Genomic DNA, 56,203 nt, shown 5'->3' with positions numbered 1-56,203 from the left:
ACCGTGGCTAACGCTGTTCGCGAGTTCTTCACATCGTGATTGCTCGCGGAAGGGGCTTAGGATCAATTTACGCATGTCAGTTTCTTTTCCGGCCTTCAGGGTCGGAATACCGGTTACCCGATACTTCCGTAGGTGAGTCGACCAGGGAGCCTCCCCCTTGGCCGCTCTCAAAAACGCACGAACCTCTCGAATCATCTGGTTCCCATCATGCAGCCCACCGAGAGAAGCCCACTGACCCATGACCAAATAGATTCCTGATTACCCATTAAACTCAGCCATTTTCAGCAGTCATCCAACTGGATAATGCCGCCGATTGGATGGCGGTCATTGGCTTTTTTCAGGGCCAGCAACAGGTTGTTTTTCATCATCCGGGTCGTGTTGTAGCTCATGGCCTGTTGGCGCTGAACGCCATGGCGGATATACCGGTTTTGGTCTGGGTCTGCAGTTGCAGCGGCAAAAACCATTGGGTCAACCGCAGTTTAGTACCGGCAAACAGGGCATTGCCAGTCAGGGACGTTTGATACCGGCAGCGGTTGCATTGCAACACTCTTGGGAGGCTTTTCAGACGGCCTCCGTCGGTAAGGTCTGCGCAGCTGGTCTCGATCGAGGCGCTGTGTGCGCTGGCGTACAGACTGAACCCTGTCAGATGGTTAGCGTTGTAGTGACATCCGGAGTTCCTTCACATGGCTCCAGAGTGTCGTTGCGCAGGGGCCGGGCAACCAAAGACCGCCTGCGACACGAAAGCATACGATGAACGGTACCAACCGCCAGAGTATGCACAAGATTCCAACCTGTAAGGAGTTTTGACATGCACAGCATACAACGCCAGTTCCTCGCGCCCCTACTCGCGATAGTCTCTCTCGTCTCGATGGGGATGATGAATCCGGCAACAGCGGCAACAGCGGCAACAGCGGCAACAGCGGCAACAGCGGCAACCGCTGAAGATTTGGCCAAGGATTCCCGTCAGGCGCTGCAGACCCTTTATCAAACAGAACCTGTTGCGGAACACCTTTCGAATACGGCCAAGGCAGTACTGGTATTTCCGAATATCGTCAAGGCCGGCCTGGTATTCGGCGGCAGTTATGGCGAGGGCGTGTTTTTCAAGGGCTCGACCGTCGTCGATTATTACAACTCTGTTACCGGTTCCTGGGGGTTGCAAATCGGTGCCCAGTCTTACGGATCTGCCGTTTTCTTGATGACAGATGATGCCGTTCACTATCTCGAAGAGTCGAAGGGCTGGGAGCTTGGCGTCGGCCCAACTGTCGTCCTGGTTGACGAAGGTGTTGCAAAGAATTTTTCGACATCCACGCTGCAGTATGATGCCTACGCGTTTATTTTCAGCCAGCAGGGATTGATGGCGGGCATCAGCATCGAGGGAACAAAAATTCCCCGAATCAATCGCTAAACCCGGAAGGAACAGGCGCGACCGGCGTCGGTGGTGTCTGTCCCGGTTTGCCAGCAGCCATTAGGGACAGAGGGCGTGACAACGGCAGCGATGATGAATCTCATCAAACCGCACCTGAATATCCAGTCGTGCTGCCGGTCACCCGCAAATTGTATTTCATGCTAAATGCCAGCAAGTCTTAACCTGCGCTGGCTGTCGCCCAACTTAATCGTCTGATGGTGCAGTGTGCGGCTTAACTGCGTACGCAAAATAGAGCTTTATGTTCGGTAGCGTACCGACACCCAGAGGGTGGAGCGCATAGCCTAAGCCTGTGAATGCGCAAACTCGTCCTCTAATTAGACTGCTTTCGCATCACCCAATGATGATCAAACAACGTCACTTAAAAAGCGGCGTTCCCATTGCGGCTATTCCAAGGTCATCCGGTATCAGGAGCGGCGTGCGCGATGTTTACTCAAGGCAATAACAGTGATCAGAAAGATCCCCGGAATAACGGGGCTAAACCCGCCTTCAACCTGGATCGCCTGCTCAGCCAGTTGCTGGCCCGCTACCGGTGTACCCCACCGGGCGGCGGCCGCAGCGGCATCGTGGTACTGGCGGTGTTGGTTTTATCCGGTCTGGGCTTATGGACCGCCTACTACACCGTGCCGAGCGATTCGGTGGCGGTGGTGCAGCGCTTCGGAAAATACCTGTATGAGGTGCCGCCGGGGCTGCATTTCAAACTGCCGCTGGGAATGGATGTCGCCACCATCGTGCCGGTTAAACGGCAGTTAAAGCAGGAGTTCGGCTTTGCCACCCCCGGTGCAACAGATCCCTACCAGAGCCCGAGGCCCCGTGACCAGCAGCGTGAAACGCAGATGGTTACCGGTGACCTCAATGCTGCGCTGGTGGAATGGGTGGTTCAATACCGCATCGCAGATCCTTTCAAGTTTTTGTTCGAGGTGCGCGAACCCGCGGAGACCCTGCGCTACGTATCCGAATCGGTGATGCGCGAGGTGGTGGGCGATCGCACTGTCGACGAGGTGATCACCGTGGGCCGCCAGGAGATCGAGATCGAAGCCCTGGACAAGATGCAGCGGCTCTCCAGCAAATACGTGATGGGTATCAGTATTGATCAGGTGCAGTTGAAAAACATCAACCCGCCGCTGCCGGTGCAGGACTCCTTCAATGAGGTCAACCAGGCACAGCAGGAGAAGGAGAAACTGATCAACGAGGCGCGGCGTGACTACAACAAGGTGATTCCCCTAGCCCAGGGGGAGAAAGATCAGCGGATTCGCGAGGCCGACGGCTACCGTCTGAAGCGGATCAACGAAGCCGAAGGCGATGCCGCGCGCTTCACCGCGTTGCTGGCCGAATACAGCAAGGCGCCGGAGGTGACCCGGCGACGCATCTATATCGAAACCCTGCAGGCGGTGCTGCCCGACATCCAGGCTAAGGTGATCGTCGATAAGCAGGCGGGGGGGATTCTACCTTTACTCAACCTGGGAGCAGCCAACCGGGAATTAGGCAACGGAGGTCGGCCATGAAGCGGATAACATCGACCACACTCCTGATGCTAACAGTGCTGGCCGGCTACCTGCTGTTCAGTTCGGTCTATACCGTCAGTGAAGTCGAGCAGGTGATCATCACCCAGTTCGGCAAACCGGTGGGGGAGCCGGTGACGGAGGCCGGTCTGAAGCTCAAGCTGCCGTTTATTCAGGAGGTCAACGCCATCGACAAGCGGGTGCTCGAATGGGACGGTAATCCATCGGACATGCCTACCAAGGATAAGCTCTATATCTCCGTGGACCTCTTTGCCCGCTGGCGCATCACCGATCCGCTGCAGTATTTTTTGCGCCTGCGCGACGAGCGTAGCGCCCAGTCCCGTCTGGACGACATTCTCGGCAGCGAGACCCGCAACGCGGTGGCCAAGCACGAGCTGATCGAGATTATCCGCACCACCAGGGATCGGGTGCCGCTGCGTGACGTGTTACTGAGCGGTGGTGAGCGTATCCTGGATACCAGCGCCTGGGTGGCGATCCAGAAGGGACGCAAGCAGGTGGAAAGGGAAATTTTCATGGCGGCAGCCGATAAGGTGCGGGTGTTCGGCATTGAGCTGCTCGATATCCGTTTCAAGCGCATCAATTACAACGAAAGCGTACGCCCCAAAATCTACGATCGGATGATCAGCGAACGGCGCCAGATCGCCGAGCGTTTTCTGTCCGAAGGTAACGGTGAGGCGGCGCGTATCCGCGGCGACCGGGTGCGGGACCTGAACAAGATCCAGTCCGAAGCCTATCGCCAGGTGGAGGAAATACGGGGTCTGGCCGACGCCAAGGCCACCGAAATCTACGCCCGCGCCTATAACCAGAGCCCCGAATCCGTGGCCTTCTACGAGTTCACCCGCAGCCTGCAGGCCTACCAAGCGGTGATCGGGCAAAATACCACCCTGGTGCTGTCCACCGACAGCGAGCTGTTCAAGTACCTGAAGGGCATAACGCCTGAAGGCCCTGAGGCAGCGGAGACAGCGAAGGTGGTGCTTCCGTGATAGCAGGTGATCGATTGAAAGAAACGCCCGTACAGACAGCCAACCATTGGAGAGCAGTCCATGACTGAAGCAGCAGGCTCACCTTCTCAGTTCCAACGTTCCCTGCAGGTGGGTAGCGAGACCTACCACTACTACGCGCTGCCCGCCGCTTATGCGGCCTACGCCGCATGCGGCGACCTGGCGCGGCTGCCCTTTGCCTTGAAGATCGTGCTGGAAAACCTGCTGCGCCACGGGCAGGGTGGCCAGGCCACCCGGGTCCAGATCGAGGCGTTGGGCGGATGGCTGAGACAGGGTGAGTCGGCCGAGGAGATCGGCTTTATGCCGGCACGTATCCTGATGCAGGACTTCACCGGGGTGCCAGCCCTGGTAGATCTGGCGGCGATGCGCGACGCCATGGCTGAGGCCGGCGGCGATCCGGGCCTGATCAGCCCGCAGATTCCGGTGGACCTGGTGATCGATCACTCGGTCAGTGTGGATCGCGCCGGCAACGAGGATGCCTTTGAAGCAAACGTGAGCCAGGAGATGCAGCGCAACCGCGAGCGCTACACCTTTCTGCGCTGGGGACAGGCGGCATTTGATAACGTCCGCGTGGTGCCCCCCGGCACTGGCATCTGCCATCAGGTCAACCTGGAGTACCTCGGGCGGGTGGTGTGGACGCGGGTGCTGGAAAATGGCGAACAGCTGGCCTACCCCGACACCTTGGTGGGGATGGACAGCCATACTACCATGATCAACGGGCTTGGCATCCTGGGCTGGGGCGTTGGCGGTATCGAGGCGGAGGCGGCCATGCTCGGCCAACCGATCAGTCTGCAACTGCCGCGGGTGGTCGGGGTCGAGCTGAGCGGCCGGCTGCCGCCGGGCAGTACCGCTACCGACCTGGTGCTGCGGGTCACCGAGCTGCTGCGGCAGCAGGGCGTGGTCGGCTGCTTCGTCGAATTTTTCGGTCGCGGTTTGGCCAGTCTGAGCCTGCCCGATCGTGCCACCATCGCCAACATGGCGCCGGAATACGGCGCGACCTGCGGCCTCTTCCCCATCGACGCTGAAACCCTGCGCTACCTGACCCTTACCGGGCGCGACTCGCAGCAGGTGGCATTGGTGGAAGCCTACGCCCGCGCCCAAGGGCTTTGGCACGATGAAATGTCGCCGCGCGCCACCTACAGCGTGACCCTTCCGCTGGATCTTGCCGCAATCACCCCCTGCGTCGCCGGACCGCGCCGCCCCCAGGATCGGGTCGCGCTGCCGGATGTGGCCGAAGCCTTCCGGCAGTTTGTCTTGGCGCAAGGTAAGGCACAGGGGCGCCCGGCTGACGATTCGCCCGGCCCTGGTTCTCCGCGTTCCTATCCCATGCTCGGTAAACCCTTTAGGTTGCAGGAGGGAGCGGTGGTAATTGCCGCGATCACCAGCTGCACCAACACCTCCAATCCCTCGGTGATGGTGGCCGCCGGCCTGCTGGCGCGTAACGCCCGTCGGCGCGGCCTGCAGGTTGCGCCCTGGGTCAAGACCTCCCTTGCCCCAGGGTCCAAGGTGGTGACCGACTACCTGCAGGCGGCCGGGCTGCAGGTCGCGCTGGATCAGCTCGGCTTCAACCTGGTGGGCTACGGCTGCACCACCTGTATCGGCAATTCGGGTCCCCTGGACCCGGCCATCGCCGGCACCATCGCCCAGCAGCAGCTCAGCGTCTGCGCGGTGCTGTCGGGCAACCGCAACTTCGAAGGGCGGATCCACCCGCAGGTAACCGGCAGTTTTCTATGCTCACCCCCGCTGGTGGTGGCCTACGCCCTCGCCGGTCGGGTCGATCTGGACCTTTCCAGCGATGCGCTGGGTCATGACCCTAGTGGCCAGCCGGTGTACCTGCGCGAGCTGTGGCCCGATGCCGAGGAGATTACCGCCACCGTCGACGCCCATGTCCACCAAGCTCAGTTTCAGCAACGCTACGCCGACGTCTTCACCGGCACCCGCCACTGGCAGCAACTGGCGGTCAGCGACAGCCAGCGTTATCCCTGGGATAGCACCAGCACCTACGTGCGCCATCCCAGCTATTTTGACGGCCTGCAACTGACGCCGTCCGCCGTCGAGGATATCGTCGAGGCGCGGATCCTGGCGCTGCTCGGCGACAGCGTCACCACCGACCACATCTCACCGGCCGGTGCCATCGCCGAGGACAGCCCGGCCAGCGCCTACCTGCAGAGCCGCGGGGTCGAGCCGGCGGGGTTCAACTCCTACGGCAGTCGCCGTGGCAACCACGAAGTAATGATGCGCGGTACCTTCGCCAATCCGCGGTTGCAGAACCGGATGACGCCGCAGCAGCGCGGCGGAGTGACGCGGCTGGTGCCCTCCCAAGAGGTGGTCAGCATCTTCGCCGCCGCCCAGCATTTTCACCAGCAGAGCATCCCGCTGGTGGTGTTCGCCGGGGCGGAATACGGCACCGGCTCCTCCCGTGATTGGGCCGCCAAGGGGCCGCACCTGCTCGGTGTGCGCGCGGTGATCGCCGAGAGCTTCGAGCGTATCCACCGCTCCAATCTGATAGGCATGGGGATTTTGCCTCTGCAGCTGGAAGCGGCTATCAGGCTCTCCACCTTGAAACTGACCGGTGACGAGTGTATCAGTATCGCCGGATTGGCAGCACTGACCCCGGGGAGTGGTGTCGCCGTTCAGATTCAGCTCGAGAAGGGGGACTCCTGGGTGCTCAAGACCCGCTGCCGGATCGATACCCAGGATGAACTGCGTTTCTACCGCCATGGCGGGATTCTGCAGTGCCGGTTACGTGAATTGATCGCAGCATCCATTGCCAAACCAATGATCGATATTTGATGTTAAGGCACCGTCCTAAGGCCCAAGCGCACTACATCCACCGATTTAGTACAACAGGTCTCTTATGCAACACGATGGTTCGTCGTTCACCATCCATGGCACCCCGACCTCGCCGGGGTTGGCACAGGGTTATTACCCGCGACTACCATAATCTGCTTGGGCTGATCGATACGCTAGTGGACATTAACCACAGCCAAGTCGAACAGGAACTGGCCCGTCTTGATCTCGTAATGGCGAGCACTTCTGGTGATCTGTAACGTAGCGGGCAGCTTTCTGGTGCGTGAAACGGTGACCAATGCAGGGCCTGAAATCGGCGAGGTTTCCACCAAGGCTTTTACCCCCCCCAACTGTTAGCCCTGCACTGGATGAGTCGATTCAGATCCTGGCGCAGGCCTTTACTGAAAAACAACATACTTTGTTTCTGGGTCGCGGCACGTTGTATCCAGTCGCAATGGAAGGTGCGTTGAAGCTCAAAGAGATCTCCTGCATTCATGCCGAGGCCTACCCCGCCGGTGAACTGAAGCATGGGCCGCTTGCGCTGGTCGATAAAGAGATGCCGGTGGTCACGGTCGCACCGGAAAACGAGATGCTGGATAAACTGAAGTCGAATCTGCAGGAAGTACGGGCACGGGGTGGTGAGCTGTTTGTCTTTGCCGGCTCTGCGCAACTCAGGGCGGAAGAGGGCGTACATTTTGTGGCGATGCCGACTTGCAGTGAACTGCTGCAACCTGTGCTTTATACCATCCCGTTACAACTGCTTTCCTACCATGTGGCCGTGTTGAAAGGGACGGATGTGGATCAGCCACGTAATCTGGCCAAGTCGGTAACGGTTGAGTAAGTGTTTCCAAAAACGTTATGCACAAAAAGCGGCCCTAAGGCCGCTTTTTTATGTTGTAAACTCGGCGAATTCGAACTATTTCCAGATATAACAACTGGCGGCTTTGCCCAGTACATGCATGCGTAAAACAGTATCTGCGGCTGTCTGGCTGGCGCCGTAACAGACATGCAGAGGTAGAAGATGCTCTTCACGGGGGTGACTGTAGCGGGCGTGGGGTGCCTGTTCCCAGTTGAGTAGACGCTGTTCACGCTCGGCTTCGGTCAGCTCGGCATTACTGAGGGTATCAATCAACCACCCTTCAAACGCTTCATTTTTCTGTTTTGCAGTTTCACTGCCCGCACTGAAAAACTCAGGCAGATTATGGAACGTGAAACCGGAACCCAAAATCATGACATTCTGCTCGCGCAGTGATCGAATGGCCTGACCCAGTGCAATATGCTGCTGAGGGTCGAGGTTTTTCAGCAATGAAAGCTGCAGGCAGGGAATATCGGCGTCCGGATACAGCATCAGCAGCGGTACAAACAGGCCGTGGTCTAAGCCACGCTGATCATCGGCCAGGTATTCAATGTTATGCGCCTGCAGGCACTGTGTCAGCTGATCAGCCAGTGCTGGCGCACCTGGCGCAGGGTATTTGATCCGGTAGGACTCAGGTGGGAAACCATAATAGTCATAGATCAGCTCAGGATTGGCGCTACGCGTGACAGAGGCTACTGGCGCTTCCCAGTGAGCACTGACCACCACAATCGCATCCGGTTTAGGCAGCATTTCGCGTAGTGTTTTGAAACAGGTCACCATCTCTTGATGACCTGGATCATTCAGCAGTGGCAATGGGCCTCCTCCATGGGACACAAATACCACTGGGCTAAGCTGAGACATGAAAGACACTCCAGTCAATGACCCAGCGAATGGTGCGGGTCAGGTTAGCAGTGATCTGCTGCGTTATAACCACCGCTGATGCCTTTAGTGGCAATTGCTACAGCATCATGGGCATGCAGGCTTTCGAGGTGATCCACGCGCAGCCAGAAGTCGGTGTATTCACCATGGCCCGACAGTGCCTGCTTCAGGCGGCGTGCTGCATCTTCACAGAACATCAGGTTATGTCCGTTCAGGCGCGCAAACTCCTGCTCATCGGCCCGTTTCACAGCAGTCTGCACGGGTGTTTTCAGGGCGTCTTCTATCTGATCAATCAGGGCGGTCAGCGGCAATGTGTTCAGGGTTTTATCGAGCTTGACCCATGCTTTAGCCAGACTGCGCTGACTATGCGGTGTAGCATAGGAACCTTTCTCAGACAGCAGCCATTTCTCCACCTCTTCACGGCTCAGCTCTGCCTTGCTGGCAAAGTCATTGCTGAATGCCTGTTGTAGCATCTGGCGGGCCAGTGCCGCGGAGCAGGGGCAGGTTGAGGAATAAGGTACTTCGGTACCCAGTTCCAGAGTCACTTCACCGTCAATCAGGGTGGCTTTAAGCGTTGATGGATAACTTTTCCAGCCGGTGTTGTCGCTTTTCAGGGCGCGACGTTTCAGCAGGAAATCAAAATCAAAATTCAGACAAACCTGAGTGCTGATATCGTGGTGACTGTCCAGCAGGTGAGACAAAAACTCCGTCAGACTGCTGACCGAAAGCGTCTGGCTCTCGAAGAAACTGGAGAGCGCCAGATACAGCCGCGACATGTGAATGCCTTTGACTTTGGGATTGATCAGGTTGACGTAAGTGTTTACCCGGGCCTGAATGTGACATTCACCCTGAGTACCATCTGCAATCTGCAATGGAACGGTGATGCCATTCATGCCAACCCAGTCCAGTACGCCATGTACTTCCGGATTTTGATGGCTGGTTACATCAGGCAGGTTTGTCATAAACACGATCTTCCAAATAGTGACGTCAGGCTAATACTGTTAAAGGTGCTTCTGGCCTGAACAGTATGTAGAAACAGAAGCGGGTAAATATGCTTTTTTAAGCAGCGGCGTACCATACCCTTAGATGCCTATTTTGGCAAATTTATGCGCATAAAACCTATACTTTAGCGCAGTTTTAACAGGTTTTTATTCAGACTTAAGGCCTAGATTTGTTAGGGTTTTTCAGAGATGATCCCTGACCAAATCATTATTTACGCCAGCCGATAAAGACCCTACAAAGCTAATTATCAGTTTCCTGATTCGGAGCGGTACCCATGAGTGATCCTTTGACCAGTTTTGCCATCAATTTTATTGCGGTGGTTGGCATTATTCTTCTCCTGCTGATGGTAACCGTTGCTTTGACAGCGCTGGTGCTCTATCAGGTCGACAAACACCAAACCAGACATACTATCCGACGCAACTATCCTTTGATTGGCCGATTCCGGTATTTGTTTGAACATATTGGTGAATTTTTTCGGCAGTATTTTTTTGCCATGGACCGGGAAGAGATGCCTTTCAACCGGGCAGAGCGGGCCTGGGTGTATCGCTCGTCGAAGAATATCGACAGTACTATCGCGTTTGGTTCTACCCGTGATCTGCGTATACCCGGAACCTATTACTTTCTGAATACTCCGTTTCCAACATTGACTGAAGACGCGGTGCAGACCCAGCCGATGCGCATAGGCCCGACCTGTCAGCACCCCTACGATGCGCCTTCACTGTTTAATATCTCCGGCATGAGTTATGGCGCACTGTCACGTCCGGCGGTGGAAGCGCTGTCGCAGGGGGCAAAAAAGGCAGGCTGCTGGATGAATACCGGTGAAGGCGGTCTGTCGCCGTATCACATCGAGGCTGGCTGTGATCTGGTCTATCAGATCGGTACTGCCAAATATGGTGTACGGGATGAACAGGGACGTCTGAGTGATCAGAAACTCTTGGAAAAAGCCGCAATCCCGCAGGTGAGAATGTTTGAAATCAAACTGAGCCAGGGGGCTAAACCCGGCAAAGGTGGCATCCTGCCAGCGGAAAAGGTCAATGCAGAAATTGCTGCGATACGAGGCATTCCTGCTGGCGAAGCCAGTTTGAGTCCGAATCGGCATCCGGACATCGCCAACATCAATGACTTGTTGAATATGGTGGAACGGATTCGGCGGGTAACGGGTAAACCCTGTGGTTTCAAGCTGGTATTGGGGGAAACCCAGTGGCTGGATGAGTTCTTTCAGGCGGTGCTGGAACGGGGCCAGGACTCGGCACCCGATTTTATTACCCTGGACAGCAGTGATGGGGGTACCGGTGCGGCACCGATGCCGCTGATGGACAGCGTGGGTTTGCCTTTAAAAGAGAGCTTGCCATTGCTGGTGAATAAACTGCATGAATACGGTCTCAGAGACCGGATTCGTGTGATCGCTTCAGGCAAACTGATCAACCCCACCAATGTGGCTGCAGCCCTCTGTATGGGCGCGGACTTTATTGTATCGGCCCGTGGGTTTATGTTCGCGTTGGGTTGCATTCAGGCGTTGCAGTGTAATAAAAACACCTGCCCAACCGGGGTGACGACCCATAACCCGGTACTACAACGAGGCCTGGTGCCGGAGGTGAAGGCAGAGCGGGTAGCGTTTTACCATCAGCATCTGGTACATGAGGTTGAGATGATTGCGCACTCGTGTGGCGTCAATGAGCCAAGGCGTTTACAGCGTCGCCATGCTGCGATTGTGGTGGAGGGGAGCCGGTCGATCCCGTTGAACGTGCTTTATCCTGACCCCTGAGGGTTCTGCAGGCGTAAGACGTAAAAAAGCCCGCTGTGGCGAGCGGGCCTTTTTATTTAGTCTTCAAGCCAGGGCTCAACGATCGTTGCACGAAGCGCCTTCTCTTCCATGCGTTGTTCGATGGCTCTGCGTGCCTGTAATGCTCGGCGTGATGCCAGTTTTTTACGTGATAGTTTTTCGTTTTCTTCGAAGCCCAGAAGCACATCAACGACTTCTATCTGTGGCTGTTTCAAGTCCTGTGTTTTCCGCAACATACGCTGACTCCTGATCAGATGAAACGGTCAGAAACCTCGTAGCATCGTCCTGAAAGGCGTTGCCTCGAGAACTCCCTTCACTCCACACACCTCTGTTTTTATAACAGAAATATGACGATTTCAAACGCTTTTAACGCGTCGATATTCTATTCAGGGATTTTTGCAGCTGTATGACAGATTCGTCATGCTGGTGGGTTTTAAACGTCTCTGTCCAGATCATCGGCACGGCGGAAGGGCGGTCGTTTATCATTCTGTCGGAGGGAGCGCAGGCTGCGTTTGATGGTTTTGAGGTGGTCAATCACCCCGGGACCCATTTTGATAGCCACACCTACGGCCAATACATCAATGACGACTAACTGCAGTACGCGGGATGACATCAGCGTACTAAGGTCTTTGTCTTCTTCGAGATCGATATGAATATCGATATCTGCCAGTTCAGCCAGGGGGGTGTTGCTTGGGCAGAGTGCGATCACGGTGGCACCCGTTTCGCGGACCAGGCTCACGGTGTGAAGCAGGTCTTTGGTGCGACCGGTTTGTGAAATGGCAACGACCACATCGGCCTTGCTCAGAGACACTGCCGAGATTGTCTGCATGTGCGGGTCGGAGTATGACGCCGCGTTAACTTTCAGGCGGTGAAACTTGTGCTCAGCATCAGTACACACGGGAGCGGATGCGCCAAAGCCATAAAACTCAACCCGCTTGGCACCGGCGAGGGCGTTGATGGCAGCCTCCAGCGTCGAGGTATCCAGCTGTTCCTTGATGCTCATGAGGTTGCCGATCATGGCGTCAAAGATTTTCTGCTTGAACTCAAACACCGTATCGCGAGTGTTGAGAGAGAACTGCTCGAAACTGGTGTTGCTGGCCAGGCCCTGAGCCAGGGTCAGTTTAAAATCCTGAAACCCGTCATAGTTCAGCGCACGGCAAAAACGGACCACAGTGGGTTCACTGACCTGTGCTTCAGTGGCCAGATCCACAATGCGCATATGGATCACATCGTTGGGGTGTGCCAGCACAAAGTCCGCAACCTTCTGTTCGGATTTACGCAGCAGGTGGCGGGCCTCGGTGATCGACTTCAGCAGGTTAACACTGTTCAAGGGGCATCCTCTTTGACGCTTGCCCGCTGAGTATACCAAGCTTCATCCAAGCGGGTATATCTTTAGCGGCGTTTGCCGAGTTTCTCGATGGCATGGTATTTTTCAGGCATTCACTCTACAGGAGGCAAAGCCGGTGAAGCGTCGTCAATTTATTTCTACAGCGAGTATAGCGACTCTGGCGGGCGTAACGGGAGTCAGCTCCCGGGCGCTGGCAAGTCCGGAATACCGCTGGAAAATGGTCACCACCTGGCCCAAGAATTTTCCCGGTTTAGGTACCGGCGCTAATTATCTCGCCACACTGATCAATGAAATGAGCGGTGGCCGGATTCAGGTCAAGGTCTATGGTGCCAAAGAACTTGTCGGTGCTTTGGAGGTGTTTGATGCTGTTTCACGTGGAACAGCGGAAATGGGGCATGGTGCTGCTTACTACTGGAAGGGCAAGAGCAGGGCAGCGCAGTTTTTCTCGGCGGTACCCTTTGGCCTTACTGCGCAGGAGATGAATGCCTGGCTCTATCATGGTGAAGGCATGACCTTGTGGGAGGAAGTGTACGAGCCATTTGGGCTGGTGCCGGGTGCCGCGGGTAATACCGGGGTACAGATGGCCGGCTGGTTTAACCGGGAAATTAACAGTGTGGCGGACCTGCAAGGCCTCAAGATGCGCATTCCCGGTTTGGGTGGCGAAGTCCTGAAACGTGCCGGTGGAGTGCCGGTGCTTCTACCGGGCGGTGAAATCTTCTCCTCGCTGCAATCCGGCGCGATTGACGCCACCGAGTGGGTGGGCCCATACAATGATCTGGCGTTTGGTCTGCATAAAGCGGCGAAATATTATTACTACCCAGGTTGGCATGAACCGGGCACAACGCTGGAATGTTTTATTAACAAGAAAGCGTTGGAATCCTTGCCGAATGACCTGCAGTACATCGTCCGGATGGCTTTACGGGTGGCGAATCAGGATATGCTGGCTGACCTGACCGCGAAGAACCATCGGGCACTGGAACAACTGGTCAATGTGCATAAGGTTCAGGTGAAACGCCTGCCAGATGATGTACTGGGCCGGTTGCGGACACTGTCCGATGAGGTCGTAGCAGAAGAGGCTGCGCAGGATCCGCTGACCAAAAAGGTGTTTGACTCCTATCTGAATTTCCGGGACCAGGTGGTGCCGTGGCACCGTATTTCGGAGCAGGCCTATATGAATGCCCGGTCACCCGGTTAACCAAAGACCTGCTCTGGTAGCCATGTGGCCAGTGCAGGCCAGAATCCCAGCAAAATCAGTATGCCCAACTGAATAAAGATAAAGGGGATCACCCCTTTGTAGATGGCGGGTGTACTGACGCTGCCGGGTGTCACACCGCGCAGGTAAAACAGTGCAAAACCAAAGGGTGGGGTCAGGAATGATGTCTGCAGGTTCAGCGCAATCATGATGCCCAGCCAGACTGGATCAAGCCCCATACCTAGCAGAATAGGCGCAACAATCGGCAGCACCACAAAGGTGATCTCGATAAAGTCGAGAAAGAAACCCAGCAGAAAAATCACCAGCATGACGACGATCACTGCGCTGAGCGTGCCACCCGGCAGTGCTTCCAGCCAGCCTCGGATCAGCTCATCACCGCCCAGTCCTCTGAATACCAGAGAAAAAACCGACGCCCCGATCAGAATTAAAAACACCATGCTGCTGATCAGGGTGGTTTCCCGCATGGTCTGTTTCAGCACCTCGAGATTGAGGGTTCGTTTGCCAGCGGCCAGCAGTAATGCCCCGGTTGCGCCAACGGCTGCGGCCTCAGTGGGTGTGGCATAACCCGCCAGTATTGATCCCAGAACCAGTACAATCAGGGTGATGGGTGGCAGTAAAACCCCAAGCCATTCAGTCACCGACAGATCGGAATCATCCTTATCTGAGTGGCTAGGCAGTGAATTGGGGCGCAGCCAGGCAACTGTAATCAGATAGATAATATAAGCTGCGACCAGCAGTATGCCGGGAATAAGGGCACCCAGGAACAGGTCACCTACGGTGACGGTTTCCGGGCTGAAAATACCCTGCTCAAGTTGCGATTGCTGATAAGCGCTGGAGATCACATCACCTAGCAATATCAGAACAATTGAAGGTGGAATGATCTGACCCAAAGTGCCGGAGGCGCAGATGGTGCCGCAGGCAATGTCGGGCGCATATCCTCGTTTCAGCATGCTCGGTAGCGACAGCAAACCCATGGTCACCACCGTGGCACCGACAATCCCGGTACTGGCAGCCAGCAATGCGCCTACCAGCGTAACCGCCACGCCCAGACCGCCGGGTAGGTTGCCAAAGAGTCGCCCCATGGCCAGCAGCAGTGCCTCGGCAATGCGGGTTTTTTCCAGCATAACCCCCATAAATACAAACAGCGGCACTGCGATCAGAACCGGGTTCAGCATGATGTCGAATACCCGGTTGGGAATCGCTTGTAAAAACACCGGGTCAAACAGGGTCAGGGCATCACCAATGGCGGCAAACAATAACCCGCAGGCTGCCAGTGTAAATGCAACGGGATATCCCAGCAGCAGCGCCAGAAACGTAAAAACAAACATCAGCAGAGGCAGCCACTCAAGCATCTGACTCTCCTTGATCTTTGGCGGTCAGGACCAGCAGATTTCGCCCGAGCTCAGCGATTCCCTGTAGCAGCAAAAGCAGGGGCAGCAACAGCAAAGCGCTTTTTAGCAGGTACAGGTAGGGTAAGCCTCCGGTTTGTTGGGAGCTTTCCTTGATGGTCCAAGCGGCAGCGACGTAATCCCAACTGAAATAGAGCAGGGCGATGCAGAAAGGAAACAGCATCAACAGGGTACCGAACAGGTTAATGCGAGCCTGGCAGCGTGCCGATGCCGGACGAAAAAAGATATCCACCCGAACATGTTTGTCATGTTTCAGGGTGTAAGCTGCGCCCAGCATAAAAACCAGGCTGTGCAGGTAAGTGGCTGACTCCTGCAGCGCGATATTGCCGCTGGCAAACAGGTATCTGAGTAAAACAACAGCCACACTGACACCGACCAGTGCCAGCGTTAGCCATGCCAGGGTGCGGCCAATGGTTTCATTGACGGCATCCAGATATTTAACGGTGTTTGAGATCAGGCAGCGCATCTGAAAAAGCTCGAACCTACTGATTTACATGCGATTATAACGATAACCCGAGCGGAAAGCTGTGTCGGGCATGAGATAAAGTCTGCATTGATCGTTAAAACCGGTACAATATGCAGATCAACAGCAGACGGTAAAGACCGATGACGGATCAGGCACTTAGCGACTTGCAGGATTGGCAGTTAGTGGCGCTCGCCACCGCGATGACAGAACGCATGTACCCAAATTTTGCGCTTTTTTCGCGCTTGCTTGAGTTTGGGGAGCCTGACCGGGTCCGTCGTGTGCTTGATGGCCTCTGGGACACGCTGTCCGGCAGTGGTGCAAAAATGAATTTTGAGGTGCAACTGGGGCATATTGAAAATAATATTCCCAGCCTTGAAGAGTTTGATATGTATGGTGCCATCCCCGCGCGCGATGCGATCATTGCGCTCTGCGGTACCCTCAACATTGCGATCCAGCCTGACCCGTCTGAGGTGGATGACCTGATTCATCTGTCACGTGAAACAGTGGCGGGTTTTATCGAACTGAATGCGGATGACCAGTTGTCAGATGAAGAACTGGTGCGTTTGATCAATACCCATGATCTGATGTTGCAGGAAGATGATTTCCTGGCAGACTGCCTGGATATCCTGGTCTCTAAACAGCCCAAAGCCGCCGTGATTGATGAACTGAAACAGCTGGCCAGTAATGATGGCTACAGCAATATCGGCATCTCTGATAACGAGTAACGACCGTGTTGAGATTTGGCGTGTTATTACTGGCCGTACCGGCGCTGATCATCATCGGTTTTTATTTCGCTGAGCTGAATGATGTTCAGGCGTGTCTTGATACAGGCGGTTCCTGGAACTACCAGCAGGGAGTCTGCGATCAGCAGGCCTCCCATCCATTTATTCCTTTTCTTGTGCGGTATCCACTGCTGGTGAATGGCGGCATGTTGCTGAGTTGTGTTGGCCTGATCCTGTGTATCGTGGGTTTGTACCGACCTAAACAGTAGGGCTGGTTATGTGGCGTAAATTTCTGTTTCTTTTGGTGGGTATGCTGGTCGCGGGAATTGCGCTGCTTTGGTTCAGCAAGAGCACCTGGTTACCGCAGTGGAATGCTGAGCTGGCTGATCAGGCGCAGACCTTTAAAGAGGAAGGTCAGCAGTTAGGTCGGCAACATGATCAGGCGTTCTGCCTGGCTGAATCTCTGGCCCGATTTAACACCTGTTCGGGTTTTGCCTGCACCGTCAATCACGGCATCTTGCTGAAAGCCTGTTTACAGGAAGCGGCACCAAGTGATGGCTTTTGTGAAGGTGTGCCCGCGTTTCAGGAAAAACCCAGCGAAGATGATAAAAGCTGGGCCAGAGACTACTGCTGGCAGCGCGACATTCGTGGGGATGGCTGTAAATTGCTAATGCGCCAGCAGCAGTATTTCTGTTCTGCAACAAATAATTAGTCAATAGTAAGCACTAACTTTCCCTTGGTGCGCCCAGTCTGGCTGGATTCAAATGCCTGGGCGACCTGCTCCAGCGGATAGGTACCCGCGATGCTCAGGCGTAGTTTTTTGTCCGCATACAGGCCCGCCAGTTGGTCGAGCTGACGGCTATTGGGCTCGACCCTGATCGGCTGAACGTTCACCTTGAGTTTTTCCCCGGCGGCAATGACTTCATCTTTGGTGACGGTGGGCAGTGTGATTAACGTGCCTCTGGGTTTCACACACTTGAGTGCGTCTATGCCGGTTGTACCACCGACTCCGTCCAGTACCAGATCCACATTGTTTACATGCCGGGCAATGCTGTCCTGTTGATAGTCGACCACAATGTCGGCTCCCAGGCTCTTCACAAAGTCATGATTCTGAGCCGAAGCGGTTGCAATGACCCGGGCGCCAATCCATTTTCCTAGTTGCACTGCCAGGTGGCCGACACCACCCGCACCTGCCAGCACCAGCAGTTGCTGATCGGGTTTGAGCTGCCCTTTGCTGAACAGTGCCTGCCAGGCTGTGAGACCCGCCAAACCAAGCCCCGAAGCTTCAGTTACCGGTAACTCCTGCGGACGGTGACTGATCTGACTGACCGGGGCTGCTACATACTCTGCAAAACAGCCTGCGCGATGGGGGAAGTTGATAAAACCAAACACCTCATCACCTGCGCTGAATTCAGTGACATCGTCGGCAACGGCTTCAACGGTGCCGGCAAATTCCCAGCCCGGAATAAAGGGCAGGTCGCCAATAAAGGGAGCGGCACCGCCGCCAGAGCAGGTTTTCCAGTCAATGGGATTAATCCCTGCTGCGCGATTACGTACCAGTACTTCTCCGGGCTTCAGCTCCGGCTTGGGCAGTTCGGTAAGCTTGAGTTGCTCGGCTGAACCAAACTGCTGAATCTGTATAGCTTTCATAAAAGGTCCGTATTGGTTTAGCTGATTGTGCAGCTGTATGAATCGATTTTTGGTAGGCTAACCGCTGCTGCACACAGCAGTCTCCTAACTCAATGACCGGTGCGCAGTAAAATCAGTTCCCAACTCCTATGACAATGACAAAAGGCGAGTGACATGTACATCTATTTGGCGATCGCGGAACAACTGTTGTTCTGGTTTGGTCTACTGATCTTTCTGGTATCACTGGCTATGTACGCCGGCCGTACCCGTGATTTTAAATCTCTGATTTACTTCTGGCGACCGACCATGGAACTGACGATGAGGGAGTTTAATCTGAACCGCATCGGTCTGGTTATGATGGTGATCGCTGTGGTGATCAGAATAGCCAATTTCCTGTTGAACTGAGGGACTATGCGAGGCAATCCGATAACCGGCGCCGGATATCTGGTAAAGGGACTGAAAATGTTGCCTGATCCGGAGATCAGGCCTTTTGTAATTGTGCCACTGTTGATCAATGTGGTGCTGTTTATTGCCGCCTTCTGGGTGTTATTCAGTCAGATGGGGGGCTGGATTGATGGTCTGCTGAGTTATCTGCCAGACTGGGCCAGTTTCCTGCATTGGTTTCTATGGCCACTGTTTGCACTGATGGTGTTGCTGGTGGCCTATTACAGTTTCTCGATTGTGGCCAATCTGATTGCGGCACCCTTTAATGGTTTCCTGTCTGAAAAAGTCGAAAAAAGGCTGCGGGGCGAGCTGGTGGTGGATGAAGGCTGGAAGGCGTTGCTGGCTATGGTCCCGCGTTCGATTCAGCGCGAGCTGGCCAAGCTGGTTTATTACCTGCCCCGGGTGTTATTCCTGTTGATCCTCTCTTTTGTCCCCGTGATCAATGTGATCTCGCCGCTGCTGTGGCTCTGGTTTGGGGCCTGGATGATGGCGATTCAGTACTGTGATTATCCCATGGATAACAACAAGGTGAGTTTTGGCCAGATGAAACTGCTGCTGAAACAGGAGCGCCTGACGGCAATCGGTTTTGGTGGGTTAATTCAGGCTTGTATGCTGGTGCCGCTGCTCAATCTGCTGATTATGCCTGCAGCTGTAGTGGGTGCCACCCTGTATTGGGTTGAGGCGCATGCTGGTGAGGAGCGTCCGCTGCCAACACAGGGGCGGCTGAACCGGGCTTAACCGATATCCCTGATGTTTGGGTCGGCGGTATGGCTCAGCATCTCGGTGGGGAAGTGGCAGCTAAATGTGCTGCCCTGACCCAGACGGCTTTTTATGGTCAACTGGGCGCCGTGTCTAACCAGCACGTGTTTGACAATCGCCAGCCCCAGACCGGTACCGCCACTAGCGGACGAACGGCTCTCATCCACACGATAAAAACGCTCTGTCAGACGGGGCAGGTGGATGGATTCGATGCCGGGTCCGTTATCAGTGACGGCAAAGTGGCCTCCCTGCGCATCGACCCACCAGCGGATAGTAATACTGCCCCCTGTCTGGGTGTAGCGTACGGCGTTAAAAACCAGATTGGAGAAGGCGCTGTGCAGCTCCACTTCCTGACCGCAGAGGTCAAACTGCTCGTCCATCTCCAGTGTCAGTGTTTGGTTTTTGTCACGCCCCAGTTCTTTGGCTGCATCCACAATCTGACGCAGAATCGCATGCAGCTGAATCGGTTGATCCGATGTTGCGGCCTGACTGGCTTCCAGACGTGACAGCAACAGCAGATCTGATACCAGATTTTCCATGCGACGTGCCTGCTGCTGCATGGCTTGCAGACCGCGCTGCATACCCGGTGGCACCTCATTATCAAGGAAGGTTTCCAGATAGCCCCGAATCACTGTCAGCGGTGTGCGAAGCTCGTGTGAGGCATTGGCAACAAAGTCCTGCCGGGTCTGTTCCAGACGCACCAGCCGGCTTACATCACGTGCCACCAGCAGTCGGTCGCTGTCACCAAATCGGGTGATCTGATACTGGATGCTCAGTTCGGATTTAACCGGAGACGGCAGCGTAATCGGGTCGTTATACTGACCCCGGTTGTAGTAGCGAATAAAACGCGGATCACGTAACAGGTTCATTACCGGTTTACCGCGATCGGTGATCGGATTCAGGCCAAGCAGGCGGTTTGCCGTATCGTTCCACCACTCCATGCTGTTGTGCTGGTCGATAATGATAATGGCATCCGGCAGGGCGGATGAGGACTCCTGAAACCGGTTAACGATGCCGCGCAAACGGTTTTCGCGGTTGTGCTGGCGACGTTGCATACGGGACAGGCCGTCAAACAGCTCGCCCCAACGGCCATGACTTTCAGGCAGTTCTGCCTGATCATCATTTTCATAAACCCACGCACTCAGCTGGCGAAAGCGGCGCAGTTCCAACACTGACCAGACCAGCAGTGAGCCGCCAAAGACCCATCCGGGAATGCCGACCAGAAAGCCCACAGACAATGAGACAACGCTGATAATAATCAGACGGAGATAGAGGTTTTGATTGGCTGTGGCCATAGATCAATAGGAGTCCCGGTCAGGCGACACTGGCAGAAAAACGGTAACCGGTGCCGCGTACGGTTTGTACCAGGTAATCATGGCGATCACCCAGTGCTTTGCGTAAGCGGCGAATATGCACGTCAACGGTCCGTTCTTCAACATAAACGTTTCCACCCCAGACCATATCCAGCAGTTGGCTGCGGGAATAAGCCCGATCCTGATGCGTCATGAAGAACTGTAGCAGACGAAATTCGGTTGGGCCGAGTTCCACATGTTTGCCTTCAGCCGTGACCCGGTGGGAAACCGGATCCAGTGTGAGCTGGTCAACAGAGACCGGTTCTTCAATGCCTTTGGGGGTCGTGCGGCGCAGAACGGCTTTAAGCCGGGCGACAAGCTCACGGGGTGAAAATGGTTTGGTGATGTAGTCATCCACGCCCACTTCCAGGCCCTTAATTTTATTGTCCTCATCCGCTTTTGCCGTCAGCATAATGATCGGCACATCCGCGGTGGTTTCCTCTTTACGCAGACGGCGGGCAAATTCGATACCGGTGGTGCCGGGCATCATCCAGTCGAGCAATACCATATCGGGTTTGTCATCCACGATCATGGCATGTGCGGTGTTGGCGTTATCGGCTTCCAGACACTGATAGCCGGCCATCTCCAGAGCAACGGCTATCATTTCCCGGATGGGTGCCTCGTCATCAACGATCAGTACACGTTTCGCAGGTGACATGTTCAGTTCCCTTGGTTACTGTTTTTACGAAACACTATTACAAGACAATAGTGTTACATAAATATGACATGCCCGCCCTTAGGAAAAGGTCGTTTTACCGGCTCAGGTGGTTTCCAGCAGGTAGTGCATCAGCACCCCGATAAAGATGGCCAAACCGGCATAATGGTTGTTCAGGAAGGCTTTGAAACAGTTCTCCCGACCCCGGTGCTGAATCAGCCGCTGCTGATAGGTAAACAGCCCGGCAGCCGTTATCAGTCCGGCATAAAAGATAAAGGACATTTCACGCTGAACGCCGAGCAGAATCAGACTCAGCAGAGTGGTGATCTGTAACAGGCCAATGGCAAGTTTGTCTGCTTCACCAAACAGGATGGCGGTGGATTTAACGCCAATCTTTAAGTCATCATCCCGGTCCACCATGGCGTACATGGTGTCGTAAGCGACGGTCCAGAGCAGGGTCGCGATGTAGATCAGCCAGGCATAGGCCGGTACGGTATGGCTGACAGCTGCAAAGGCCATCGGAATTGACCAGGCAAAGGCTGCACCCAGTACCACCTGCGGCAGATAGGTGTAGCGTTTCATAAAGGGATAGCAGGACGCCAGCAGTAAACCGCCCACGGAGAGGATAATGGTTTCCCGGTTGGTGAACAGCACCAGGCCGAAGGCCAGTAGCATTAATACTGCAAACAGTGTCAGCGCTTCTTTGGGGGTAACGCGACCGGTGGGCAGCGGCCGGTTGGCGGTGCGCTTAACGTAACCATCAATTTTACGGTCGGCGTAGTCGTTGATGACGCAGCCAGCGGCCCGGGTGAGTACGACACCCAGCGTAAAGATCACCAATAACTTGAAGCTGGGAATGCCATCTGATGCAATCCAGAGCGCCCAGTAGGTGGGCCAGAGTAACAGGTAGGTGCCAATCGGCTTGTCCAGTCGGGTCAGCAGACGGTAACTGTCGAGTTTATCTTTCCAGAATGACGATGGAGCGGGCATCTGCGCAGACATGGGCAGCCTAGAGTGGTTTCGTTATGGTTGTGGGCCTAAGTGTACCTGTTGCAGCGGGCTCAGGAAAACCTCACACACCAGCAATGGTTTTTCCTGCAGAAAAAAAACTGAGCGACGCGCCCACAGTGGATTGTCTTTGGGGCCAAGTCTGCTGATTTGTAAGGGTCCTCGGCGCATACCGGGGGTGCGGAACAGCAAACTGCCCAGCGATCGGTTGCCAAGGTGGCGCAAACGACGCTGAGCACCGGTCAGGGTCGTTGCAGGGATCAGGGAGCGCGCGTATACCCAGGGTTCACCTTTACCCAGCAGGTGCACCTCACGAATCAGTGCCATCTGGCGGGTTCGCATGCCTAATGCCTGTGCTTCAGAACGGCTGGGCAACCCCCATTGTTGACGGATTACCCTGACGGCAAACTGTCCCTGGCTGAGTTGAATCAGGCGTTGGGTCAGTGAACCATTGTCGGTGAGCCAACTGTGCCACTGATAGGGCGCACGTAACCGATGGCCACGGCGAAGCGAGGTCCAGCGGGTATCAAAACCCATTTGATCAAGCAGGGTTGCAGTTGCCAAGAAATGCTCCTTTGCAGCAAGGGCGCCATCTTATCAAAAAGCGCTGCGCTGGACAGTAGGCAAGGGGCAGTGACTGACTTACACTACGCCGATGTCTACCGATACCCAACATTTATCCCCAGACGCCGCGCTGGAGCTGACCCGGCAGTGGGTCGATAAAATCGTTATTGGCCTGAATCTCTGTCCCTTCGCAGCCCCCGATCAGCGGGCAGGACGGGTCCGTTATGCCCTGTCAGAGGCGACTTCAGAGGAGCAGGCAGTTGCCGATTTTCTCAGTGAGCTGGAGACGATTCAGCAAGCGGATGAAACCGTTGTGGCCACAACGCTGCTGGTATTTACCCATACGGCGCAGGATTTTCACCGTTACCTGGACTTGCTGGATCAATGCCAGTTTGCGCTGGAGCGAGCCGGGCTTGAGGGGGTGTTTCAGCTGGCCAGTTTTCACCCCGAATACTGTTTTGCCGGTGTCGATCCCGACCATATCAGCCACTGGACCAACCGCTCGCCACTGCCGATGATCCATATTATCCGGGAGGGGCAGATGAGCCGCATACTGGCCCGCTTTAAAGATGCGCACCAGATTCCTGAGCGCAATATTGCCCGGCTGGAGCAGATGGGCAGAGAGGGGTTGCTGGGTCAATGGCCAGAACTGGCCAGTTACTGGCCCAAGTCCGATTAGACAAAAAAACCACGCCTTAGCGTGGTTTTTTCGTTTCAGAGGGACTCAGGCGTCCTCTTCATCATCCTCAGCTTCCGCATTCTGTACGGCCGCCTGTTTCAGGGTTTTCAGGCTGGTGTGACGTACGTCAGTACCGCTGACCATGTAGATCAGCTGCTGAGCCATACTGCGGGCATGATCACCCATGCGTTCCAGACTACGCAGTACCCAGATAACGTTCATGACGCTGGAGATGGAGCGGGGGTCTTCCATCATAAAGGTCATCAGAGAGCGCATCGCTGAGCGGTATTCCTGATCCACCGACTTGTCCATTTTGGCTACTGTGTAGGCCAGTTCGGTGTCGTTACGGGCGAAGGCGGTGAGTACGTTTTTCACCATCTCACGCACCAGGTTACCGATATGACGTATCTCCTGATAACCACGAGGGGACTGGCCCGCTTCGTTCAGTTCAATCGCATGGCGGCAGATACGGCTGGCTTCATCACCCATGCGCTCCAGGCTGGTTACGGCCTTGGATACAGAGATAATCAGACGCAGGTCGCTGGCGGCGGGCTGGCGACGGGCGATGGTGGTGGCGATCTGTTCGTCGATCAGCTTCTCCATCTCGTTGGTCTGGGTATCCGCCTTGCGGGATTGCTCTGCCAGATTGGTGTTACCGGTCAGCAGTGCTTCAACAGCATCGTTCACCTGACTTTCAACAATACCGCCCATGGTCAGTAACAGGGTGCGGATCTGCTCCAGCTCGTCATTGAACTGCTGGGAAATATGGCTTGAATAGTCGCCTTTGAATTCCACGATAAGTCTCCTTTAAACCCTGAATTAACCGTAACGGCCGGTAATGTAGTCTTCAGTCTGTTTTTTGTTGGGGTTGGTGAACAGAGAATCAGTGTCCCCAAACTCAATCAGGTCGCCCATGTACATGAAAGCGGTATAGTCGGACACACGGGCCGCCTGCTGCATGTTGTGGGTCACGATCACGATGGTGAAGTCTTTTTTCAGTTCGTGAATCAGCTCTTCGATCTTCAGTGTCGAGATCGGGTCAAGTGCGGATGCCGGTTCGTCCAGCAGCAGTACTTCTGGTTTCACGGCGATGGTGCGCGCAATAACCAAACGCTGCTGCTGACCACCGGACATGCCCAGTGCACTCTCGTGCAGGCGGTCTTTCACCTCATCCCACAGGGCAGATGAGCGCAGCGCCCACTCTACGGTTTCATCCAGTACCCGTTTTTTGTTAATGCCCTGAATACGCAGGCCATAGGCCACGTTTTCATAGATTGATTTCGGGAATGGGTTTGGCTTCTGGAACACCATGCCTACACGGCGGCGCAGGTCGGCAATATCGACATTGCGGTCATAGATGTTATCGCCTTCCAGCAAGATCTGGCCGGTGATGTTACAGCCGTCCACCAGGTCGTTCATGCGGTTAAAGCAACGCAGCAGGGTGGATTTACCGCAGCCGGATGGCCCGATAAATGCCGTTACACGGTGCTTTGGAATCAGCATGTCGATGCCGTGCAGGGCTTCTTTAGTGCCATAGCTCAGGCGCAGGTCTTTGACTTCCAGTGCCATGGTTTCGTCAGCAAGATTGAGCGTACGCTGGTCACGTTGCATGGACGCAATATCGATGGCGTGGGTTTTAGCTTCACCGGTCATGGTAGATACCTTCATTGTTCGGTCCGACTCCGTTACATTTCAAGCGCTTTGTATTTTTCACGCAGGTGGTTTCGGATTGCGATGGCTGAAAGGTTCAGCAGGGCAATCACCGCCACCAGCAGCAGCGCAGTTGCGTAAACCAGCGGCCGGGCCGCCTCAACATTGGGGCTCTGGAAACCCACATCATAGATGTGGAAGCCCAGATGCATAAATTTCTGATCCAGATGCAGGAAAGGATAGTTGGTATCCAGCGGCAGGCTCGGTGCCAGCTTAACCACACCCACCAGCATCAGCGGTGCCACTTCACCCGCGGCACGGGCAATCGCCAGGATTACACCGGTCATAATGGCCGGGCTAGCCATCGGGATGACCACCTTCATCAGGGTTTCAAACTTGGTGGCGCCCAGCGCCAGAGAACCTTCACGAATAGCACGTGGAATTCGGGTCAGGCCTTCTTCGGTTGCCACAATCACCACTGGCAGGGTGAGCAGAGCCAGGGTAATTGAGGCCCACATCAGGCCCGGTGTACCAAAGGTAGGCGCCGGTTTGGCTTCCGCGAAAAAGGCATCATCAATATGGCCGCCCAGGAAGTAAACAAAGAAGCCCAGACCAAACACGCCATACACAATGGAAGGCACGCCCGCGAGGTTGTTCACCGCGATACGAATAATACGGGTGACAAAACCCTGTTTGGCATATTCACGCAGGTATACAGCCGCAATCACACCAAATGGCGTCACGATCACGGACATGATGATGACCATCAGCACCGTACCAAAAATGGCTGGGAAGATACCGCCTTCAGTGTTGGCCTCACGTGGCTCGTCACTGACAAACTCCCATAGCTTGGCAGCGTAGTGAACCAGCTTGTTGCCAAGATGCATTTTATTTGGCAAAAAGGCACGGACCACAGAGGCAATGCGGAACTCAACCACTTTGCCACTGGCAATTTCTGCGACCACGGTGTCACGGTTGAATGCGTTGTAGAGCTCCAGCAGCTCGGTTTGCAGCTGCTGATAGTCCGCATCCAGAGCCTGACGGCGGTCTGTAATTTCCTGCATCCGTGCCGGATCAGTAATGCCTTTGAGCTCCATGGCGCGCTCGCGCAGTCGCAGTCGCTCCAATTCATAGTTGATCGCGCCGATATCACCTTTTTCGATCGCCTTGATCTGATCGTAAATGGTCAGCGCACGATCAATACGCTGCTGGAACTGATCCCACAGCGCCATGTATTCAGGTGTGACTTCATAGCCATCATGCTGCGCTACCAGCTCACCATTTTCTTTCAGGCCCCGCAGGTAACCGTAGAAGTTACCCCATTCACGGCGCTCTGCAGCAAACAGCATCTCGGGCTGGGTTTGATTAGACAGGTGATCGTCCAGAACCCAGATAAAGTCGGTACCGCCATGGTCACGGTTACCAATTTTTATCAGGGTACGAGGCATCTCGAAGACACCTTCAGGTACGGTCACACCGCTGTCCCGCAGCTGTTCTGCTGAGATCAGTTCAGTCTGAACCCGTTCGCCCACCAGCCGGGTGGTGTTGTCATTCTGGGTGTAATCGGCCTGATAGATATCCGCAGGCCAGAAATGCCCAAGACCTCGCACTGCAATCAGCGACAGCAGACCCACCACCATGATCAGTGAGATGGCGACGGCCCCTGCGTTCAGCCAGACCCAGGGTGCGCCGGATTTGGTCCATTCAGAAAAAGAGTAACGCATTTATCCAATCCTCAGTCACACAGGGTTACAGCGAGCCATATTTCTTACGCAGGCGCTGGCGCACCGCTTCGGCAATCGTGTTCACAAAGAAAGTGAACAGGAACAGCACAAAGGCGGCCAGGAACAGAATCCGGAAGTGAGTACTGCCGACCTCGGACTCCGGCATCTCAACAGCGATGTTTGCTGCCAGCGTGCGCATGCCTTCGAAAATGTTGGCATCCATGATGGGCGTATTACCGGTCGCCATCAGTACAATCATGGTCTCACCCACCGCACGACCCATACCGATCATCACGGCTGAGAAAATACCCGGGCTGGCGGTTGGCATCACAACACGAGTCAGGGTCTGCCATGGGGTTGCCCCCAGTGCCAGCGAGCCGTAGGAGAGGTGCTTGGGCACGGCGAAGATCGCATCTTCGGTAATGGAGAAGATGGTTGGAATGACGGCAAAGCCCATTGCCAGGCCCACTACCAGTGCATTTCGCTGATCGTAAGGAATGCCCAGCTCATTGGTGACCCAGTAGCGCATCTCTGTACCAAAGAACAGGTGCTCCAGTGTGGGAGCAATCCAGAAACTGAACATTGTCGCAATGATAACTACCGGCACCAGCAGCGCAGCGTCCCAGCCCTCGGGGATCATGTAACGCAGCGCTTTTGGTGCGTTCGCCCAGGCAAACGCAAATCCGATAATGGCTGCCGGCACTACCAGCAGGGTGATAAAGATCCCCGCCAGATTGATCTCAATAAAAGGAGCCAGCCACAGGCCTGCCAGGAAGCCCAGAATAACGGTCGGCAGAGCCTCCATCAGTTCGATAAATGGTTTTACCTTGCGGCGCATGGCCGGAACCATGAAATAAGCGGTGTAGATCGCACCACAAATCGCCAGCGGGGTGGCCAGCAACATGGCGTAAAATGCGGCTTTCAGGGTACCGAAAGCCAGTGGCATCAGGCTGTACTTGGGTTCGAAGTCGTTATTCGAGGCAGAGGACTGCCAGATAAACTCAGGCTCTTCGTAGCCTTCATACCAGACCTTTTCCCACAACGCGCTCCAGGAAACTTCCGGGTGTTCGTTATGCATTTTCCACAGAGAAATTTTGCCACCCTGCTCCAGCAGCAGAGCATCAGAGCGGGGCGAGAGGGCAGCGTGTTCCACGCCTGCCTGCAGAATCTGCTCGGACAGTGAGGTACGAGACGCGGTGGTATTGTAGAAATCGATGTAACCGTTCTGGTTCAGCGTCACAAAACCCTTACGGCGATGCTCAAGCGCAAGCGCAGTAATGCCATTTGTGTGTTCGTTAAAGCTGCGGATTTTGGTCAGCTGCCAGGCGTTGCTTTCATCGCGTACCAGAAACCATTGCGAAACAGTGCCCTGATTGTCAGCCACCAGCAGGGAGTTGCCACCCAGCAGCAGTTTGAACTCAGCGATATCACCTTTGCTGGCTTCCAGCACCTGATTGACCAGAGCGCCTTTGCTACCTAACAGCTCGACCACCGCCAACTTGTTTTTGGGGCCGGCGACCATCAGCCAGTGACGATCGGGAGTGAGCTGCAGGCGTGTAGCTGAAATGCCAATACTGGGCAGAATGCTGGTGGTGACTTCGGTTTCGACTTCTTCAGTAATGATGTTTTCTGTCAATGACAGCTGGGCGCTGTAAAGCTGCTCACGCGTGCCGCCGATCAATGTCCAGTTTTCCTCAGTGCCATTCAGGGCCAGGACGTCCAATGGGCCCTCACTGACGGCGATGGGTGCTTCGCCGAGTGGGTATTCAATCCGGGGTGTAATCACCCGAACCCCGTTGGGGTAGGTTGAGGTATAAGCATGTTTATACACCAGCGCCTGACCGTTGCTCAGACCCAGCGCAAAAATACCGCTGCTGTCAGAGGCGAGTGCGAAGCTGGTGATGGTGGTGTCTTCAGGCAGTTCAGCGTCGACTTCGTCGCGAATTTTGCCGGTGCGGGTGTCAAAGAATACCAACTGACCCTGATCGGTCACCCGCAGACCCAGTTTGGTCTGTTCTTCCAGAGTCAGGTACAGAGTTTTGCCCTCGCCGGGCAACGCATAGGCTTCCACCTGAGTATCCTGCTCCTGCCAGGGTTCGATACTGGCAGACTGGAACAGGGGGAGCACTTCGTACAGCAGATAGAAGAAGATCAGCAGGATCGCAACGATCACACTGATACCGCCAATCGCGATGCCGCCAGAGGCGACTTTATCCTTGAGGGCGCGAATACTGCGGTGGCGCCGGGCACTGCTTGAGTTGAAGTTCAACTCAGGCGAAGCAATTTTGTCTGTACTCATAACGCGGAAGTCCGAAAGGGCTGGCCAAGTTTGGGCGGTAGAATATTACGTCTTTGTTACAGCAATATTACACCAGACAGAGACAAAACAAGGGGAGCCGAAGCTCCCCTTGTTAGATGCGAGGTAATATTACAGACCCAGCTCTTTCATCTGCTTTTCAACGACAGCGGCTGGCAGTGGGATGTAACCATCTTTTACAACCACTTCCTGACCCACTTTAGACATCACCATTTTCAGGAATTCTGTTTCCAGCGGAGACAGAGGCTGACCTGGCTTCTTGTTCACGTATACGTACAGTGAACGCGCCAGAGGGTAAGTGCCGTTCAGGGCGTTTTCAGGGGACGCTTCAACAAAAGGCGTGCCTTCTTTCTTGGTCAGCGGCAGGGCGCGTACAGATGCGGTTTTGTAACCGATACCAGAGTAACCCAGCGCATTCAGAGAAGTAGACACAGACTGTACTACAGAAGCAGAACCAGGCTGTTCGTTAACGTTGTTCTTGAAGTCGCCTTTACACAGTGCTTTGCTTTTGAAGTAACCGTAAGTGCCGGATACAGAGTTACGGCCGAACAGCTGAATTGATTTGTCAGCCAGCGCGCCGGATACACCTACCTGACCCCAGGTGGTTACGTCTTCAGCAGCGCCACACTTACGGGTAGAGGAGAAAATGGCGTCAACCTGAGCGATGGTCAGACCTTCGATCGGGTTGTCTTTGTGTGCGAATACAGCCAGGGCGTCGATTGCTACAGCAACAGCAGTTGGCTTATAACCGAATTTTTTCTCGAACGCTTCGATCTCTTTGTCTTTCATCTTACGGGACATAGGACCGATGTTAGAGGTGCCTTCAGTCAGTGCTGGTGGCGCAGTAGAAGAACCGGCAGCCTGAATCTGAACGTTAACGTTAGGGTAGTTACGCTTGAACTCTTCAGCCCACAGGGTCATCAGGTTAGCTAGGGTGTCTGAACCGACGCTGGACAGGTTACCGGAAACGCCAGATGCTTTCTGGTAAACAGGCAGGTTTGGATCCAGCTGATCAGAGGCCTGAGCAGAGACGCATGCAGCAGTCAGTGCTACAGCGGCAAAAATCTTCTTCATTGGTTTCATGTCGAACTCCAGGTTGACCGTTAATAACTAGGATGGGCGCAACTATACGGAGCCTAGATGACAATAATATGACAGCAAAAACCAATTAATCAGCCAAAAAACCAGTAACCCACCAGAATGGCTGCAAGGATACCGGCCAGGTCGGCAGTCAGGCCGCAGGCCACGGCATGGCGGGTATGACGGATCCCCACAGCACCAAAATAAACAGCCAGAACATAGAAGGTTGTTTCAGTGGACCCTTGAATGACAGAGGCGAGATAGGCAGCAAAGGAATCCACGCCATGGCTGTGCATGGTCTCCAGCATCATGGCGCGGGCGCCGGAGCCGGAGAAGGGTTTCATGATGGCCGTGGGCAGCGCATCGGCAAAACGTGTGTCCATGCCCAGGCCGGCGATGCCTTCACGTAACAGCCAGATCAGTCCGTCCAGCGCTCCACTGGCGCGCAGCACACCAATGGCCACCAGCATCGCCAGCAGATATGGAATAATCGTGATGGCAACCTCAAAACCCTGTTTGGCACCCTCAATAAACTGCTCATACACATTTACTTTACGCAGGTGAGCCAGCAACAGAAAACCGATAATCGCGCTGAAAATAATCAGATTACCGGTCAGGCTGGACTGACGTTGCAACTCCTCCACACCCAGCGTCGAGAAGTAACCGATAAAGGCCATCAGCAGGGCGACAAAACTGCCCAGATAGAGCAGCACCGTACGTTGCAGCAGGTTGATACCCTGCACCAGGCTGACCGCCAGCAGACCTGCCAGCGTTGAACAGCTGGTGGCTATCAGGATGGGAATAAACACTGAGGTGGGGTCGGCGGCACCCTGCTGAGCCCGATAGAGAAAGATGGTGATCGGGAACAGAGTCACAGATGAGGTATTCAGGACCAGAAACAGAATCTGGGCATTGCTCGCAGTGTCTTTTTGGGGATTCAGTTGTTGCAGATCCTGCATCGCTTTCAGCCCCAGCGGGGTGGCGGCATTATCCAGCCCCAGCATATTGGCGGACAGGTTCATGGTCATGGAGCCGATGGCGGGATGGCCACGGGGCACTTCAGGCATAAGTTTGGTGAACAGCGGTGTTACCGCCAGTGCCAGCTTGTCCACCAGTCCCGACGCTTCAGCCAGTTTCATCATGCCCAGCCAGAAGGCGAGGGTGCCGATCAGGCCAATGGCCAGCTCAACCGTGAGGGCCGACATGTCAAAGGTGGCCTGCACCAGCTGCTGAAAAATGCCGGCGTTATCCAGCCATAACCATTGATAGAGTGCAGCCGCAAAGGCGACAAGAAAAAAGCCCAGCCAGAGGCGGTGAAGCATGGCACAACTCTCCCCAAGTGCGTCAGGCTCAGTAACAAGAAGGCGCGCGATGAATCGCCTATAGTAAAGGCTCAGAGTGACCCAGAACGGAGAGAACTGCAACTGCTCCGTCCGGGCAAGGAGCCTTGATGAAAACACTGTACCTCAGCCATCTGGACTGCCAGCGCCATGAGATGGGTGATTACCATCCGGAATGCCCGCAGCGCCTGCAATATATTGATCGTGCGGTGCACTCCGCTTTATCTGATCAGCTGGTATTGGCCAGACCGGAGCCGGTTGCAGACAGCGATCTGCTGCGGGTGCATCCAAAAGCGTTTCTGGAGATGTTGGCGCAGTTGTCACCCGGGCATGGGCATGCCTTTGTCGATGCGGATGTGTCGATGAACCGTTACAGCCTGCAGGCGGCACGACTGGCGGCGGGTGCCGCGGTACAGGCGACGCAGCAGATTCTGGCTGGGCGGGTTGATAATGCGTTCTGCGCGGTACGCCCTCCCGGTCATCATGCCGAACGGGACAGTGCCATGGGCTTTTGTATTTTCAATAATGTGGCTGTGGCGGTGGAGACAGCGTTGCTGGACCCAACGGTGGAGCGGGTGGCGGTGCTGGATTTTGATGTGCACCACGGCAACGGCACCGTGGAAATTTTTCAGGATCGCCCCGAGGTACTGGTCTGTTCCAGCTTCCAGCACCCTTTTTATCCTGGCCGGTTTGTTAATATCGACCGGCCTAATATCATTAATACCCCTTTACCGGCGGGTACTGCTGGTGATCAGTTCCGGCTGGCGCTTGAACGGGACTGGCTGCCAGCACTGAAGCAGCATCAGCCACAGATGATTTTTGTTTCAGCCGGATTTGATGCGCATAAAGATGATCCACTGGGTGGTTTGTTGCTGGATGAGTCCGATTTCCGCTGGGTGAGTCAATTGATTATGGATGCCGCCGAGCGCTACAGCGGTGGCCGCTGGCTGGCCACCCTTGAGGGTGGTTACAACCTGGAAGCCCTGAGCCGCAGTGTGGTGGCCCAACTTGAAGTGATGGCAGGGGTTAAGGTCTGACCCCGGTAATGCCAGCACCTTGGGAGTTTATAACCTGATTTTGCGAAACAGTGGTGTCGGGATCAGGCATATGATGGCCATGATCATCCGCCAGAAGCCCGGGGCATAGACGGTACCGCGTTTATGCAATAAGGCAGGTTCGATAATGCCGGCAATTTTCTCCGGCTGCGACCATAAAGGCCCGCTGCGGTTGAAGCCTTCGGTCATCGGTGTGATCACAAATCCGGGTTTGATATCGATCACCCGAATTCCCTGTTTCGACAGACGCTGATCAAGTCCCTGCAGAAAGGTGCTGACCATCGCCTTTGCGCAGCCATAGACATAATTCGACTCACGGCCACGATCACCGGCCACCGAGGTAATCACTGCCAGACAACCGGACTGTTGTTGCTCAAGCAGTTGTGCCAGCCCGGTGAGTAAGGCTACGGTGGCGGTACCATTCAGGGTGATTGCACTCAGGGTGGCTTCAATATTCTGTTCGCAGACAGCCTGATCTGGCAGAGAACCATGCGCGACCAGAATGGCGTCGATCTTGCCCAACTGCACCTGCGCCTGTCGTATCACCTGATCATGCTTTTTGGTGTCCAGAATATCCAGGGCGGCACCTGCCACTGAGCCGGCACCCCGACAGTGCAGGTCAGCAATCTGTTCAGCGAGTGCGGTTTCATCGCGCATCACCAGAAACAGGTGTCGGCCTGCTGAGGCAAACCGACGGGCACAGGCTTTGGCAATCGCCGATCCTGCGCCAATGATCAATATGTTTTGCATTTAACCTCCTGTTACGCCAGACCCAGACGGACCGATTGGGTCGAGCGATATTTTCCCGTTGCCGCATATTGCGCGCGCACGGCCTCAAACGTTTCCCAGTTGGGGTAGCTGGTTTTAAAGACGGTCTGGCTCATGCGTGCATCTTTAGCCAGATAGATTCGGCCGCCCCAGTCCAGTACCAGTTGATCCAGCTGTTCCAGAAACCGGAACAGGCCGTGCTGAAGTTTAAAGTCCAGCGCGAGGGTATAACCTTCCCGAGGGAACGACAGCAGGTTTTCATTGGCGGGACCCAGTTGTTTGAGTACCGCCAGAAATGAGCCCTGTTGCTGATCACTGATCCGTTTCAGGATCGCTTCCATACCCAGTAGTCCCGCGGCATGGGGTAGGACAAACTGGTACTGCACAAAACCTTTGCGGCCGTAAAGGCGGTTCCAGTGCTGAATCCGATCAAGCGGGTAGAAGAAGGGGGCATAGTGTATCGCCTGCTGAGCTACCGTTTTACGTTGCCGGTGGTAATAGACACTGTTGAATGCCTTGATTGAAAAACGGTTTAGCAAAGCCGAGGGCGTGGCAAAGGGAATACTCAGGGTTTTCTGAGGCAGATTGGCTAACGGTCCTTGTTTTGCGTGTTCCCCGGTCATCAGCAGACTGCGGCCCAGCTGCTGACCTTTGGCAAGGCAATCAATCCAGGCGACGGAGTAGGTTGATTCTGCGGCCTGCTCGAACAGCGCATAGACATCGGACAGTGAACGGGCTTTAACTGAGGTCTGGTTGATTTGGCTGCTTTTAATCGGTAGCAGTTGCAGGGTGGCAGAGAGGATGATGCCGGTCAGGCCCATACCGCCGCAGGTGGCCTGAAAAAGGTCGGTATTGTGTGTTGGACTGACCCTAAGCTGGCTGCCATCACCCAGCAGCATCTCCATAGAGAGCAGATGCTGACTGAAACAACCTGCCAGATGGTGGTTTTTGCCATGGACGTCGGCGGCAATGGCACCGGCAACCGTTACAAACTGTGTGCCCGGGGTAACCGGCAGGAACCAGCCCTGAGGCACAATGACTTCGAGAATCTGCGCCAGCGTGATACCCGCCTGAACAGTTAGGATGCCGTGCTCAGGGTCAAACTCAATGAACTGATCCAGATATTTGCAAGAGAGCACCGTGCCCGCCAGTGCGCTGTCACCATAACTACGGCCCTGACCGCGGGGAATACCGGCAAAACTCTGATTAAGCTGCAGCAGTTGCTGTTGATTGGCGGGTTGTATTATCTGGCTTTGGCAATAGGGGTAGCGACCCCAGCCGGAGAGCATGGAAAGCGGTGCAGTGTCCCTGGTCATGGTATGCCTGAAATCCCTTCAAACGGTCGTGCCATCATGGCTGTGAGGTGCAGTGTGCAGCGCCGGACGCTGGCTGTCAAAGCACGCTGTCGGCTGTTAGATCCGGGGTTGATCCAGTGGGACAAACACAAACCGTTTATCCAGCTGATATTTGATCAGGTAACCCAGCGTCAGCCCGATAACCCCGCCCAGATAACGCATCAACTGATCCTGAAAAATCCATTCAAAGGCCAGCTCTGTGCCCCAGAAGATCAGCGTGGTGAGCACGCCCATCAGGCTGTACAGCATAAAGGTGCTGCCCTCATGTTTTAGGCTCTGCGTGGCAAAAGCAAAGATAAAACGTTTATCCAGCCAGTATTTCAGCGCCAGTCCAATTGCGGTGCCCACCAGAATTGACAGCATCACAGACCCGAGACCCTGATAGAGTCGCAGGCTGATGTCCTGCGCCAGAATATTGGCTGCAATGGCGATCAGGGCAAAGAGTGCGTATGATGTCGCAAGCTTCATAGAACACATGGATTGGTTGCGGAGCGTTAAGACATGGAGTCGCATTCTAGCACCGGGCAGGTGCAAAACCCATTACAGATCAGTGCATTGATTCGTCTGTTGCGACCGCGACAGTGGATTAAAAACGGCTTTGTGCTGGCGCCACTGATCTTCACCGGACTGTTTACAGACCTCCTTGCCGTTCAGCATGCTGTGCTGGCATTGCTGTTATTTTGTCTAGCCTCTTCGGCTGCTTATATCGTGAATGACCTGCGGGATATTGAGCGTGATCGGCAGCATCCGGAAAAATCCCGCAAACGTCCACTGGCCAGCGGTGAGGTACGTGAATATCACACCTTCATCCTGCTGGCGCTGCTTTATCTGCTGTTGGGGTCGGGCCTTTTGTTTCTGCCTGCCCTGACGCCGGTCATTGTTGCCTACCTTATTCTGAACCTGGCTTACAGCCTTTACCTGAAACACCAGCCGGTGCTGGATATTTTTTCGATTGCTTCCGGGTTCGTGCTGCGTGTGGTTGCCGGGGCTGTGACCCTGGCTGTACCCCTGTCGAACTGGATGTTTGTCACCACATTTTGTCTGGCGTTGTATCTGGCGGCCATTAAAAGAAGGCAGGAGCTATTGCACAGTGGTGAAGCGGGTCGGCAGGTTCTGGAAAATTACAGCGTACAGCTGGTGGACCGTTATGCCGAAATGGCGGCCACCGGGGCTCTGCTGTTTTACAGCCTGTTTGTGATGCAGGAGAAACCGCAACTGGTGATCACTATTCCGTTGGTGTTGTTTGGGTTGTTCCGCTACTGGTTTATTGTTGAGCGTCAGGCCGGTGGTGAATCGCCAACCGATGCGATGCTGTCCGACCTGCCGCTGGTCTGCACCGTGCTGCTCTGGGTGGCGATATCAGGCTGGGTGATGCTCGGAGGTGGACTCTGATGAGTGACTGGCGTTATCTGCTGGCTCCGTTTCTGGCCTGGTTACTGGCGGGTGGTATCAAGTTTCTGATCAACTGTTTGCAGCAGAAACGTCTGGCATTTGATCTGATTGGTTATGGTGGCATGCCCAGCAACCACAGTGCGATTGTGGTGACCATGCTGGCGTTGATTGGGACGGATGTGGGGCTGGATGCACCCGTGTTTGGTCTGGCGGTAACCCTGACCTTTATCGTGTTGCTGGATGCCACCAGCTTGCGCCGGGCGGTGGGACGGCAGGCGCAAGTAATCAACCGGCTGGCACCTGAAGCAGGCTTGCGGGAACGCATGGGGCATAGCCGAGCCGAAGTGGCGGTCGGGGCGCTGTTGGGGCTGGTTCTGGGCTATTTGCTGGGTGCCTGTCTATGAGAGCGGCGCTTAACCGTCTGTTCCTAGTGCAGGGACCTGCCCCAACAGCGCAAGTCGGGCTGGTGAGTTTCTGGCAGCGTCACGGTGTGTTTTGTCTGCTGTTGCTCTGGGCGCTGGCTCTGAAGGTGTTCAACTTTATCGGTCTGGCCGAAGGCGATGACCTGTATTACACCCAGTTGGCTGATCGGGCCGCGCATGGTGATCTGCGGGCATTTTTTATCTTTGATGTGCGCTGGCTGGTGTTTTTGCCGACCGCAGCGCTTTATGCGTTGTTTGGCGTCAATGATCTGACCAGTCTGCTGATGCCGATCCTGGCCTCAATGGGCAGTGTCTATTTTGCTTACCGGATTGTGGTCCAGTTGTTTGATCAGCGCACGGCGTTGTTCGCGGTACTGATCTACAGCGCCACACCGGTGATACTGATCTACGCCAATGTGTTACAGGTGGCGCCTTTTCTCGAATGTTTTACCCTGGCGACAGTGTTTTTTCTGCTGCGAGGGCTGGCAACCGGACGCCTGAGTTATTTTCTGTTCTGCGGCCTGGCGATCGGCCTGGTGGCAATGACCCGGATTACCGGACTGTTTATTTCGCTGATTGTGGCGGTGACCCTGTTATCGGCCAGAGGTTGGACAGTACGAAATTTTCTGCTGCTGGGCGCCATGGCGCTGGTCTCCCTGCTGCCATTAATGGTTCAGGACTGGATTTTTGGTCAGGTGCATGGGGATTATCTGCATCGGCTGGTTATGAGCCGATCGGTGGTGGCGTTTCAGGCCAACCTGAACGGTGTGGACCCGAAAGATCTGTTTTTCTATCTGCGTACCCTGTTCCTGCGGGAAGATTTTGCCAACTGGCAGTATTTTGGCCTGTTGGGATTTCTGGGAGTACCCGCGGCACTGAGCATGTTCGGCGTCGGGCTTCGTCAGTATCGCTTTGCGTTGCTGTTTTGCCCGTTATGGTTTTTTGGCTATTTTGCCCTGATGTCCTTTACGCCAACATCGCTGGACCCTTATACCACCCTGATTCGCAATATCCGCTATGCCATTGTGTTTGTATTGCCGCTGTCGGTCTGTCTGGCCTGGGCGGTATTAAAACTCACGGACTGGAAGGGCGCGCCCTGGTCAGGCTGGACCGTACTGGCTCTGATCGTGGCAACGCATCTCTATCTGACGGTGGAAAACAGCCAGCGTTATCATGACCGCCGGGCGGAGCAGAAAGCGGCAATCGAGCAGGTGTTACCGCTGGTGGGAGATCAGCGGGTGTATCTGGCGGACCGAAATATTGACCGTCGGCTGGCCTATTACTCAGGCTATCAGTTCAAGAATTACCAGAAGATCAACGCGCTGCAAGAGATTCGCCAACCGGGCTATTTCCTGATGCTGAAACCCGGTTACAACCGGCAACGTTACCGGCTTGATCCCAGGCTGCTGGCTGCAATTCGCCAGCAACCTGAGGCCTACGGTATGCGGTATCTGGGCGATTTTGGCTATTTCTGGGTGTTTAAAGTAGAGCGTTAGACCGCTCAGATTGGTTGTAGGTTGGCAAACCCCACCACCAGCCATTTATTGCCTTCAAAGTCGAAATTGACCTGCACCCGTGCTTTCGGGCCACTGCCCTCAAAACTGATCACCGTACCTTCACCAAACTTCTGATGCAGTACCCGCTGGCCCAGCGCCAGACCGGTATCGGAAGTTGACTGAGTCTGATCAAATAAACCACTGCCGCTGCGACTGGTGATAGGACGACTGACGGTGGCATTCAGGCGCACTTCTTCAATCAGATTGTCGGGAATTTCGCGGATAAAGCGGGAGGGGCGGTTATAGTTGTCCTGCCCGTGCAGGCGACGGGATTCGGCATAGGTGACAAAGAGTTTCTGCATGGCACGGGTGATGCCCACGTAACAGAGGCGCCGCTCTTCCTCCAGACGCCCCGGCTCTTCCAGGGACATCTTGTGCGGGAAAAGACCCTCCTCAACCCCGGCCAGAAACACCTGTGGAAACTCCAGCCCTTTGGCAGAGTGCAGGGTCATCAGTTGCACACTGTCCTGAAATTCGTCCGCCTGAGCATCACCGGCATCCAGTGCCGCCTGATCTAAAAACGCCGCCAGCGGGGTGTTGAAGTTCTCGTCGAAGTATTCATCCCACTGACTGTTGAACTGCTTGGCCGCTGTGACCAGTTCCTCAAGGTTTTCGATGCGGGACTGGGCTTTTTCGCCTTTCTCTTTTTTATGATGTTCGATCAGGCCTGAGTACTGAATCACATGTTCGGTCTGCTCATGCAGCAGTACATCGTCGGTGGCCTGCGCCATCTGATCAATCAGTGTCAAAAAGCTCTGCAGGGCATTGGCGGCTCGAGCCGGCAGACGTTGCAGGCCGATCACCTCATGGGCGGCGCGCCACATGGAGATATTCTGGCTGCGGGCGTGCTCGCGCAGCAGTTCGATGGTGCGGGTACCGATGCCCCGGGTGGGCACGTTGATGATCCGCTCCATGGAGTTGTCATCGTCCCGATTGCTCAGCAAACGCATGTAGGCGAGTGCGTTTTTGATCTCAAGCCGGTCATAAAAGCGCTGACCTCCGTAGATCCGGTAGGGCATGCCGCTGCGAATCAGGGCTTCCTCAATCACCCGCGACTGGGCGTTGGAGCGGTAGAGAATCGCGCACTCACTGCGCAGATTCCCGTTGTCCACCCATTTGCTGATCTGGTCGACAATAAAACGCGCCTCATCCTGCTCATTAAAGGCAGCGTAGAGTGCAATGGCTTCGCCCTGGCCTGCATCGGTGTGCAGTTCTTTGCCAAGGCGGCCCTGGTTATGGCGAATCACCGCATTGGCGGCATCCAGAATAGTGCTGGTGGAGCGGTAGTTCTGCTCCATGCGGATCATTTCGGTATCCGGGAAGTGCTGGTTGAGGTTCTGGATATTTTCGATTTTGGCGCCGCGCCAGCCATAGATAGACTGATCGTCATCACCCACCGCCATCAGCTTGCGGTCCTGACCGCAGATCAGCCTTAGCCAGCCATACTGAATGCTGTTGGTGTCCTGAAACTCGTCCACCAGCACATAACGAAAGCGATCCTGATAATGCTCCAGCAGCGCCGGATTACGGTCACGTAACAGCTCCAGTGAACGTAACAGCAGCTCACCAAAGTCGATCATGCCGCTGCGATCACAGGCCTCTTCATAGGCCTGATACATCTGCAGCATCACCCGGTCAAACACATCGCCGTGCACATCCACATGACGCGCGCGCAGGCCTTCGTCTTTTTTCTCGTTGATGTACCACTGGAACTGTTTAGCGGGCCAGCGTTTATCGTCCAGATTGAGCTCTTTGGCCAGCCGTTTGATCAGGCGTAGCTGATCGTCGCTGTCCATGATTTGGAAGTTTTCCTGCAGACCTGCATCTTGCCAGTGCGCCCGCAATAACCGGTGTGCCAGTCCGTGAAAGGTGCCCACCCACATACCCTGCGGGTTGATGCCCAGCAGTTGTTCAATACGTCCGCGCATCTCCCGTGCCGCCTTGTTTGTAAAGGTCACGGCCATGATGGAATAGGGGGAGATATCTTCGGTCTGGATCAGCCAAGCGATGCGATGGACCAGCACCCGGGTTTTGCCGGAACCGGCGCCCGCCAGAACCAGCAGATTTTTCACCGGCGCGGTGACGGCATGACGCTGGGCGTCATTCAGACTGTCGATGATATGGGTAACGTCCATGCGGCTCTCGGTTGGGCAAAGATGAAGGATTATAACGGGCTGTCTGCGGTTAGATAACCCTTACGTCTGAGGCAGTTGCGAGGGACGATCGTGCCGATCCAACAGGACGCGCTTCATCTCATCCGGATCTTTCAGCTTCTGGGTGCTGTTTTCCTGTAGCCAGGGGATCAGGCGTGACAGCCAGAAACGCATGGCAGCACTGCGTGCCAGCACCGGCCAGGCGGCCTGCTCGGAGGCAGTGAACGGACGAACGCTGGCATAGGCCTCAAGCAGCGCGGTTTCTTTGGCGTGATCAATCAGACCCTGTTCATTGATGCACCAGTCGTTGGCGACAATCGCCAGATCGTAGAGCAGAAAAGCCGTGGCCGCGTTGTACAGGTCGAGTACGGCACTGATCTGAGTGCCGTTAAACAGCACATTGTCGTGAAACAGGTCGCCATGGATGGTGCCCTGAGGCAGGTCAGTATGGGTCTCACGCAGACGATCAAATTCGGCGACGGCATCCAGCAGCAGGGTCTGATCTTCCGCTGCCAGTTTTGGCAGCAATAGACGGCTTTCCCGGCGCCACCAGAACACGCCCCGATGGGCCTGGCGCTGCAGATAAAAGTCCTGTCCCGCCAGATGAAATCTGGCCAGGACTTCACCAATAGCGGCACAATGGGCCGGAGTTAGTGCTTGCTGATCCAGGTGCTCACCCTTAAAGCGGGGCTGGATGATGGCGGGTCGCTGCTTGAGCCGTTGCAGGCCAACACCGTGGCGGTTGCGGATAGCGTAGGGCACCGGGATATCGCGATCAGTCAGCCACTGGCACAACTCAATGAAATAGGGCAGCTCATCCTGAGACAGCTCTTCAAACAGGGTCAGCACAAACTGCAGGGTGTGTTCATCGCGCTGGGTGGTCACAAAATAATTAGTGTTTTCAATCCCCCCCTCGATGCCACGAAAAGAGACCAGCTCACCCAATGCATAGGTGCTGAGAAATTCACGAATGTCTTTGCCATCCAGCGCAGTGTATACAGCCAAGGTCAGACCTGCTTATCGAAACGAGAGAATTACCAGCGGAACAACACCCATTTAGGAATCAGCAGCTGAGACTCCTCAACACGGATGAATTCACCTTCACCCGGTGCCGGCACCAGATAGTAAGGTTTGCCGTTTTTGGGTTCGATTTTGATCTCTTTCAGCTCACCGTTGACGCGGTATTCATAGATGGTGTTGTCGCCATCGTGTGAAATGGTGATCTGTGGCTCAGCACTGTCAGGCTGTGGTGCAACCTCTGCCAGACTGAAGGGGGCTACAACCAGTAACAGGGCGGTTAACAGCAGAGATTTCATGTCATTTCCTTATAAATAGGGTCGCTTTCTTTAGACCGTGGAATGAATCGACTATGATCGGGTGCTGACTTTACAGATACGGAATCCGCAATGAGCCCACATGATCAAACCTCTCATTCACCTCTTATTTTAGTCGACGGCTCATCCTATTTATACCGTGCTTTTTTTGCATCACAACAGGCGGATCTGAGAAATTCTGAAGGTATCCCCACCGGCGCGATCCGGGTGGTGACCTCAATGCTGCGCAAACTGATCAAGGATTACCCTAAAAGTCCGGTTGTGGTGGTGTTTGATGCCAAGGGCAAAACCTTCCGCGACGAGATCTTTACCGAATACAAAGCCCACCGTCCGCCGATGCCGGATGATCTGCGCAGTCAGATCGAACCAATCCACGCGATCATCCGCGCCATGGGGCTGCCGATCATTGTGGAAGAGGGCGTCGAAGCCGATGACGTGATCGGTACCCTGGCCCGGCAGGCCAGCGCTGCGCAGGTGGATACGCTGATCTCCACTGGTGATAAAGATATGGCGCAGCTGGTTGATCAGCACGTGACCCTGATCAACACCATGACCGACACGATTATGGATGTGGCGGGTGTGGAGGAAAAATACGGCATACCGCCTGCTCTGGTGATCGATTTTCTGGCCCTGATGGGCGACAAGGTGGACAACATACCCGGTGTGCCCGGCGTGGGTGAAAAAACCGCGCTGGCCCTGCTGCAGGGCATTGGCGGTCTGGAAGCGCTGTATAACAATCTCGATAAAATTGCCGAGCTGGGTTTTCGTGGATCAAAAACCATGGCGGCCAAACTGGAGCAGCATAAGGCTGAGGCTGAACTGTCCTATCTGCTGGCCACCATCAAAACCGATGTGACCCTGCATGAGTCTATCGAGGATTTTGGCCTGCCAAATCCTGATCCTGAGGCACTGATCGAACTGTTCAAACAGTTTGAATTCCGCAGCTGGATCAACGAACTTGAAAGTGGTTCGGCAGCGTCGGCACAACCCGTCGGCGATCAGCCAACAGCCGTTATTGCGCCAGTCGATCTGCACTACGAACAGATTCTGACAGAAGCGGAACTCAAACCCTGGCTGGAAAAACTGGAAGCCGCCGAGCTGTTTGCCTTTGATACCGAAACCACCAGCCTGAACTATATGGAAGCGGAATTGGTGGGGGTTTCCTTTGCCATTGAACCGGGCAAAGCGGCCTATGTGCCGGTGGGGCATGATTACATGGGCGCACCGGAGCAGATCAGCTGCCAACGCCTGCTGGAGCTGATGCAGCCGCTGCTCGAAAGCGAACAGCACCTCAAGGTGGGTCAGCACATCAAATACGATATGAATGTGCTGGCGCGTTACGGCATCAACCTGCAGGGCATTGCCTGGGATACCATGCTGGAGTCCTATGTGCTGAACTCCACCGCAGGTCGGCATGATATGGACTCGCTGGCCGAGCGTTTTCTGGGCCAGAGCACGATCTCGTTTGAGTCGATTGCCGGCAAAGGTAAAAATCAGCTGACCTTTAACCAGATCGATCTGGAGCAGGCGGCGCCTTATGCGGCCGAAGATGCGGATATTACCCTGCGTTTACATCAGGCAATTCAACAGCAACTGCTGGCTGTGCCCAGCTTGCAGGCGGTATTTACCGACATTGAAAAACCACTGATTCCGGTGCTGTCCCGTATTGAACGCAATGGCACGCTGGTGGACAGTTCGCTGCTGGCCATCCAGAGCGTTGAAATTGGCGAACGTCTGGTGACACTGGAGCGGGAAGCGTTTGAGGTGGCCGGACGGGAGTTTAACCTCAGCTCACCCAAGCAGTTACAGCAGATCCTGTTTGAAGAGCAGAATCTGCCGGTGGTGAAGAAAACCCCTAAAGGGGTACCCTCGACCGCGGAGGAGGTGCTACAGGAACTGGCCAATGATTACCCGTTGCCACGCCTGATTCTGGAGCACCGCAGCCTCAGCAAACTGAAATCCACTTACACCGATAAACTGCCGCAGATGGTGAATCCGGGCACCGGGCGTATCCACACCTCCTACCATCAGGCGGTGACTGCCACGGGCCGTTTGTCTTCAACCGATCCTAACCTGCAGAATATTCCGGTGCGGACTACTGAGGGTCGGCGTATCCGGCAAGCGTTTATTGCTCCGGAAGGTTACAAGCTGGTGGCCGCGGATTATTCCCAGATTGAGCTGCGTATCATGGCGCATCTTTCAGCGGATGAGGGCTTGCTGAAGGCCTTTTCAGCCAGGGAAGATATCCACCGTGCCACGGCGTCAGAGGTGTTTAAAACCCCGCTTGATGAAGTCACCAGCGATCAGCGTCGCAGTGCCAAGGCGATCAACTTTGGCCTGATTTATGGCATGTCGGCATTTGGCCTGGCAAAACAGCTGGGTATCGGTCGAAATGAAGCGGCTCAGTATATCGACCACTACTTTGCCACCTACCCGGGTGTGCAGCGTTATATGGATGATATCCGGACCCAGGCCGCCGAACGTGGTTATGTTGAAACCCTGTTTGGTCGTCGCCTCTACCTGCCTGAAATTAAAGCGAAAAATGCCATGCGTCGTCAGGCGGCGGAGCGCACAGCGATCAATGCGCCGATGCAGGGTACCGCAGCCGATATCATCAAACGGGCTATGGTGCAGATTGATCAGTGGCTGGCCGAGGCACCATTCGATGCCCGGATGGTGATGCAGGTTCACGATGAACTGGTGTTTGAGGTCAGGGCCGATCAGGCTGATGCCTTTGCCGCTGAAGTGTGTCAGCGCATGGCTGCAGCGGCTGAACTGGCCGTACCGCTGCTGGTTGAGGCGGGCATCGGCAATAACTGGGAACAGGCCCACTAAGCAGAGCAAGGCTTGCAATCCGGGGGTGGATAAGCGAGCCTTTATTCCTCTCAGGGATTGCTTGGTCAGTTAGTTGGAGTTGTAAACACATGGATGGTGTACGTCGTTTTGTCAGCGGCCTTTGGCTGCTGGCTGTCTGCGGTATTCTGGTCGCTTGCAGTGACCCTGCCGCTCATTCTCCCCTTGCTTCCGATACTCTGCGTTATCAGGTCAGCTTTATTGATCCCTCACAGCAGCGTCTGCGCATTGAAATGGATCTGCCCCTCAGCAAATCGGGGCAATCGGTCACGCTTTATGGCGGTGTTGCGGGTGAATATGATCTGCTGTCTCTGCATGCCATTACCCCCACCGGGCAAGCCTACAAACTGCATCAGGACGGACGATACAGCTATCTTGAAGCCCCGGCAGGTGCGAGAAATGATCGTGTCAGGGTGATCTATGAGATGCGCATTGGTGGTCTTGGCCGCCATGGTCATCAGGGCAATTTCGATGAACGCTTTGCTGCCTTTGATGGCCGGCTTTACCTGGTGCCTAAAGTGCAGGCGCATATCCGAGAGATTCTGGTGCGTTTCGATACCACAGACTTACCGTCACACTACCGAGTGATCAGCCCCTGGCAGCCCACGGAGGACAAGCATCAGTACCGTGTGACCGATTATGGTCAGCCGCAGCTGTTGTTTAAGTCGCTGCAGAAGAGTCTGGGTGCAGTGGGGCCGTTTGAGTTACATGCCGAGCAGGTTGGGGATACTCAGGTTGAGTTGTACACCTACGCGGGCTGGAGCCCGGACGAGCAGCAGTCGCTGATCGACACTTCCCTGACATTGTTCCGTTATTTCAATACTCGCTTTGATTATGAGGTCAAGGGCGGGCCCTATCAGATTGTCTGGCACCCCAGAGCCAAGGATGGGCGCAAGATCTGGAGTGCAGTCTGGTCCAATGGCATGGCCTATGAAATGGTGCCGGGCAATGCCGCTGCTATGCAACGGAATTGGGAGTTGTTCGGGCACCGGGTTGCCCATCCAATCAATGAATACGCGCCTTGGGGGATGCAGTTTGCAGAACCGGATGAACACTGGTTTTTAGAAGGCTGGGCCAGTTACATTGAACTTGAAGCCGGGCAACAAACAGGTGTCTTTGATGCCGCACCACGCTGGGCAAGACTCTATCAGCGCTATCTGGAGGGGATCAGTCGTGAGCAGGGCTCACTGGATTTTCCTTTGGCTCAGGAAAAGCAGATCAATAACGCCGAGCTGAAGGAATTTATCCACTACACCAAGGCACCGCTGGTAACCCGATTGTTGGCCCACCAGATTAAAAGTCAGAGCGGTGGCACGCAATCGCTGGACGGTTTTATGCGTGAAATCTATGCCAAATACCGTGGTTTTAACGGCAAGGTTCCCCTCAAACAGGCCCTGCAGGATTACACAGGACAGGATATGAGTGCCTTCTGGGCACAGTATATAGAGACTGAATCCATGCTGTTGCCGCTTTGGCGCCCACCTGCAGTGAAAACTGGGGTGTCGGCTGAAGCCGGACTGACGGATCTGGTGGGGCTGGCCTGTTCATTCAATCAAACAGCGAGCCAGGATAGCCTGAAGGACCTGGCGTTTGTTCAGCATGTGTTGAGTCAGCCGGATGAGAGTCAGCAAGCCGCATACCTGAGTGAACTGCCCCTGAGCTTGCAGACCCGTTTTTTCCGGGACCGCCTGGCACAGTTCAGCCGGACTCAGATTTATCCGGCCTTGCTGTCGTCAGAGGCGGTCCCGGAATCGGTCCTGGCTCTTCAGGAGCAGCTACAGGGTTTTGCTGACCGGTCGAGTGTCTCGTTGGATGCCGCTTACCTGAAGAGTTACCGTTTAGGTATTAAAACCGAACAGGGTTTGGCGGTCGATCGAGTGCGCAGCCTGTTCGTCGGCGGTGAAGGCCGCATGGCGCTCAACCTCTATTGGGCGAAACGAGGCCATCAGGTGCAGTATCGGGTGTTGAAAGAAGGGGCGTTGATCTACCAGAAAGAGCGTCCGGTTAAGTCAGGCTGGGCAACCACGCTAACCTTTTTCAACCTGGGGCCGGTGGGGGATAAGGACGGTATTTATGCGGGCCCGGGCGAGTATCTGCTTGAGGTGTGGCTGAAGGCAGATAAGGCAACGCGACTGGCGCAACTGCCGTTTCGATTGCTGGATCCGACCGCTGTGAAAAATGTCGCGGGTATTGATACAGGCAGTGAGCAACAGATCTTGGCATATATTGTTGCCAGTGAAGAGGTTCAGCAGCCAGGCGTCGAGGATACCTATCGTTTGTTAAAAGCGACTTCACTCGTCTGGCCTGAACTGAATCCGGCCGAGTTGCATCAGCCCGGCATCAGGCAAAAGCTGGATCAGTCACTGTGGCGTCGCTGGGTTATGGATCATCTGGATCAGCAGAGCCTAAACCCACTGGAACTGGAGTTAAATGCGATCCTTGAGGCGTTGGCTGCAGAGCGCAATTTTCTTCAGCCTGCGCAGTTGTCCACCGCTCAACTGACCTCAGAAGCTTTTCAGGATCAGAGCTGTGATCAGGTGATTTTGCCCAAAGCGCAGCGTGCAAGACTTACCTTGCAGTATGCCAAAGGTGCGGCGCGGGAGCTGAACATAAAACTGGTTGATCCTCAGGGGCAGGTCGTTTGGCAAAAACAACGCCGCTCTTTGGCCAGTTATGGCAGCTATTGGGTGGATATTGGCCCCTTGCCGGAGGTGCCAACCGGGCGGTTTTCGCTTGAAGTGACAGATGAGTCTGCTGGCGCGGAGCGTTTGCTGAAGCGGTCCTTGTGGTTTTATTGATTAAGTTGCGACTAAAGTAGAACAAGATTAATTGCTATACCCGGGAACTTCTAAGGGTCTTTTTAAATCTCAGTCATGAGAGTTGCAGCTGTTCTTACGTTCACAGTGGTTGTGGCTCTTATGATAATAAGCATGCATTGAAAGCCCTGAGAAACATGTCGTTCCCCTTCCCCCCGATTCTCAGGGCTTTTTTTTATTCTTAAAACGCCTCTCGTTATCAAAAAACTGTATAAAATTTAATCAAACTATTCCTGTTTATTAGCCGACAATACCCTTAGTAAAACTAAAACGGGTGACAAAACATGAGCGTTGGTAAAGTGGGTAATTTTGGTGGTTATGTAAACCAGGAGTTAAAGCCCAACAAAGTGCAGGGCGAGCCTTTCGGTCAGACAGTCTCTCAGGCCGCACATGAAAAAAATGCCGTGCGAAAGGCAGAGTCGGCATCGCCAGCCTCGGCCGAACTGCAGCAGGATCAAGCGATCATCAATGCCTCCTTTGGTGATGTAACCCTGAGTGCAGGCAATGATCCTCAGGCGCTGACGCTCAAAACAGTGATTGAACAGATCAATGAAATTCTGGCACCGGAATTTGGTGAGCGGGCCATCGAAACCAGTTTCGAGTCCGGCCTCGATGTTTCCCCGGAGGCAACCGCTGATCGTATTGTCTCCCTGAGTACCGCCTTATTGCAGCGTTATGCAGATGCCAATCCTGACCTTGAAGGGGCTGCGTTGATTGATCAATTTGTGTCTGTCATTGGTGACGGTATTGAGCAGGGCTTTGCTGAAGCCCGGGATATTCTCACCGGACTGGGTGTGCTGGAAGGTGATATCGCGGCTAATATTGACCGCACCTATGAACTGGTTCAGGAAGGTCTGAAGGCATTCATTGAGGCGCAGGGCGGTACGGTAGAAGAGGCTCCAGTCGACGAGAATACTGACTCAGAGCCTGATGCAACGGCATAACCTGCCAGCAAAGATGAAGCCGCACTTAGCGGCTTTATTTATGCCTGCTCTTCAGCGGCGGATGCTTCTTCAGAAGGCAGGAGCCAGAGGTTGAGGCGTTGTTCCAGGGTATCCACGCCCTGTTTTTTCAGGGCAGAAAACAGCTGCACGGAGACCTTGTCAGCCAGAATGGCCTTGAGTTGTTTTTTCAATTGCAGCAGTGCGCTCTGCGCCGGACCTTTTTTCAACTTATCGGCTTTGGTCATCAGCACATGCAGCGGCATACCTGATACCCGGCACCACTCAACCATCATCTGATCAAACTCTTTCATGGGGTGGCGCACATCCATCACCAGCACCACGCCTTTAAGGCATTGGCGTTTCTGCAGGTAGTTATCCAGATGCCGCTGCCAGTGCTGTTTCATCTCCAGCGGTACTTTGGCAAAACCGTAGCCGGGCAGGTCAACCAGTCTGACGCCCTCAAGGTTAAGGTCAAAAAAGTTGATCAACTGGGTACGGCCTGGCGTCTTGGAGGTGCGAGCCAGTTTGCTGTTGTTGGTCAGGGTGTTAATGGCACTGGATTTGCCAGCATTTGAGCGTCCGGCAAAGGCCACTTCGGCGCCTGCATCGAGGGGACACTGGTCTAAACGGGCCGCACTGGTAGCGAATCGGGCACTGTTGTAATGGAGGATTGGGGTATCAGACATGGGTACTCAACTGGTGGCCCACGACTAAAGGAACAGAGATTATCGTTCCAGTTTGTGTGGATATTGGTTTATAATTGCCGCCAATTTTACCCGCGATCTGGCAAATGCTCTAGTGCACGGGTCATTAAGTTTGAACAATCCATGCCCTCTGGCACACGGATTGACTACAAAATTCTACTTTTGCAAAGAGTCTGGAAGCGTCATGAATAAACTACTGATCACTCTTTTGGTCGCTGTTGGAATCTCAGGTGTTGCCCACGCAGCGGGTGACAAAGCTGCAGGTAAAGAAAAATCAGCAGTGTGTGCGGCATGTCATGGTGCCGATGGCAACAGTGCTATTGCCAACTTCCCAAAATTGGCTGCTCAGAATGAGCGTTATATTGTTAAACAGCTGAACGACATTAAAGCGGGTAACCGTCAGATCGTTGAGATGACCGGCCTGCTGGATAACCTGAGCGATCAGGATCTGGCTGATATCGCTGCGTATTTCTCCAGCAAGGCAGGCACTGTAGGCCACGCCGCAAAAGATCTGGTGGAAAAAGGTGAAAAAATCTACCGTGCCGGCATCGCCGATAAAGGTGTTGCAGCTTGTACGGCTTGCCACGCACCAACTGGCTCAGGTAACGCGCAGGCAGGCTTCCCTGCAGTGGGCGGTCAGCATGCAGCCTACGTTGAAAAACAGCTGAAAATGTTCCGCGAAGGTCAGCGTAACAATGACCCTCAGGGCATGATGCGTGATATCGCTGCCAAACTGAGCGATGCGGAAATCAAGGCGGTTGCCAGCTACATTCAGGGTCTGGGCAAGTAATTCAGCCCGGGTTCAAATAAGGCAGCTTAGGCTGCCTTTTTTGTCTGTGTTTTTCAGAACTTATGTTATCTCCCGCTGTCCATGCAGGCAGTGTGAATTCAAGGAGTTAGAAAATGATAAGAAAACTTGGGTTTTGCCTGCTGGCGCTGCTGCTCCCGTTTGCCGTCCAGGCGGCGGATTTCAAAGAGGGCGTGCACTATTTCAAGTTGCCGCAACCAGTACGCACCGCGGATCCTGAAAAAGTGGAAGTGGTTGAGCTGTTTGGTTACACCTGTCCGCACTGTAATAACTTCGAGCCGGTGCTTGAGCATTGGCATAAAAATCAGCCGGAATCGGTGAATTTCGTGCGCATTCCGGTGGTGTTTAACCGCAGCTGGGAACCCTATGCCCGTGCTTATTACTCATCTGAATTAATGAAAACACTGGATAAAACGCATCAGGCAACCTTCGATGCTATTCATATCCAGCGTAAGCGCCTGAATAATGAACAAGCGATCAGTGATCTGTATGGCGATCTGGGTGTTGATACAGCCGCGTTTGAAAAGATGTTCAACTCTTTTGCCGTCAATATGAAGCTGAAACAGGGTGAATCCAAAGTGCGTGGATATGCCATCACCGGCGTGCCTTCGATGGTAGTGAATGGCAAGTACCGTGTGACGGTTGACTCTGCGGGTGGTCAGAAACAGATGCTGGATGTGGTGAACTACCTTGTCCAACAGGAAAGTCAGCCACAATAATGACTTAAGTCTATATTAGGTAGCATGGATGCTACCTCTTCATTCCTGACTGGACTAAGATGTCAGAGCATACCTCTTATTCACATCAATCGTTCTCAGGACCGCCGAGTGAGCGCTCAAGAAGACTGGAAACAAAAATACCGCGAACTTGCCCTTGAAGTAGAACGTACTAACCAACAGGGCTTAAAAACCGAACAAGCTCTTCGTCAGTTGGTCATGCAACTGGGCATCGCTCTGGCCGGTGAAGATGCTGAGTTGGATGGCGCTATGGCGGTTTTGCGAGCTCATCTGCAGAACGGTGGGACTGATTCAGATAAACTGTTTGCGCTCACCTTCCCGCTAGAGCAATTGCTGCAACGTTATGGCCAGGATCGAAACGGTGCGGTGCGGCAAGCCACTCAGGCGCTGGAGAAATGGCTGAAATTGCTGGAAATTGATTCTGGCAGCAATCCAGACCGAATTGCGCAATTACAGTCACACTTAAAAGGTGTTGAGGACAGTCTGCAAAAACTTGGCCCGCTGCTTGAAGAGCTGGTGGAGTATGTGTTGCAGCTTTCTCGTCCGCTGTCTGTCGATCATGTTGTACCCCCTGAATCACCCACCCAGCCACTGGAAGATGTTTCGAGCCTTTTGAGCCAGGTGCGTGATGAGTTCCGCCAGCTGTTAACCCGAATCACCATCTCTGATGCATTAAAACTCAAAGCAGATCAACTACTTAAACATCTTGATAAGGGACTGTCGTTACCTGAATTGCCCAACTGGGTCAGCCAGTTGGCACAGCTCCTGTTGCAACTGCCTCAGGGGCCGGGTGATGAATTTGAGCGGTATCTGGTCGAAATCAGTGAGCGTTTGGCCGAAGTGCATGTCAGTGTCATGTCTTATCGGAAAATTCAGGCCGCGGGTTCTGACAGCCAGTCTCAGCTGCAGTCCGATGTGCAGCTGAATGTGGCAGAGATGTCAGCTGTGGTCAGGGATTGCCATGATCTGAACGTATTGAAAGCGTCCGTATCACGCCAGTTGTCGGGTCTTGAGGCGACCATGCAGGCGTTTAGTCTGCGTGAGCGTAAACGCCTTGAAGAAATGGAAAGTGTAAACGAGGCCCTGGTCCGTAAAATTGAGCAGCTCGAAACAGAAGCGGGCAATGCCAAAAAACATATGGAAGCCGAGCGCACCCGTGCCCATACCGATTCGCTGACGGGACTGCCGAACCGCGCCGCCTATGAAGATCATCTGGAGCAGGAATTCCAGCGCTGGCTGCGGTATAACGTACCGTTTTCGATTGTTGTCGCCGATATCGATCATTTTAAACGTATTAATGATAACTACGGCCACCTGGCAGGTGACAAGGTATTGAAGCTGGTGGGCAAGTTGATCAAAAACAAACTGCGCACCACTGATTTTGCTGCACGCATTGGTGGGGAGGAGTTTGTGATGATTCTGCCTTCATCCGAGCGTGAAGGGTCGCTACAGGCAATGGAGAAACTGCGCAGTTTGCTGGAAACCAGTCCGTTTAACTTCAGCGGAAAGCCGGTGAATATCACCATGTCATTTGGCGTTGCGCAAATTAACACTGAAGATACGCTGGAATCTTTATTTACCCGAGCGGACCAGGCGCTATATCAGGCAAAAGCCGATGGACGTAACTGCATTCGTTCGAAATAATAGGCCCTTTTTAAAGGGCATCTCGCCCTTGTCGAATCAAAACAAGGTTTCTCCCCGGTGAGACGAATTTCACGCACACTGAGAATCGCTCAGGTTTTTGCTTTTTATCGCCTCGATACGCTGTTCAGAGAATTGGCGTTGCCCTGGTATGCCCGTTTGTTCTTCTGGCTGTTGCCCTGGCGCCTGATTATTCCCGCCCGAAAGCCACAAGCTGAACGTTTACGTCTGGCGCTTGAAGCACTGGGTCCTGTGTTTATCAAGTTTGGCCAGATGTTATCTACCCGGCGTGACCTGTTGCCGCAGGATATTGCGGATGAGCTCAAAAAGTTACAGGACAATGTGCCGCCATTCCCGGGTCAGCAAGCCCAGGGCCTGATTGAAAAAGCCCTGCAAAAGCCCGTAGCGGAACTGTTTTCCAGCTTTGAAGTGACACCGATGGCCTCTGCATCGGTGGCTCAGGTTCACCGGGCTACCCTGCTGAACGGCCGTGATGTCGTTGTTAAGGTGGTGCGTCCCGGTATTGAACATACGATTCGTAAAGATGTTGCGCTGCTCTACAGCCTTGCCGGGCTGGTGCAGACCGTCTGGAAAGAGGGAAGACGCCTCCGGCCGGTAGAGGTTGTGGCTGAGTACGAACAGACTATTTTTGATGAACTGGATCTGCGCAAAGAAGCAGCTAACGGCTCTCAGTTAGGCCGTAATTTTGCCGGTAGCGAGATCCTCTATATCCCGGAAATTTTCTGGGATTACACCCGCACCAATGTTTTGGTGATGGAACGAATTCATGGTATCCCGGTCGCTGATATCGAACAGCTTCAGGCGCAAAATACCAATATGCAGTTATTGGCCGAGCGGGGCGTCGAGATCTTCTTTACCCAGGTGTTCAGGGACAGCTTCTTCCATGCAGACATGCATCCGGGCAATATTTTTGTCTCCCGTGACAATCCCTCTGCGCCGCAATACATAGCGGTTGATTTTGGTATTGTCGGCTCCCTGTCGCCGGAGGATCAAAGCTATCTGGCGCGTAACTTTCTTGCCTTCTTCAAACGTGATTATCGTCAGGTTGCGCAACTGCATGTGGATTCTGGCTGGGTGCCAGCCAATACCAACATTGATGCGTTTGAGACAGCGATTCGCAGTGTCTGTGAACCCATCTTTGAAAAACCACTAAAAGAGATCTCTTTTGGGCATGTATTGTTAGGTCTGTTTCAGACGGCGCGTCGTTTTAATATGGAAGTGCAGCCGCAACTGGTATTGCTGCAGAAGACCCTGTTAAACATTGAGGGTTTGGGTCGTCAGCTCTATCCGGATCTTGATCTGTGGAAAACAGCTAAACCTTTCCTCGAAGACTGGATGAAACAGCGCATGGGCCCTAAAGGGGTTTATCGTGCCATTAAACAACAGGCGCCGGACTGGCTGGAAAAAATGCCACATATGCCGCAGTTGATTTTCGATGCCCTGACCCAGGTGCGGCGGCTTGATGACAACCGGTTGCGCGATCAGCGCGCTTATCAGGCGGCGTACCATGAAATCGCCAGACAACAGCGCAATCGAACGCTGTTAGGGGTCGGTTTGCTGGCTGCAGCAGCCCTATTGGCGGAGCCAGCCTTGCTGGACTGGGTTGCTGAGCTACCCTTGGTCAGTTGGGTGGTGGCCGCCTTTGGTGCAGTGTTGTTGCTCCGGCGGCCAAAATCCTGATGGGATAGCGCTGCCACTGGCCATCCGTTATGCTTCAACTTTAATTTTCAGATAAGTGATTGTTCGTCATGAGTGATGTGTTAACCCGTTTGGGCGAGGTGCTTGAAGAACGTAAAAATGCCGCACCTGACAGTTCGTACGTGGCTAGCCTGCATGCCAAGGGGTTAAACAAGATCCTGGAGAAAGTGGGTGAAGAAGCCACTGAAACCATTCTGGCCGCAAAAGATGCGCAGAACAGTGGCGACAACCATGATGTGATATACGAGACTGCCGATCTGTGGTTTCACACGCTGGTAGCGCTGTCTCATCTTGGCGAAACTCCGCAGGCAGTTTTGGACGAGCTGGCGCGTCGCTTTGATCTGTCTGGTCTGGAAGAAAAAGCTTCGCGTAGTAAAGGTTAAGTGATGTCGGGCTGCATCTTCTGTCGGATTGCGGCCGGAGAGGTGAATGCAACGGTTGTTTATGAAGATGATCAACTGCTGGCATTCAAAGATCATGCGCCCAAAGCACCTGTTCATATATTGGTGATTCCCAAACGGCATATTGCCAATTTATATGAACTGACGGACGATGATGCTGATCTAATGGCACACATCATGCTAAGTATTCCTAAGGTAGCAGCTCAGGCTGGGTTGCAGTCAGGCTTCCGCACCATCACCAATACAGGGTCAGGTGGGCGACAGGAGGTCTATCATATGCATTTTCATATATTGGGCGGCGGCAAGTTGCCGGCCATGTGACAGAGGAGAAATTGAATGGGACTGGGCGGTATCAGCATTTGGCAATTACTGATCGTTTTGGTAATCATCATCCTGATTTTTGGCACCAAAAAGTTCAAAAACATCGGCAGTGACCTTGGTGGAGCGCTTAAAGGCTTCAAAAAGGCCATGAACGAAGAAGAGAAAAAAGAGGAAGATGAGGGCGCCGACTCTGTAGCGGCTAAAACCCTTGATCAGAAAGATGCTGATTTTAAAGCGGCGGATAAAGCCAGTCAGCCAGAAGAAAAGCCGACGGATAAATAACATCTACCTGTATGTTTGATATCGGTTTCTCTGAGCTACTGATTGTCGCAGTTGTGGCACTGATTGTATTGGGCCCTGAAAAGCTGCCGACGGCTGTGCGGACGGTGGGTCTTTGGGTGGGTAAGATTCGTCGGTCTGTGGCGAGTATCCAGTCCGAGATCAGCGAAGAGCTTCGGCTTGATGAACTGCGTCGTCAGGCGGCCATCGAAAAGGATGAGCTGGAGCGTGAATTGAATGAAATGCGCCAGCCATACCGGAATACAACAGAGCAGGATCGCAGCTCGGCCTTTGAATCGGTAACTGACGAGGACAGCAGTAGCAAAAGCGAATCCGAGAAGAAAGGCCAGGATGTATGAGTCAAACCGATCAGGAAAATCCGGAACAGGATCAGGAACTGCCACTGGTCAGTCATCTGGTCGAGCTACGTCAGCGCCTTATCCGAATGTTGCTGATAGTTCTGCTCGTTTTTCTGGGTCTCTTTTATTTCGCCAATGATCTTTACAGTTACCTCTCTGCACCTTTAACTGCGCTGCTGCCTCCAGGCACCAGCATGATCGCGACGGACGTTACGTCGCCGTTTTTTGCGCCCTTCAAATTAACACTGGTTCTGGCGGTATTGTTGGCAGTGCCTTTTATTCTGCATCAGATCTGGGGTTTCATCGCGCCGGGCCTCTATCAGCATGAAAAAAGAATGGCTGTCCCGCTGCTGGTATCCAGTATCTTTCTGTTTTATGCCGGTGTCGCATTTGCCTACCTTGTGGTTTTCCCGCTGATCTTTGGTTTTTTTACCAGTGTTGGACCGGAAAATGTCGCGGTGATGACCGATATCAGCAGCTACCTTAATTTCGTGCTTAAGCTGTTTTTTGCGTTCGGGATTGTGTTTGAAATACCGATCGCCACGCTCTTGCTTATCTGGACCGGTGCAGCATCTGTTGCCGGCTTGCGGCAGAAGCGCGCTTACGTGATTGTGGGTTGTTTTGTATTGGGTATGTTGCTGACTCCACCGGATGTGATTTCTCAGACCTTGCTTGCGTTGCCCATGTGGCTGTTATATGAGCTGGGAATTTTGCTGGGAGTTGTGCTTGTTAAACCGAAAGATGAAACGGACGATTCTGAAGCAACGCTTGCTGACGATTAAGTCGTTTTGTTCACTACCTGAATAATTTCAGTTTTATTTCCTTTCCCCTGTTGACCTAAAAAGTATGGGGTGTAGAATGCGCCTCCCTGACCTGACGAGGGCACTGCTAAGCAGGCTTTTGAAGTACAGGTCAGGCCTTAGTAACTGAATGAAATTGTTTGTTTTTTGTTCGTTTTACTGAGGTTGAA

At 54.3% G+C, this 56,203-nt stretch carries 54 protein-coding genes and 2 pseudogenes (1 of these 56 cut by a window edge); 30 read left to right on the top strand and 26 right to left on the bottom strand.

Going from position 1 to position 56,203, the window contains the following annotated elements:
* Both P2G53_RS13335 and P2G53_RS13330 read right to left on the bottom strand, forming a co-directional pair.
* Positions 1-240, bottom strand: the start of a protein-coding gene (locus tag P2G53_RS13335; protein ID WP_275818054.1) for a hemolysin III family protein. 582 nt of this gene lie to the left of the window's left edge; the window shows 240 of its 822 coding nt (coding positions 1-240); its start codon is at positions 238-240; its stop codon lies beyond the left edge, outside the window.
* 47 nt (positions 241-287) lie between these two features.
* Positions 288-592: pseudogene (locus tag P2G53_RS13330) on the bottom strand (IS1595 family transposase); the annotation flags it as partial.
* Positions 593-808: 216 nt separating this feature from the next.
* Here P2G53_RS13330 and P2G53_RS13325 point away from each other — a divergent pair.
* The 6 genes and pseudogenes from P2G53_RS13325 to P2G53_RS13300 form a co-directional block, all read left to right on the top strand.
* Complete coding sequence (locus tag P2G53_RS13325; protein ID WP_275818052.1) at positions 809-1,405, top strand: lipid-binding SYLF domain-containing protein; 597 nt, start codon at positions 809-811, stop codon at positions 1,403-1,405.
* A gap of 443 nt (positions 1,406-1,848) precedes the next feature.
* Positions 1,849-2,928: an FtsH protease activity modulator HflK gene (gene hflK / locus P2G53_RS13320; protein ID WP_275818050.1), complete on the top strand. Its 1,080-nt coding sequence runs from the start codon at positions 1,849-1,851 to the stop codon at positions 2,926-2,928.
* Complete coding sequence (gene hflC, locus P2G53_RS13315; protein WP_275818048.1) at positions 2,925-3,929, top strand: protease modulator HflC; 1,005 nt, start codon at positions 2,925-2,927, stop codon at positions 3,927-3,929. The genes hflK and hflC overlap by 4 nt, the downstream gene beginning before the upstream one ends.
* 60 nt (positions 3,930-3,989) lie before the next feature.
* Positions 3,990-6,740 carry an aconitate hydratase AcnA gene (gene acnA, locus P2G53_RS13310; protein ID WP_275818046.1) on the top strand — a complete coding sequence of 917 codons (2,751 nt, stop codon included), beginning with the start codon at positions 3,990-3,992 and terminating at the stop codon, positions 6,738-6,740.
* A 74-nt stretch (positions 6,741-6,814) separates the two neighbouring features.
* Positions 6,815-6,997 carry a hypothetical protein gene (locus P2G53_RS13305; RefSeq protein WP_275818044.1) on the top strand — a complete coding sequence of 61 codons (183 nt, stop codon included), beginning with the start codon at positions 6,815-6,817 and terminating at the stop codon, positions 6,995-6,997.
* Positions 6,978-7,578 (top strand): annotated as a pseudogene (locus tag P2G53_RS13300) (SIS domain-containing protein); the annotation flags it as partial. The gene P2G53_RS13305 and the pseudogene P2G53_RS13300, both read left to right, overlap by 20 nt.
* Before the next feature lie 75 nt (positions 7,579-7,653).
* Here P2G53_RS13300 and P2G53_RS13295 read toward each other — a convergent pair.
* Positions 7,654-8,454: a class III extradiol ring-cleavage dioxygenase gene (locus P2G53_RS13295; protein WP_275818042.1), complete on the bottom strand. Its 801-nt coding sequence runs from the start codon at positions 8,452-8,454 to the stop codon at positions 7,654-7,656.
* Positions 8,455-8,498: 44 nt separating this feature from the next.
* Positions 8,499-9,434: a GTP cyclohydrolase FolE2 gene (folE2, locus tag P2G53_RS13290; RefSeq protein ID WP_275818040.1), complete on the bottom strand. Its 936-nt coding sequence runs from the start codon at positions 9,432-9,434 to the stop codon at positions 8,499-8,501.
* 314 nt (positions 9,435-9,748) lie between these two features.
* On the opposite strand from folE2, the gene P2G53_RS13285 reads away from it, so the two are divergent.
* The gene (locus P2G53_RS13285; RefSeq protein ID WP_275818038.1) at positions 9,749-11,239 is read left to right on the top strand and encodes an FMN-binding glutamate synthase family protein; all 1,491 of its coding nucleotides are present in this window, start codon (positions 9,749-9,751) and stop codon (positions 11,237-11,239) included.
* Positions 11,240-11,295: 56 nt separating this feature from the next.
* Here the strand turns inward: P2G53_RS13285 and P2G53_RS13280 are convergent, their stop codons facing one another.
* Together P2G53_RS13280 and P2G53_RS13275 are read right to left on the bottom strand one after the other, a co-directional pair.
* On the bottom strand, positions 11,296-11,493 hold the full coding sequence (locus tag P2G53_RS13280) for a hypothetical protein (RefSeq protein WP_275818036.1): 198 nt from the start codon (positions 11,491-11,493) through the stop codon (positions 11,296-11,298).
* Positions 11,494-11,690: 197 nt separating this feature from the next.
* Positions 11,691-12,587, bottom strand: coding sequence for an SIS domain-containing protein (locus P2G53_RS13275; protein ID WP_275818034.1), 897 nt, complete (start codon positions 12,585-12,587; stop codon positions 11,691-11,693).
* A gap of 175 nt (positions 12,588-12,762) precedes the next feature.
* On the opposite strand from P2G53_RS13275, the gene P2G53_RS13270 reads away from it, so the two are divergent.
* Positions 12,763-13,800, top strand: a complete 1,038-nt coding sequence (locus tag P2G53_RS13270; protein WP_275818071.1) for a TRAP transporter substrate-binding protein — start codon at positions 12,763-12,765, stop codon at positions 13,798-13,800.
* On the opposite strand, the gene P2G53_RS13265 is transcribed toward P2G53_RS13270, so the two are convergent.
* Both P2G53_RS13265 and P2G53_RS13260 read right to left on the bottom strand, forming a co-directional pair.
* Positions 13,797-15,170: a TRAP transporter large permease subunit gene (locus P2G53_RS13265; RefSeq protein ID WP_275818032.1), complete on the bottom strand. Its 1,374-nt coding sequence runs from the start codon at positions 15,168-15,170 to the stop codon at positions 13,797-13,799. The two genes, P2G53_RS13270 and P2G53_RS13265, sit on opposite strands and share 4 nt — an antisense overlap.
* Positions 15,163-15,693 carry a TRAP transporter small permease subunit gene (locus tag P2G53_RS13260; protein ID WP_275818030.1) on the bottom strand — a complete coding sequence of 177 codons (531 nt, stop codon included), beginning with the start codon at positions 15,691-15,693 and terminating at the stop codon, positions 15,163-15,165. Before P2G53_RS13260 ends, P2G53_RS13265 begins: the two co-directional genes overlap by 8 nt.
* Before the next feature lie 140 nt (positions 15,694-15,833).
* On the opposite strand from P2G53_RS13260, the gene P2G53_RS13255 reads away from it, so the two are divergent.
* Genes P2G53_RS13255 through P2G53_RS13245 form a run of 3 tightly spaced genes read left to right on the top strand, consistent with a single transcriptional unit; the run spans position 15,834 to position 17,127 of the window.
* Complete coding sequence (locus tag P2G53_RS13255; RefSeq protein WP_275818028.1) at positions 15,834-16,418, top strand: DUF416 family protein; 585 nt, start codon at positions 15,834-15,836, stop codon at positions 16,416-16,418.
* Between the two features lie 5 nt (positions 16,419-16,423).
* Positions 16,424-16,684 carry a hypothetical protein gene (locus tag P2G53_RS13250; protein ID WP_275818026.1) on the top strand — a complete coding sequence of 87 codons (261 nt, stop codon included), beginning with the start codon at positions 16,424-16,426 and terminating at the stop codon, positions 16,682-16,684.
* Between the two features lie 8 nt (positions 16,685-16,692).
* A complete protein-coding gene (locus P2G53_RS13245; protein ID WP_275818024.1) occupies positions 16,693-17,127 on the top strand; it encodes a hypothetical protein in 435 nt (144 codons plus the stop codon).
* Here the strand turns inward: P2G53_RS13245 and P2G53_RS13240 are convergent.
* Entirely contained in the window at positions 17,124-18,065 is a 942-nt protein-coding gene (locus tag P2G53_RS13240; protein ID WP_275818022.1) for an NADP-dependent oxidoreductase, read from the bottom strand. The two genes, P2G53_RS13245 and P2G53_RS13240, sit on opposite strands and share 4 nt — an antisense overlap.
* Positions 18,066-18,218: 153 nt before the next feature.
* Here P2G53_RS13240 and P2G53_RS13235 point away from each other — a divergent pair, with 153 nt between their 5' ends.
* Entirely contained in the window at positions 18,219-18,449 is a 231-nt protein-coding gene (locus P2G53_RS13235; RefSeq protein WP_275818020.1) for a hypothetical protein, read from the top strand.
* Positions 18,450-18,455: 6 nt separating this feature from the next.
* On the top strand, positions 18,456-19,226 hold the full coding sequence (gene cysZ, locus P2G53_RS13230) for a sulfate transporter CysZ (RefSeq protein ID WP_275818019.1): 771 nt from the start codon (positions 18,456-18,458) through the stop codon (positions 19,224-19,226).
* Here the strand turns inward: cysZ and phoR are convergent.
* The 4 genes from phoR to P2G53_RS13210 all read right to left on the bottom strand — a co-directional run bounded on the left by phoR (position 19,223) and on the right by P2G53_RS13210 (position 22,826).
* Positions 19,223-20,542 (bottom strand): phosphate regulon sensor histidine kinase PhoR, encoded by a 1,320-nt coding sequence (phoR, locus tag P2G53_RS13225; RefSeq protein WP_275818018.1) that lies wholly within the window; start codon positions 20,540-20,542, stop codon positions 19,223-19,225. The genes cysZ and phoR overlap by 4 nt on opposite strands.
* A gap of 19 nt (positions 20,543-20,561) precedes the next feature.
* Complete coding sequence (gene phoB, locus P2G53_RS13220; RefSeq protein ID WP_275818016.1) at positions 20,562-21,257, bottom strand: phosphate regulon transcriptional regulator PhoB; 696 nt, start codon at positions 21,255-21,257, stop codon at positions 20,562-20,564.
* Positions 21,258-21,359: 102 nt separating this feature from the next.
* Positions 21,360-22,256, bottom strand: coding sequence for a 4-hydroxybenzoate octaprenyltransferase (ubiA, locus tag P2G53_RS13215; RefSeq protein WP_275818014.1), 897 nt, complete (start codon positions 22,254-22,256; stop codon positions 21,360-21,362).
* Between the two features lie 21 nt (positions 22,257-22,277).
* Complete coding sequence (locus P2G53_RS13210) at positions 22,278-22,826, bottom strand: chorismate lyase (RefSeq protein WP_275818012.1); 549 nt, start codon at positions 22,824-22,826, stop codon at positions 22,278-22,280.
* 91 nt (positions 22,827-22,917) lie between these two features.
* On the opposite strand from P2G53_RS13210, the gene P2G53_RS13205 reads away from it, so the two are divergent.
* Entirely contained in the window at positions 22,918-23,505 is a 588-nt protein-coding gene (locus P2G53_RS13205) for a DUF1415 domain-containing protein (protein ID WP_275818010.1), read from the top strand.
* 45 nt (positions 23,506-23,550) lie between these two features.
* Here P2G53_RS13205 and phoU read toward each other — a convergent pair whose 3' ends face one another.
* The 6 genes from phoU to P2G53_RS13175 all read right to left on the bottom strand — a co-directional run bounded on the left by phoU (position 23,551) and on the right by P2G53_RS13175 (position 31,598).
* Positions 23,551-24,300, bottom strand: a complete 750-nt coding sequence (phoU, locus tag P2G53_RS13200; protein WP_275818008.1) for a phosphate signaling complex protein PhoU — start codon at positions 24,298-24,300, stop codon at positions 23,551-23,553.
* A 24-nt stretch (positions 24,301-24,324) separates the two neighbouring features.
* Entirely contained in the window at positions 24,325-25,158 is an 834-nt protein-coding gene (gene pstB / locus P2G53_RS13195; RefSeq protein ID WP_275818069.1) for a phosphate ABC transporter ATP-binding protein PstB, read from the bottom strand.
* Positions 25,159-25,190: 32 nt separating this feature from the next.
* On the bottom strand, positions 25,191-26,879 hold the full coding sequence (pstA, locus tag P2G53_RS13190) for a phosphate ABC transporter permease PstA (protein WP_275818006.1): 1,689 nt from the start codon (positions 26,877-26,879) through the stop codon (positions 25,191-25,193).
* 25 nt (positions 26,880-26,904) lie between these two features.
* Positions 26,905-29,178, bottom strand: coding sequence for an ABC transporter permease subunit (locus P2G53_RS13185; protein ID WP_275818004.1), 2,274 nt, complete (start codon positions 29,176-29,178; stop codon positions 26,905-26,907).
* Positions 29,179-29,307: 129 nt separating this feature from the next.
* On the bottom strand, positions 29,308-30,279 hold the full coding sequence (locus P2G53_RS13180) for a phosphate ABC transporter substrate-binding protein PstS family protein (protein ID WP_275818002.1): 972 nt from the start codon (positions 30,277-30,279) through the stop codon (positions 29,308-29,310).
* Between the two features lie 89 nt (positions 30,280-30,368).
* Complete coding sequence (locus P2G53_RS13175; RefSeq protein WP_275818000.1) at positions 30,369-31,598, bottom strand: spore maturation protein; 1,230 nt, start codon at positions 31,596-31,598, stop codon at positions 30,369-30,371.
* Positions 31,599-31,726: 128 nt separating this feature from the next.
* Here P2G53_RS13175 and P2G53_RS13170 point away from each other — a divergent pair, with 128 nt between their 5' ends.
* Complete coding sequence (locus P2G53_RS13170) at positions 31,727-32,653, top strand: histone deacetylase family protein (RefSeq protein ID WP_275817998.1); 927 nt, start codon at positions 31,727-31,729, stop codon at positions 32,651-32,653.
* 27 nt (positions 32,654-32,680) lie between these two features.
* Here P2G53_RS13170 and P2G53_RS13165 read toward each other — a convergent pair whose 3' ends face one another.
* From P2G53_RS13165 to P2G53_RS13155, 3 genes are all read right to left on the bottom strand, one after another.
* Positions 32,681-33,421, bottom strand: a complete 741-nt coding sequence (locus P2G53_RS13165) for an SDR family oxidoreductase (RefSeq protein WP_275817996.1) — start codon at positions 33,419-33,421, stop codon at positions 32,681-32,683.
* 11 nt (positions 33,422-33,432) lie between these two features.
* Positions 33,433-34,755, bottom strand: a complete 1,323-nt coding sequence (locus P2G53_RS13160; protein WP_275817994.1) for an FAD-binding oxidoreductase — start codon at positions 34,753-34,755, stop codon at positions 33,433-33,435.
* 96 nt (positions 34,756-34,851) lie between these two features.
* Positions 34,852-35,262, bottom strand: coding sequence for a GtrA family protein (locus tag P2G53_RS13155; protein ID WP_275817992.1), 411 nt, complete (start codon positions 35,260-35,262; stop codon positions 34,852-34,854).
* A 33-nt stretch (positions 35,263-35,295) separates the two neighbouring features.
* Here P2G53_RS13155 and P2G53_RS13150 point away from each other — a divergent pair, with 33 nt between their 5' ends.
* Genes P2G53_RS13150 through P2G53_RS13140 form a run of 3 tightly spaced genes read left to right on the top strand, consistent with a single transcriptional unit; the run spans position 35,296 to position 38,104 of the window.
* Positions 35,296-36,186 carry a decaprenyl-phosphate phosphoribosyltransferase gene (locus tag P2G53_RS13150; protein WP_275817990.1) on the top strand — a complete coding sequence of 297 codons (891 nt, stop codon included), beginning with the start codon at positions 35,296-35,298 and terminating at the stop codon, positions 36,184-36,186.
* Positions 36,186-36,590, top strand: coding sequence for a divergent PAP2 family protein (locus tag P2G53_RS13145; protein ID WP_275817988.1), 405 nt, complete (start codon positions 36,186-36,188; stop codon positions 36,588-36,590). The genes P2G53_RS13150 and P2G53_RS13145 overlap by 1 nt, the downstream gene beginning before the upstream one ends.
* Complete coding sequence (locus P2G53_RS13140) at positions 36,587-38,104, top strand: glycosyltransferase family 39 protein (protein ID WP_275817985.1); 1,518 nt, start codon at positions 36,587-36,589, stop codon at positions 38,102-38,104. Before P2G53_RS13145 ends, P2G53_RS13140 begins: the two co-directional genes overlap by 4 nt.
* Positions 38,105-38,109: 5 nt before the next feature.
* Here the strand turns inward: P2G53_RS13140 and uvrD are convergent, their stop codons facing one another.
* The 3 genes from uvrD to P2G53_RS13125 are packed head-to-tail and all read right to left on the bottom strand — an operon-like array spanning position 38,110 to position 41,633.
* On the bottom strand, positions 38,110-40,299 hold the full coding sequence (uvrD, locus tag P2G53_RS13135) for a DNA helicase II (protein ID WP_275817984.1): 2,190 nt from the start codon (positions 40,297-40,299) through the stop codon (positions 38,110-38,112).
* 60 nt (positions 40,300-40,359) lie between these two features.
* Entirely contained in the window at positions 40,360-41,322 is a 963-nt protein-coding gene (locus P2G53_RS13130) for a homoserine kinase (protein ID WP_275817982.1), read from the bottom strand.
* 29 nt (positions 41,323-41,351) lie between these two features.
* Positions 41,352-41,633 carry a DUF2782 domain-containing protein gene (locus P2G53_RS13125; RefSeq protein ID WP_275817980.1) on the bottom strand — a complete coding sequence of 94 codons (282 nt, stop codon included), beginning with the start codon at positions 41,631-41,633 and terminating at the stop codon, positions 41,352-41,354.
* Between the two features lie 90 nt (positions 41,634-41,723).
* Here P2G53_RS13125 and polA point away from each other — a divergent pair, with 90 nt between their 5' ends.
* The 3 genes from polA (at position 41,724) to P2G53_RS13110 (ending at position 48,264) form a co-directional block, all read left to right on the top strand.
* Positions 41,724-44,486 carry a DNA polymerase I gene (gene polA, locus P2G53_RS13120; RefSeq protein WP_275817978.1) on the top strand — a complete coding sequence of 921 codons (2,763 nt, stop codon included), beginning with the start codon at positions 41,724-41,726 and terminating at the stop codon, positions 44,484-44,486.
* 89 nt (positions 44,487-44,575) lie between these two features.
* Positions 44,576-47,302 carry a hypothetical protein gene (locus tag P2G53_RS13115; protein WP_275817976.1) on the top strand — a complete coding sequence of 909 codons (2,727 nt, stop codon included), beginning with the start codon at positions 44,576-44,578 and terminating at the stop codon, positions 47,300-47,302.
* Between the two features lie 302 nt (positions 47,303-47,604).
* Positions 47,605-48,264: a DUF5610 domain-containing protein gene (locus P2G53_RS13110; RefSeq protein WP_275817974.1), complete on the top strand. Its 660-nt coding sequence runs from the start codon at positions 47,605-47,607 to the stop codon at positions 48,262-48,264.
* 38 nt (positions 48,265-48,302) lie between these two features.
* Here the strand turns inward: P2G53_RS13110 and yihA are convergent, their stop codons facing one another.
* Positions 48,303-48,950, bottom strand: coding sequence for a ribosome biogenesis GTP-binding protein YihA/YsxC (gene yihA, locus P2G53_RS13105; RefSeq protein WP_275817972.1), 648 nt, complete (start codon positions 48,948-48,950; stop codon positions 48,303-48,305).
* Positions 48,951-49,152: 202 nt separating this feature from the next.
* On the opposite strand from yihA, the gene P2G53_RS13100 reads away from it, so the two are divergent.
* The 9 genes from P2G53_RS13100 to tatC all read left to right on the top strand — a co-directional run bounded on the left by P2G53_RS13100 (position 49,153) and on the right by tatC (position 56,015).
* Entirely contained in the window at positions 49,153-49,758 is a 606-nt protein-coding gene (locus P2G53_RS13100) for a c-type cytochrome (protein WP_275817970.1), read from the top strand.
* A 113-nt stretch (positions 49,759-49,871) separates the two neighbouring features.
* Positions 49,872-50,495: a thiol:disulfide interchange protein DsbA/DsbL gene (locus P2G53_RS13095; RefSeq protein ID WP_275817968.1), complete on the top strand. Its 624-nt coding sequence runs from the start codon at positions 49,872-49,874 to the stop codon at positions 50,493-50,495.
* 108 nt (positions 50,496-50,603) lie between these two features.
* Positions 50,604-52,157 (top strand): GGDEF domain-containing protein, encoded by a 1,554-nt coding sequence (locus tag P2G53_RS13090; RefSeq protein ID WP_275817966.1) that lies wholly within the window; start codon positions 50,604-50,606, stop codon positions 52,155-52,157.
* A gap of 57 nt (positions 52,158-52,214) precedes the next feature.
* Positions 52,215-53,855, top strand: coding sequence for a ubiquinone biosynthesis regulatory protein kinase UbiB (gene ubiB, locus P2G53_RS13085; protein ID WP_275817964.1), 1,641 nt, complete (start codon positions 52,215-52,217; stop codon positions 53,853-53,855).
* Positions 53,856-53,923: 68 nt separating this feature from the next.
* On the top strand, positions 53,924-54,256 hold the full coding sequence (locus P2G53_RS13080; protein WP_275817962.1) for a phosphoribosyl-ATP diphosphatase: 333 nt from the start codon (positions 53,924-53,926) through the stop codon (positions 54,254-54,256).
* 3 nt (positions 54,257-54,259) lie between these two features.
* Positions 54,260-54,595: a histidine triad nucleotide-binding protein gene (locus P2G53_RS13075; protein ID WP_275817960.1), complete on the top strand. Its 336-nt coding sequence runs from the start codon at positions 54,260-54,262 to the stop codon at positions 54,593-54,595.
* Positions 54,596-54,610: 15 nt separating this feature from the next.
* Positions 54,611-54,877, top strand: a complete 267-nt coding sequence (gene tatA, locus P2G53_RS13070; protein ID WP_275817958.1) for a Sec-independent protein translocase subunit TatA — start codon at positions 54,611-54,613, stop codon at positions 54,875-54,877.
* An 11-nt stretch (positions 54,878-54,888) separates the two neighbouring features.
* On the top strand, positions 54,889-55,233 hold the full coding sequence (gene tatB / locus P2G53_RS13065; protein WP_275817956.1) for a Sec-independent protein translocase protein TatB: 345 nt from the start codon (positions 54,889-54,891) through the stop codon (positions 55,231-55,233).
* Positions 55,230-56,015, top strand: coding sequence for a twin-arginine translocase subunit TatC (gene tatC / locus P2G53_RS13060; protein ID WP_275817954.1), 786 nt, complete (start codon positions 55,230-55,232; stop codon positions 56,013-56,015). Before tatB ends, tatC begins: the two co-directional genes overlap by 4 nt.
* Positions 56,016-56,203: the final 188 nt, after the last annotated feature.

The organism is Neptuniibacter sp. CAU 1671 (assembly GCF_029222905.1).
Taxonomy (GTDB): Bacteria; Pseudomonadota; Gammaproteobacteria; order Pseudomonadales; family Balneatricaceae; genus Neptuniibacter.
This window is presented reverse-complemented; position numbering and strand designations above follow the sequence as displayed.

What these genes read in the sequence shown, in the direction of transcription:
- P2G53_RS13325 (WP_275818052.1), top strand. Translation starts at nt 809, where the DNA reads ATGCACAGCATACAACGCCAGTTCCTCGCGCCCCTACTCGCGATAGTC.
- hflK (WP_275818050.1), top strand. Translation starts at nt 1,849, where the DNA reads ATGTTTACTCAAGGCAATAACAGTGATCAGAAAGATCCCCGGAATAAC.
- hflC (WP_275818048.1), top strand. Translation starts at nt 2,925, where the DNA reads ATGAAGCGGATAACATCGACCACACTCCTGATGCTAACAGTGCTGGCC.
- acnA (WP_275818046.1), top strand. Translation starts at nt 3,990, where the DNA reads ATGACTGAAGCAGCAGGCTCACCTTCTCAGTTCCAACGTTCCCTGCAG.
- P2G53_RS13305 (WP_275818044.1), top strand. Translation starts at nt 6,815, where the DNA reads ATGGTTCGTCGTTCACCATCCATGGCACCCCGACCTCGCCGGGGTTGG.
- P2G53_RS13295 (WP_275818042.1), bottom strand. Translation starts at nt 8,454, where the DNA reads ATGTCTCAGCTTAGCCCAGTGGTATTTGTGTCCCATGGAGGAGGCCCA.
- folE2 (WP_275818040.1), bottom strand. Translation starts at nt 9,434, where the DNA reads ATGACAAACCTGCCTGATGTAACCAGCCATCAAAATCCGGAAGTACAT.
- P2G53_RS13285 (WP_275818038.1), top strand. Translation starts at nt 9,749, where the DNA reads ATGAGTGATCCTTTGACCAGTTTTGCCATCAATTTTATTGCGGTGGTT.
- P2G53_RS13280 (WP_275818036.1), bottom strand. Translation starts at nt 11,493, where the DNA reads ATGTTGCGGAAAACACAGGACTTGAAACAGCCACAGATAGAAGTCGTT.
- P2G53_RS13265 (WP_275818032.1), bottom strand. Translation starts at nt 15,170, where the DNA reads ATGCTTGAGTGGCTGCCTCTGCTGATGTTTGTTTTTACGTTTCTGGCG.
- P2G53_RS13260 (WP_275818030.1), bottom strand. Translation starts at nt 15,693, where the DNA reads ATGCGCTGCCTGATCTCAAACACCGTTAAATATCTGGATGCCGTCAAT.
- P2G53_RS13255 (WP_275818028.1), top strand. Translation starts at nt 15,834, where the DNA reads ATGACGGATCAGGCACTTAGCGACTTGCAGGATTGGCAGTTAGTGGCG.
- P2G53_RS13245 (WP_275818024.1), top strand. Translation starts at nt 16,693, where the DNA reads ATGTGGCGTAAATTTCTGTTTCTTTTGGTGGGTATGCTGGTCGCGGGA.
- P2G53_RS13240 (WP_275818022.1), bottom strand. Translation starts at nt 18,065, where the DNA reads ATGAAAGCTATACAGATTCAGCAGTTTGGTTCAGCCGAGCAACTCAAG.
- P2G53_RS13235 (WP_275818020.1), top strand. Translation starts at nt 18,219, where the DNA reads ATGTACATCTATTTGGCGATCGCGGAACAACTGTTGTTCTGGTTTGGT.
- cysZ (WP_275818019.1), top strand. Translation starts at nt 18,456, where the DNA reads ATGCGAGGCAATCCGATAACCGGCGCCGGATATCTGGTAAAGGGACTG.
- phoR (WP_275818018.1), bottom strand. Translation starts at nt 20,542, where the DNA reads ATGGCCACAGCCAATCAAAACCTCTATCTCCGTCTGATTATTATCAGC.
- phoB (WP_275818016.1), bottom strand. Translation starts at nt 21,257, where the DNA reads ATGTCACCTGCGAAACGTGTACTGATCGTTGATGACGAGGCACCCATC.
- ubiA (WP_275818014.1), bottom strand. Translation starts at nt 22,256, where the DNA reads ATGTCTGCGCAGATGCCCGCTCCATCGTCATTCTGGAAAGATAAACTC.
- P2G53_RS13205 (WP_275818010.1), top strand. Translation starts at nt 22,918, where the DNA reads ATGTCTACCGATACCCAACATTTATCCCCAGACGCCGCGCTGGAGCTG.
- pstB (WP_275818069.1), bottom strand. Translation starts at nt 25,158, where the DNA reads ATGACCGGTGAAGCTAAAACCCACGCCATCGATATTGCGTCCATGCAA.
- pstA (WP_275818006.1), bottom strand. Translation starts at nt 26,879, where the DNA reads ATGCGTTACTCTTTTTCTGAATGGACCAAATCCGGCGCACCCTGGGTC.
- P2G53_RS13185 (WP_275818004.1), bottom strand. Translation starts at nt 29,178, where the DNA reads ATGAGTACAGACAAAATTGCTTCGCCTGAGTTGAACTTCAACTCAAGC.
- P2G53_RS13180 (WP_275818002.1), bottom strand. Translation starts at nt 30,279, where the DNA reads ATGAAACCAATGAAGAAGATTTTTGCCGCTGTAGCACTGACTGCTGCA.
- P2G53_RS13175 (WP_275818000.1), bottom strand. Translation starts at nt 31,598, where the DNA reads ATGCTTCACCGCCTCTGGCTGGGCTTTTTTCTTGTCGCCTTTGCGGCT.
- P2G53_RS13170 (WP_275817998.1), top strand. Translation starts at nt 31,727, where the DNA reads ATGAAAACACTGTACCTCAGCCATCTGGACTGCCAGCGCCATGAGATG.
- P2G53_RS13165 (WP_275817996.1), bottom strand. Translation starts at nt 33,421, where the DNA reads ATGCAAAACATATTGATCATTGGCGCAGGATCGGCGATTGCCAAAGCC.
- P2G53_RS13160 (WP_275817994.1), bottom strand. Translation starts at nt 34,755, where the DNA reads ATGACCAGGGACACTGCACCGCTTTCCATGCTCTCCGGCTGGGGTCGC.
- P2G53_RS13155 (WP_275817992.1), bottom strand. Translation starts at nt 35,262, where the DNA reads ATGAAGCTTGCGACATCATACGCACTCTTTGCCCTGATCGCCATTGCA.
- P2G53_RS13150 (WP_275817990.1), top strand. Translation starts at nt 35,296, where the DNA reads ATGGAGTCGCATTCTAGCACCGGGCAGGTGCAAAACCCATTACAGATC.
- P2G53_RS13145 (WP_275817988.1), top strand. Translation starts at nt 36,186, where the DNA reads ATGAGTGACTGGCGTTATCTGCTGGCTCCGTTTCTGGCCTGGTTACTG.
- P2G53_RS13140 (WP_275817985.1), top strand. Translation starts at nt 36,587, where the DNA reads ATGAGAGCGGCGCTTAACCGTCTGTTCCTAGTGCAGGGACCTGCCCCA.
- uvrD (WP_275817984.1), bottom strand. Translation starts at nt 40,299, where the DNA reads ATGGACGTTACCCATATCATCGACAGTCTGAATGACGCCCAGCGTCAT.
- P2G53_RS13125 (WP_275817980.1), bottom strand. Translation starts at nt 41,633, where the DNA reads ATGAAATCTCTGCTGTTAACCGCCCTGTTACTGGTTGTAGCCCCCTTC.
- polA (WP_275817978.1), top strand. Translation starts at nt 41,724, where the DNA reads ATGAGCCCACATGATCAAACCTCTCATTCACCTCTTATTTTAGTCGAC.
- P2G53_RS13115 (WP_275817976.1), top strand. Translation starts at nt 44,576, where the DNA reads ATGGATGGTGTACGTCGTTTTGTCAGCGGCCTTTGGCTGCTGGCTGTC.
- P2G53_RS13110 (WP_275817974.1), top strand. Translation starts at nt 47,605, where the DNA reads ATGAGCGTTGGTAAAGTGGGTAATTTTGGTGGTTATGTAAACCAGGAG.
- yihA (WP_275817972.1), bottom strand. Translation starts at nt 48,950, where the DNA reads ATGTCTGATACCCCAATCCTCCATTACAACAGTGCCCGATTCGCTACC.
- P2G53_RS13100 (WP_275817970.1), top strand. Translation starts at nt 49,153, where the DNA reads ATGAATAAACTACTGATCACTCTTTTGGTCGCTGTTGGAATCTCAGGT.
- P2G53_RS13095 (WP_275817968.1), top strand. Translation starts at nt 49,872, where the DNA reads ATGATAAGAAAACTTGGGTTTTGCCTGCTGGCGCTGCTGCTCCCGTTT.
- P2G53_RS13080 (WP_275817962.1), top strand. Translation starts at nt 53,924, where the DNA reads ATGAGTGATGTGTTAACCCGTTTGGGCGAGGTGCTTGAAGAACGTAAA.
- P2G53_RS13075 (WP_275817960.1), top strand. Translation starts at nt 54,260, where the DNA reads ATGTCGGGCTGCATCTTCTGTCGGATTGCGGCCGGAGAGGTGAATGCA.
- tatA (WP_275817958.1), top strand. Translation starts at nt 54,611, where the DNA reads ATGGGACTGGGCGGTATCAGCATTTGGCAATTACTGATCGTTTTGGTA.
- tatB (WP_275817956.1), top strand. Translation starts at nt 54,889, where the DNA reads ATGTTTGATATCGGTTTCTCTGAGCTACTGATTGTCGCAGTTGTGGCA.
- tatC (WP_275817954.1), top strand. Translation starts at nt 55,230, where the DNA reads ATGAGTCAAACCGATCAGGAAAATCCGGAACAGGATCAGGAACTGCCA.